The sequence below is a fragment of the Arthrobacter wenxiniae genome, assembly GCF_013376105.1.
Taxonomy (GTDB): Bacteria; Actinomycetota; Actinomycetes; order Actinomycetales; family Micrococcaceae; genus Specibacter; species Specibacter wenxiniae.
On sequence record NZ_JAAMFM010000007.1, the window covers coordinates 57,672 to 114,586 of the forward strand.

53 protein-coding genes, 2 tRNA genes, 1 pseudogene and 1 riboswitch (2 of these 57 cut by a window edge) are annotated in these 56,915 nt (G+C 68.8%); of the genes and pseudogenes, 36 read left to right on the top strand and 20 right to left on the bottom strand.

The features are described from left to right. Window positions 1–471, bottom strand: partial view of a histidine phosphatase family protein gene (locus G6034_RS07030; protein ID WP_176634399.1) — the 5' portion only. 204 nt of this gene lie to the left of the window's left edge; only the first 471 of its 675 coding nucleotides appear in the window; its start codon is at window positions 469–471; the stop codon falls past the left edge of the window. A 369-nt stretch (window positions 472–840) separates the two neighbouring features. Between G6034_RS07030 and G6034_RS07035 the strand changes: the two genes are divergently transcribed. After that, window positions 841–2,358, top strand: coding sequence for a sensor histidine kinase (locus G6034_RS07035; protein WP_176634400.1), 1,518 nt, complete (start codon window positions 841–843; stop codon window positions 2,356–2,358). On the opposite strand, the gene G6034_RS07040 is transcribed toward G6034_RS07035, so the two are convergent. Beyond that, a complete protein-coding gene (locus G6034_RS07040; protein ID WP_218063677.1) occupies window positions 2,327–2,971 on the bottom strand; it encodes a response regulator in 645 nt (214 codons plus the stop codon). The two genes, G6034_RS07035 and G6034_RS07040, sit on opposite strands and share 32 nt — an antisense overlap. Before the next feature lie 337 nt (window positions 2,972–3,308). Here G6034_RS07040 and G6034_RS07045 point away from each other — a divergent pair, with 337 nt between their 5' ends. The 8 genes from G6034_RS07045 to G6034_RS07080 all read left to right on the top strand — a co-directional run bounded on the left by G6034_RS07045 (window position 3,309) and on the right by G6034_RS07080 (window position 10,908). Beyond that, window positions 3,309–3,791: a hypothetical protein gene (locus G6034_RS07045; protein ID WP_218063678.1), complete on the top strand. Its 483-nt coding sequence runs from the start codon at window positions 3,309–3,311 to the stop codon at window positions 3,789–3,791. Beyond that, entirely contained in the window at window positions 3,788–4,441 is a 654-nt protein-coding gene (locus tag G6034_RS07050; protein WP_176634401.1) for a gluconate 2-dehydrogenase subunit 3 family protein, read from the top strand. Before G6034_RS07045 ends, G6034_RS07050 begins: the two co-directional genes overlap by 4 nt. After that, complete coding sequence (locus G6034_RS07055) at window positions 4,438–6,069, top strand: GMC family oxidoreductase (protein WP_176634402.1); 1,632 nt, start codon at window positions 4,438–4,440, stop codon at window positions 6,067–6,069. Before G6034_RS07050 ends, G6034_RS07055 begins: the two co-directional genes overlap by 4 nt. Beyond that, a complete protein-coding gene (locus G6034_RS07060; RefSeq protein ID WP_176634403.1) occupies window positions 6,062–7,165 on the top strand; it encodes an enolase C-terminal domain-like protein in 1,104 nt (367 codons plus the stop codon). The genes G6034_RS07055 and G6034_RS07060 overlap by 8 nt, the downstream gene beginning before the upstream one ends. Window positions 7,166–7,210: 45 nt before the next feature. Further along, window positions 7,211–8,128, top strand: coding sequence for an aldose 1-epimerase family protein (locus G6034_RS07065; RefSeq protein WP_218063679.1), 918 nt, complete (start codon window positions 7,211–7,213; stop codon window positions 8,126–8,128). 54 nt (window positions 8,129–8,182) lie between these two features. Continuing rightward, window positions 8,183–9,415 carry a DUF2254 domain-containing protein gene (locus G6034_RS07070; protein ID WP_176634405.1) on the top strand — a complete coding sequence of 411 codons (1,233 nt, stop codon included), beginning with the start codon at window positions 8,183–8,185 and terminating at the stop codon, window positions 9,413–9,415. Between the two features lie 15 nt (window positions 9,416–9,430). Further along, on the top strand, window positions 9,431–10,444 hold the full coding sequence (locus G6034_RS07075) for an SDR family oxidoreductase (RefSeq protein ID WP_176634406.1): 1,014 nt from the start codon (window positions 9,431–9,433) through the stop codon (window positions 10,442–10,444). Between the two features lie 146 nt (window positions 10,445–10,590). After that, entirely contained in the window at window positions 10,591–10,908 is a 318-nt protein-coding gene (locus G6034_RS07080; protein ID WP_176634407.1) for a hypothetical protein, read from the top strand. A gap of 33 nt (window positions 10,909–10,941) precedes the next feature. Here G6034_RS07080 and G6034_RS07085 read toward each other — a convergent pair whose 3' ends face one another. From G6034_RS07085 to G6034_RS07095, 3 genes are all read right to left on the bottom strand, one after another. Further along, window positions 10,942–12,717 (bottom strand): glycoside hydrolase family 15 protein, encoded by a 1,776-nt coding sequence (locus G6034_RS07085; protein ID WP_176634408.1) that lies wholly within the window; start codon window positions 12,715–12,717, stop codon window positions 10,942–10,944. A gap of 62 nt (window positions 12,718–12,779) precedes the next feature. After that, complete coding sequence (locus G6034_RS07090; RefSeq protein WP_176634409.1) at window positions 12,780–14,270, bottom strand: molybdopterin-dependent oxidoreductase; 1,491 nt, start codon at window positions 14,268–14,270, stop codon at window positions 12,780–12,782. 17 nt (window positions 14,271–14,287) lie between these two features. Continuing rightward, on the bottom strand, window positions 14,288–16,123 hold the full coding sequence (locus tag G6034_RS07095) for a thiamine pyrophosphate-requiring protein (protein ID WP_176634410.1): 1,836 nt from the start codon (window positions 16,121–16,123) through the stop codon (window positions 14,288–14,290). A 277-nt stretch (window positions 16,124–16,400) separates the two neighbouring features. Between G6034_RS07095 and G6034_RS07100 the strand changes: the two genes are divergently transcribed. After that, on the top strand, window positions 16,401–17,333 hold the full coding sequence (locus G6034_RS07100) for a CPBP family intramembrane glutamic endopeptidase (protein WP_218063680.1): 933 nt from the start codon (window positions 16,401–16,403) through the stop codon (window positions 17,331–17,333). A gap of 180 nt (window positions 17,334–17,513) precedes the next feature. Here G6034_RS07100 and G6034_RS07105 read toward each other — a convergent pair whose 3' ends face one another. Continuing rightward, window positions 17,514–18,152, bottom strand: coding sequence for a VOC family protein (locus tag G6034_RS07105; RefSeq protein ID WP_176634411.1), 639 nt, complete (start codon window positions 18,150–18,152; stop codon window positions 17,514–17,516). A gap of 210 nt (window positions 18,153–18,362) precedes the next feature. On the opposite strand from G6034_RS07105, the gene G6034_RS07110 reads away from it, so the two are divergent. From G6034_RS07110 to metX, 3 genes are all read left to right on the top strand, one after another. Next, window positions 18,363–20,753, top strand: a complete 2,391-nt coding sequence (locus G6034_RS07110; protein ID WP_425485477.1) for a Tex family protein — start codon at window positions 18,363–18,365, stop codon at window positions 20,751–20,753. Between the two features lie 182 nt (window positions 20,754–20,935). After that, a riboswitch (SAM riboswitch) is annotated at window positions 20,936–21,052 on the top strand. An 80-nt stretch (window positions 21,053–21,132) separates the two neighbouring features. Next, window positions 21,133–22,449: a bifunctional o-acetylhomoserine/o-acetylserine sulfhydrylase gene (locus G6034_RS07115; RefSeq protein WP_176634413.1), complete on the top strand. Its 1,317-nt coding sequence runs from the start codon at window positions 21,133–21,135 to the stop codon at window positions 22,447–22,449. A 101-nt stretch (window positions 22,450–22,550) separates the two neighbouring features. Beyond that, window positions 22,551–23,648 (top strand): homoserine O-acetyltransferase MetX, encoded by a 1,098-nt coding sequence (gene metX, locus G6034_RS07120; protein WP_343037980.1) that lies wholly within the window; start codon window positions 22,551–22,553, stop codon window positions 23,646–23,648. Here metX and G6034_RS07125 read toward each other — a convergent pair. Next, window positions 23,645–24,091, bottom strand: a complete 447-nt coding sequence (locus tag G6034_RS07125; RefSeq protein WP_176634414.1) for a hypothetical protein — start codon at window positions 24,089–24,091, stop codon at window positions 23,645–23,647. The genes metX and G6034_RS07125 overlap by 4 nt on opposite strands. A 429-nt stretch (window positions 24,092–24,520) precedes the next feature. Further along, on the bottom strand, window positions 24,521–25,423 hold the full coding sequence (locus G6034_RS07130) for an SGNH/GDSL hydrolase family protein (RefSeq protein ID WP_343037970.1): 903 nt from the start codon (window positions 25,421–25,423) through the stop codon (window positions 24,521–24,523). 124 nt (window positions 25,424–25,547) lie between these two features. Between G6034_RS07130 and G6034_RS07135 the strand changes: the two genes are divergently transcribed. Then, complete coding sequence (locus G6034_RS07135; protein WP_425485473.1) at window positions 25,548–26,192, top strand: alpha/beta hydrolase; 645 nt, start codon at window positions 25,548–25,550, stop codon at window positions 26,190–26,192. Window positions 26,193–26,195: 3 nt separating this feature from the next. Here G6034_RS07135 and G6034_RS07140 read toward each other — a convergent pair whose 3' ends face one another. Next, window positions 26,196–26,426: an RNA-binding S4 domain-containing protein gene (locus tag G6034_RS07140; protein ID WP_176634416.1), complete on the bottom strand. Its 231-nt coding sequence runs from the start codon at window positions 26,424–26,426 to the stop codon at window positions 26,196–26,198. Between the two features lie 88 nt (window positions 26,427–26,514). Between G6034_RS07140 and G6034_RS07145 the strand changes: the two genes are divergently transcribed. The 5 genes and pseudogenes from G6034_RS07145 (at window position 26,515) to G6034_RS07165 (ending at window position 32,037) form a co-directional block, all read left to right on the top strand. Further along, a complete protein-coding gene (locus G6034_RS07145; protein WP_176634417.1) occupies window positions 26,515–27,585 on the top strand; it encodes a lactonase family protein in 1,071 nt (356 codons plus the stop codon). Window positions 27,586–27,762: 177 nt separating this feature from the next. Continuing rightward, window positions 27,763–29,148, top strand: a complete 1,386-nt coding sequence (locus G6034_RS07150; protein WP_176634418.1) for a glycine--tRNA ligase — start codon at window positions 27,763–27,765, stop codon at window positions 29,146–29,148. 2 nt (window positions 29,149–29,150) lie between these two features. Next, complete coding sequence (locus G6034_RS07155; RefSeq protein WP_176634419.1) at window positions 29,151–30,143, top strand: GNAT family N-acetyltransferase; 993 nt, start codon at window positions 29,151–29,153, stop codon at window positions 30,141–30,143. A 232-nt stretch (window positions 30,144–30,375) separates the two neighbouring features. Next, a pseudogene (locus tag G6034_RS07160) lies at window positions 30,376–30,963 on the top strand (YibE/F family protein); the annotation flags it as partial. A 357-nt stretch (window positions 30,964–31,320) separates the two neighbouring features. Next, window positions 31,321–32,037 carry a hypothetical protein gene (locus G6034_RS07165; protein WP_176634420.1) on the top strand — a complete coding sequence of 239 codons (717 nt, stop codon included), beginning with the start codon at window positions 31,321–31,323 and terminating at the stop codon, window positions 32,035–32,037. A 67-nt stretch (window positions 32,038–32,104) separates the two neighbouring features. Here G6034_RS07165 and G6034_RS07170 read toward each other — a convergent pair whose 3' ends face one another. The 3 genes from G6034_RS07170 to G6034_RS07180 are packed head-to-tail and all read right to left on the bottom strand — an operon-like array spanning window position 32,105 to window position 35,196. Beyond that, complete coding sequence (locus G6034_RS07170) at window positions 32,105–33,301, bottom strand: FAD-dependent oxidoreductase (RefSeq protein WP_343037971.1); 1,197 nt, start codon at window positions 33,299–33,301, stop codon at window positions 32,105–32,107. Continuing rightward, complete coding sequence (locus G6034_RS07175; protein ID WP_176634421.1) at window positions 33,294–33,998, bottom strand: methyltransferase domain-containing protein; 705 nt, start codon at window positions 33,996–33,998, stop codon at window positions 33,294–33,296. The genes G6034_RS07170 and G6034_RS07175 overlap by 8 nt, the downstream gene beginning before the upstream one ends. Before the next feature lie 4 nt (window positions 33,999–34,002). Continuing rightward, on the bottom strand, window positions 34,003–35,196 hold the full coding sequence (locus G6034_RS07180) for a type III polyketide synthase (protein ID WP_176634422.1): 1,194 nt from the start codon (window positions 35,194–35,196) through the stop codon (window positions 34,003–34,005). Between the two features lie 121 nt (window positions 35,197–35,317). Between G6034_RS07180 and G6034_RS07185 the strand changes: the two genes are divergently transcribed. From G6034_RS07185 to G6034_RS07210, 6 genes are all read left to right on the top strand, one after another. Further along, window positions 35,318–35,875 carry a hypothetical protein gene (locus G6034_RS07185; protein WP_176634423.1) on the top strand — a complete coding sequence of 186 codons (558 nt, stop codon included), beginning with the start codon at window positions 35,318–35,320 and terminating at the stop codon, window positions 35,873–35,875. A 35-nt stretch (window positions 35,876–35,910) separates the two neighbouring features. Further along, on the top strand, window positions 35,911–36,921 hold the full coding sequence (locus G6034_RS07190) for an ABC transporter ATP-binding protein (RefSeq protein WP_176634424.1): 1,011 nt from the start codon (window positions 35,911–35,913) through the stop codon (window positions 36,919–36,921). 5 nt (window positions 36,922–36,926) lie between these two features. Further along, window positions 36,927–37,754 (top strand): ABC transporter permease, encoded by an 828-nt coding sequence (locus G6034_RS07195; RefSeq protein WP_176634425.1) that lies wholly within the window; start codon window positions 36,927–36,929, stop codon window positions 37,752–37,754. A 32-nt stretch (window positions 37,755–37,786) separates the two neighbouring features. After that, window positions 37,787–38,974, top strand: coding sequence for a sensor histidine kinase (locus G6034_RS07200; RefSeq protein ID WP_218063682.1), 1,188 nt, complete (start codon window positions 37,787–37,789; stop codon window positions 38,972–38,974). Then, entirely contained in the window at window positions 38,971–39,579 is a 609-nt protein-coding gene (locus G6034_RS07205) for a response regulator (protein WP_176634426.1), read from the top strand. The genes G6034_RS07200 and G6034_RS07205 overlap by 4 nt, the downstream gene beginning before the upstream one ends. A 513-nt stretch (window positions 39,580–40,092) precedes the next feature. Beyond that, entirely contained in the window at window positions 40,093–40,806 is a 714-nt protein-coding gene (locus G6034_RS07210) for a magnesium transporter MgtE N-terminal domain-containing protein (RefSeq protein ID WP_176634475.1), read from the top strand. 21 nt (window positions 40,807–40,827) lie between these two features. On the opposite strand, the gene G6034_RS07215 is transcribed toward G6034_RS07210, so the two are convergent. After that, a complete protein-coding gene (locus G6034_RS07215; RefSeq protein WP_176634427.1) occupies window positions 40,828–41,688 on the bottom strand; it encodes an alpha/beta fold hydrolase in 861 nt (286 codons plus the stop codon). Window positions 41,689–41,822: 134 nt separating this feature from the next. Here G6034_RS07215 and G6034_RS07220 point away from each other — a divergent pair, with 134 nt between their 5' ends. Beyond that, complete coding sequence (locus G6034_RS07220; RefSeq protein ID WP_176634428.1) at window positions 41,823–42,872, top strand: alpha/beta fold hydrolase; 1,050 nt, start codon at window positions 41,823–41,825, stop codon at window positions 42,870–42,872. 37 nt (window positions 42,873–42,909) lie between these two features. On the opposite strand, the gene G6034_RS07225 is transcribed toward G6034_RS07220, so the two are convergent. Then, entirely contained in the window at window positions 42,910–43,500 is a 591-nt protein-coding gene (locus G6034_RS07225; protein ID WP_176634429.1) for a TetR/AcrR family transcriptional regulator, read from the bottom strand. A gap of 159 nt (window positions 43,501–43,659) precedes the next feature. On the opposite strand from G6034_RS07225, the gene dusB reads away from it, so the two are divergent. Then, window positions 43,660–44,841: a tRNA dihydrouridine synthase DusB gene (gene dusB / locus G6034_RS07230; RefSeq protein ID WP_343037973.1), complete on the top strand. Its 1,182-nt coding sequence runs from the start codon at window positions 43,660–43,662 to the stop codon at window positions 44,839–44,841. A gap of 501 nt (window positions 44,842–45,342) precedes the next feature. Then, window positions 45,343–46,617, top strand: coding sequence for a deoxyguanosinetriphosphate triphosphohydrolase (locus tag G6034_RS07235; protein ID WP_176634430.1), 1,275 nt, complete (start codon window positions 45,343–45,345; stop codon window positions 46,615–46,617). Window positions 46,618–46,935: 318 nt separating this feature from the next. Here G6034_RS07235 and G6034_RS07240 read toward each other — a convergent pair whose 3' ends face one another. Further along, window positions 46,936–47,571, bottom strand: coding sequence for a hypothetical protein (locus G6034_RS07240; protein ID WP_176634431.1), 636 nt, complete (start codon window positions 47,569–47,571; stop codon window positions 46,936–46,938). Window positions 47,572–47,581: 10 nt separating this feature from the next. Between G6034_RS07240 and G6034_RS07245 the strand changes: the two genes are divergently transcribed. Continuing rightward, the gene (locus tag G6034_RS07245) at window positions 47,582–47,776 is read left to right on the top strand and encodes a hypothetical protein (RefSeq protein WP_176634432.1); all 195 of its coding nucleotides are present in this window, start codon (window positions 47,582–47,584) and stop codon (window positions 47,774–47,776) included. Here G6034_RS07245 and G6034_RS20445 read toward each other — a convergent pair. The 4 genes from G6034_RS20445 to G6034_RS07265 all read right to left on the bottom strand — a co-directional run bounded on the left by G6034_RS20445 (window position 47,749) and on the right by G6034_RS07265 (window position 50,381). Continuing rightward, window positions 47,749–48,045 (bottom strand): ATP-binding cassette domain-containing protein, encoded by a 297-nt coding sequence (locus G6034_RS20445; RefSeq protein ID WP_176634433.1) that lies wholly within the window; start codon window positions 48,043–48,045, stop codon window positions 47,749–47,751. The genes G6034_RS07245 and G6034_RS20445 overlap by 28 nt on opposite strands. 169 nt (window positions 48,046–48,214) lie before the next feature. Continuing rightward, the gene (locus G6034_RS07255) at window positions 48,215–49,174 is read right to left on the bottom strand and encodes a plastocyanin/azurin family copper-binding protein (protein WP_246295396.1); all 960 of its coding nucleotides are present in this window, start codon (window positions 49,172–49,174) and stop codon (window positions 48,215–48,217) included. A gap of 415 nt (window positions 49,175–49,589) precedes the next feature. After that, window positions 49,590–49,967 carry a VOC family protein gene (locus G6034_RS07260; protein ID WP_176634435.1) on the bottom strand — a complete coding sequence of 126 codons (378 nt, stop codon included), beginning with the start codon at window positions 49,965–49,967 and terminating at the stop codon, window positions 49,590–49,592. Window positions 49,968–49,997: 30 nt separating this feature from the next. Continuing rightward, complete coding sequence (locus G6034_RS07265) at window positions 49,998–50,381, bottom strand: hypothetical protein (protein WP_176634358.1); 384 nt, start codon at window positions 50,379–50,381, stop codon at window positions 49,998–50,000. Between the two features lie 227 nt (window positions 50,382–50,608). Here G6034_RS07265 and dnaG point away from each other — a divergent pair, with 227 nt between their 5' ends. The 4 genes from dnaG to G6034_RS07285 all read left to right on the top strand — a co-directional run bounded on the left by dnaG (window position 50,609) and on the right by G6034_RS07285 (window position 53,486). After that, window positions 50,609–52,642, top strand: a complete 2,034-nt coding sequence (gene dnaG / locus G6034_RS07270) for a DNA primase (protein ID WP_176634436.1) — start codon at window positions 50,609–50,611, stop codon at window positions 52,640–52,642. 66 nt (window positions 52,643–52,708) lie between these two features. After that, window positions 52,709–52,784: transfer RNA gene (locus G6034_RS07275), tRNA-Asn, on the top strand. 122 nt (window positions 52,785–52,906) lie between these two features. Then, window positions 52,907–52,982 (top strand) — tRNA-Asn (locus G6034_RS07280). A gap of 147 nt (window positions 52,983–53,129) precedes the next feature. Continuing rightward, the gene (locus tag G6034_RS07285) at window positions 53,130–53,486 is read left to right on the top strand and encodes a hypothetical protein (RefSeq protein WP_176634437.1); all 357 of its coding nucleotides are present in this window, start codon (window positions 53,130–53,132) and stop codon (window positions 53,484–53,486) included. Here G6034_RS07285 and G6034_RS07290 read toward each other — a convergent pair. Next, entirely contained in the window at window positions 53,452–54,663 is a 1,212-nt protein-coding gene (locus G6034_RS07290; protein WP_176634477.1) for a multidrug effflux MFS transporter, read from the bottom strand. The two genes, G6034_RS07285 and G6034_RS07290, sit on opposite strands and share 35 nt — an antisense overlap. A 335-nt stretch (window positions 54,664–54,998) precedes the next feature. Between G6034_RS07290 and G6034_RS07295 the strand changes: the two genes are divergently transcribed. The 3 genes in view from G6034_RS07295 to G6034_RS07305 are tightly spaced (at most 11 nt apart) and all read left to right on the top strand, a layout consistent with a single transcriptional unit that may run on beyond the window. Beyond that, on the top strand, window positions 54,999–55,811 hold the full coding sequence (locus tag G6034_RS07295) for a phage holin family protein (RefSeq protein WP_176634438.1): 813 nt from the start codon (window positions 54,999–55,001) through the stop codon (window positions 55,809–55,811). Between the two features lie 11 nt (window positions 55,812–55,822). Further along, window positions 55,823–56,491: a CDP-alcohol phosphatidyltransferase family protein gene (locus G6034_RS07300; protein WP_343037981.1), complete on the top strand. Its 669-nt coding sequence runs from the start codon at window positions 55,823–55,825 to the stop codon at window positions 56,489–56,491. Continuing rightward, window positions 56,488–56,915, top strand: partial view of a DMT family transporter gene (locus tag G6034_RS07305; RefSeq protein ID WP_176634439.1) — the 5' end (the start) only. Its footprint extends 460 nt past the window's final position; the window shows 428 of its 888 coding nt (coding positions 1–428); the start codon lies at window positions 56,488–56,490; its stop codon lies beyond the right edge, outside the window. The genes G6034_RS07300 and G6034_RS07305 overlap by 4 nt, the downstream gene beginning before the upstream one ends.

Below are 56,915 nucleotides of genomic sequence, written 5' to 3' on the forward strand. Positions count from 1 at the left end.
CACCAGCAGCGTGTTGGGCGCGTAGTCCGGCCGGGACCAGTGCCTGTGGAGGGTCTCCAGGAACGACGACACGCGGTCAAAGACATCCGAGCCGGATTCCCCCTCGCGGAAGCGGTAGAAAAAATGCCCGTAGGCGTTGCGCAGTTCCTTTTGGTCGGCAATCTCCGCCGGGTTTTGAAAGTTGGCCCAGTCCTGTTCGCGCAGCCGTGGCTCCTCCATGGTCCGGTCCACCAGGTCGCCCAGGTCCAGCGCCTCCAACGTTTGATAGGCCCGGAGATAGGGCGAGACATAGACGCTCACCTTTTCGCCGTTGAGCTGGCGCCTGATCTGCTCCCCGGCCTCCCGCGCCTGGGCCACACCCAGCTGCGTCAGCGGAATCCGATAGTCGGGGATTCGGTTGTAGATGGACTGGTCCTGGTTGGCCGCCGACTGTCCGTGGCGGACCATGATGATCTGGTGTGGGGCACTCATGTCCCCGAGCCTACGGCGTGAGCCCCGGGCGCCGCGATCCTTCCGGCCTGTGTTTGCGGCCGGGCTGGGATTCCCGCGGCCCGGGAGGCGGTGGCCGGCAGCAACGGCGGGGTCCGGCCGCCAATGGGCCGTTTCCAACAGCGTGTGGATTGCCCTCGGAAGGCCAAAGCCAGGCTTGGCCGCTTCCCTAGAGACGGGGAGCTTACTGGCAGGAATGGGTGGGAGGATGGCGTCAGTGGGTGTCCTTGGGCCCCCGCGGCCTTTCCGCAGGGACTGCCTTGGCCGCGGCCCCGAAGGGTGCCTGTCCCGCGGGGTTGCGGGATGTCAAAATGGTCGTATCGGAAGACGCAGGGCGAGAGGAAATGTTGGATGGATGCCTCGACGCACATGGTGCAGACCCCCGGCATCGGCTCCGGGGGTGCCGTTGGTACCGGGCTGGAGAAGTGCCTGCGCCGGATACTCGGCTCCGCAATGGCGCTGACCGGTGCGGCGCAGGGGGAGATCAGGTACCAGGACGCCGGCCAGGGTGCCAGCGGGTCGGTGAGTGCCGGCGCGGACGGCGGACACATGGCAGGTGTCCGTCCCCAGGACGGCCCCATGCTGGACATTCCGCTCGCCGCGGGTGGGGACGCCCTCGGCAGCCTCCATTTGGCCAAGCGGGCCGGTGCTGCACCCTTTGGCAGCGCGGACGAGGAGATCGCCGTGGAATTGGCGGCCGTTGCGGGCGTCGCCGTCGAAAGTGCCCGGTTGCAGGGGCAGGTGGTTGCGCGGGAACGGTGGATTGACGTGACCAGCCAGTTGACCGCATCGTTGATGGCTGCCGCGCCTTCAGCGAACCCCTTCACCGTGATCGCCGACCACGTGGCCGCCGCGACGAAGGCGTCCTGCGCAGCGGCCCTGATCGGCGCTGACTCGGACGAGCCATTTCCGGCGTCCCTGCACGACGGATCACCGTCGATGCAGCGCATTGGCGGGCCGCTGCTCGCGAAAGTGGCCAAAGGTCTCCCGCGTTCTGCCGCGCGCCTGGACGAAGAGCTGTTGGGGGCGACCACCCTTCCCGCCGGGCCGGCGCTCATGGCGGAACTGTCGGCCCGCCACGGCACCCTGGGCGTCTTCGTGGTCGTCCGGGATCCCGGTGCGCCCCAGTTCAGCGCGCTTGATCAAGAAATGCTGCAGCGTTTCGCCTCCCACGCCGCCTTGGTGATCGAGCATTTGCTGGCACAGCAGACGTTACAGGTGCGGGCCGTCCACGAGGACCGCAGGCGCATCGCCCGCAACCTCCACGACCTGGTGATCCAGCACCTCTTTGGTGTTGGATTGGGCCTTCAGGCGCTTAGCGCGAGAATTCAGCCAGTCAACGCGGCGGCCGAAGTTGCGTCCTACGTGGACCAGATCGATGGCACCATCCGCGACATCCGCCGCTCCATTTTCGCCTTAAACCAGCCAATTGACGATGGGATCGGGCTGCGGTCCAGGATCTTGAATGTTGTGACGGCCACTCCGTTCAGCTTCGAGCCGCGCGTGTATTTCGACGGGCCTGTCGATTCGGCCATCCCGGACAGGATCCACCACGACATTCTGGCGTCGCTGGGTGAGATGCTCTCCAACGCCATCCGCCATGCCAGGGCCTGCTCCGTGGATGTCACGGTCTCGGTCGACTTAAACGCGCGCCGGGTGGTCCTGCGTGTTCGTGACGACGGCGTTGGATGGGCCGGACCCCTGGTCGCCGGCAGCGGGACGGGCAACTTGGCCGACCGCGCCCGCAGGCTCAATGGCACATGCCATGTTTCCCTCGCAGAGGGCGGTGGCACCCAAATGGAATGGTCGGTGCCGTTACAGGGCTCGGATGCGTCCGCTATCGATGGCGATCCTGTGTCAGGCGGGTAGCCAGGATGGCCGCCTGCGTCCGTGACGTCAACCCGAGCTTGTCCAGGATCCGTGACACATAATTCCTCACCGTCTTTTCCGCCAGGCCAAGATGTTCCCCCATTTCCCGATTCGTGTGGCCAGCCGCAATCAAGTCGAAAACGCGCAACTCCTGCACGGTCAGCGGGTCCAGCGCGGCAGGCCGCGAGGGTTCCTGCCGCATCCGTTCCCGGATCCGCAAGGTGACGGCCGGGTCCAGCAGGTTCTCACCCGCGGCAACCGCGCGCACGCTCCGAACCAGCGACGCACCGCGCACCTGCTTGAGCAGGTATCCCTTCGCCCCCGCCATGACGGCCCCCAGAAACGCCTCGTCGTCCTCGAAGGAGGTGAGAATGAGCGCCTGGATGGTCGGATCGACCGATCTCACGTCCCGGCACACGGAGATGCCGTTGCCGTCGGCCAGGCGGACGTCCAGGATCATCACATCCGGATGGGCAGCCGGAATGCGGCGCGCGGACGCCCTGGCGGATGCTGATTCGCCGACGACGACGATGTCCCCCTCCGCTTCCAGGAGGTCACGGAGGCCGCGGCGCACCACTTCGTGGTCGTCGACCAAATAGACGCCAATCACCATCAGTCCTTCCCAGCAGCCGCAGCCGAGGCGCCTGCCCGGCAGTTTCCAAACCGCATCTGGAGCCAGTCTCGCGCCCGGGCCCACGGCACACTAGGGACTTACGTCCCAGCGGACCGAAATGACTGAACGGACGAACTGCCCGGAGCCACGAGCCGGGGCACACGCAAATCCGCACACCCGCGGTGGGTCGTTTGACACTATTGCGTGCATACCTGCGGGAGCAGACTGCATCAGAAGCATAAGCATAATGCGAGCAGGGACCGGGCGCCTCGTTTGCCCCGGCGTGCACACGGCCCAGCCCGGGCTGTCCCGCAAGACCGGCTTTCGAAGGGGAATCATGTTTAAACCACTACACGAGACGGCAGTGAAGGATGCGGCAGTGAAGGATGCCGTGCAGGGCATCGACAGGATGGTGCGGAACATACAAACGGGGAGGTTTGAACGCAGCCTTGCCGGACTGACCGCCGTCGGCTCGATTGTCACGGCCGTGGAGATCTATTTTGAGCACGACAGCGCAAGCTTCGGCAACAAGTTGATGTGGATCCCCGTCGCGCTGGGCCCTGTGGGGGCCGTGGCGGGCATCGCCGGCGTCTTCAGCCGCAGGCTGGCCAAGACCGCCCTGCCGCTGGCATCGGCCATCATCGTCGCCAACGGCTTGCAGGGAACATATTTGCACGCGCGGGGGATCCACCAAAAGCCGGGGGGCTTCAGGAATTTCCGGTACAACATGGAAATGGGTCCGCCGTTGATGGCGCCGCTCCTGGTGACCATGGTCGGCGGCATGGGACTGCTGGCCGCAATCCTGCGGAGGGAGCAATGAGCGGTGGCACCCGCGGCAGGCTTCCCCTCAACGAGGCCAACGGCGGGGGCCGCTTCCCGGGTTTCGATGTGGTGGGCCAGTCCAAGCACTGGGACGACGTGACGACCTCGGTCGTCCTGGCGCGGCTGGGCATGCCGCCGGACATCCGCTTCTTCAGCGCAGCCGAGGAAGCCACGGCCAGCGCCCTCTGCGACCAGCTGCTGGGGCAGCGGCAGGAGCCGCGGGTGCCCGTGGTCAACATGATCGACGCCCGCCTGGCCGAGAACCAGACGGACGGCTGGCACTACGAGGGGATGGCGCCGGACCGCCAGGCCTGGCGCGACTCGCTGGCCGGTCTCAACCAGGATGCCCGCCAAAGCGGCCACGTTTTTGCGCAGACCCCGTGGCCCGGACAGTCAGCAATATTGCAGGCGGTGCTGGACCTCGGTTCGCATCAATGGCACGGCATGAACGCCTCGCGGGTGTGGAGCCTGTGGACGCGCTACGCGTGCACCGCGTTCTACTCCCACCCGTGGGCCTGGGAGGAGATTGGATTTGCCGGGCCGGCCTATCCCCGCGGCTACAAGAACCCCGGCGTCGACAAGCTCGAACCGTTCGAGGTGGCCGACGCCAAACCGGACCAGGACCCGCTGCGCAGGGGAGAGTCATGACAGGCGTCCGTGACCGCAACGAGTCGGCCTGGCTGCTTCCTGCCGGCCCCGGCCTGAACCACCGCCTGCGTGAGGACATGCGCGCCTTCAATGACGGCGACGAGGTCGATGCCGTCATCGTGGGCTGCGGGGCCGGAGGCGCCACGATGCTGCAGCGCCTGGCCCGGGCCGGGTGGAGCGCCGTCGCCCTGGATGCGGGGCCGTTCTGGGATCCCGAAACCGACTGGGTCAGCGACGAAGCCGGCTCCCACCATCTTTACTGGACGGAACCGCGGGTGATCGGCGGCGACGACCCGGTGCCGCTGGGTTCAAACAATTCCGGCCGCGGCGTCGGCGGGTCAATGGTGCATTACGCCGGTTACACGCCGCGCTTCCACCCCAGCGACTTCCGCATGCACAGCCAGGACGGGGTCGGTGCCGACTGGCCCATCGACTACACGGACCTCAAGCCGTACTACGCGGACATTGAGGGCGAGCTGCCGGTCTCGGGCGAGGACTGGCCGTGGGGCGACCCGCATTCCTACCCGCAACGCCCGCATCCGGTGTCCGGCAACGGGGACATGTTCCTGCGTGGGGCGCTGGCCTGCGGGATAACCGCCAAGGTGGGGCCGGTCGCCATCAGCAACGGCCGTTTTGGCAACCGGCCGCACTGCATCTACCGCGGCTTCTGCCTGCAGGGCTGCAAGGTGAACGCAAAGGCGTCGCCGCTGATCACCCACGTTCCGGACGCCTTGGCGCGCGGTGGGGAGGTGCGTGCCGACTCGATGGTCACCGGCATCGAGGTCGACGAACGGACCGGCCGTGCCACCGGTGTGCGTTACAACCGGCGGGGGCGCGAACACTTCCAGCGTGCGCGCATGGTGATCGTCGCAGGGTACTCGATCGAGACGCCCCGGCTGCTGCTCAACTCCGCCTCCCACCGCTTCCCCGACGGGCTGTGCAACGACTTCGACCAGGTGGGCCGCTACCTCATGGTGCAGGGGGCGCCCCAGACGGCCGGCCGTTTCGACGCCGAGGTCCGCATGTTCAAGGCCCCGCCGCCCGAGGTCAGCACGGAGCAGTTCTACGAAACGGACCCGGCGAAGCCGTACAAGCGCGGCTTCTCGGTGCAAACCGTTTCGCCGCTGCCGATCACGTGGGCCGAACACGTGGCCGCCCAGGGACACTGGGGCGACGGGCTGCGGCAGTACATGAGCGACTATGTGCACTGGTCGTGCCTGGGTGCGCTGTGCGACTTCCTTCCGCAGCCGCACAACCGGGTCATCCTGTCGGAGGAGAAGGACAGGTTCGGACTTCCCATTGCTCACTTCAACTACTCCCAGTGCGACAACGACAAGGCGCTGATGCGGGCCGCGCAATCCGTGATGGAGGACATCCTGCACGGCGCCGGCGCGGACGAGGTCATCACCATAGACCGCTACGCCCACCTGGTGGGCGGGGCGCGGATGGCCTCGGGCGAGCAGGACGGCGTGGTCGACGCCAACTGCCGCAGCTTTGCGGTGCCGAACCTGTATATCACCGACGGCAGCGTGCTGCCGACCCAGGGCAGCGCCAATCCCGCGCTGACCATCATGGCCGTCGCGGCGCGTGCCGCCGACCGGCTCATCCAGGGCAGTGCCCATGATTGACCCGGCGATCGACGCAATCGACGTGCGCGTGTACACCGTCCCGACGGACGCGCCGGAGGCGGACGGCACCATCGCCTGGGACTCAACCACCATGGTGATGGTGCGCGCCACCTCCGGCGCGGCCGTGGGCACCGGATGGACCTACGGCGCCGCGGCCTGCGGGGCTGTGGCCAACGACGTCCTTGCCCCGATTGTCCGCGGGCGGAGCGCGCTCGACGTCGGAGGATGCTGGGAGGCCATGGTCAAGGCGGTGCGCAACAGCGCCCGCCAGGGAATTGCCGGCTACGCGATCTCCGCGGTGGACATTGCCCTGTGGGACCTGAAGGCACGCCTGCTGGACCTTCCGCTGCACCGGCTGCTCGGCGCGGTGCGCGGGAGCGTGCCGGTGTACGGCAGCGGCGGCTTCACGAGCTACTCGCAGCGGCGGCTCCATGACCAGCTGGACGGCTGGGCCCACGGGCAGCGGATTCCGCGCGTGAAGATCAAGATCGGCGAATCGTGGGGGACGGAACCGGACCGGGACCTGGCCAGAATGCGCAAGGCCAGGGAGACCATCGGCGACGAGGTTGAACTATTCGTTGACGCGAACGGCGGCTACAGCCGTAAACAGGCCGTCCGGGTCATGGCGGAGGCCGCGGAGCTGAACGTGGCCTGGTTCGAGGAGCCGGTGTCCTCGGACGACCTCGACGGCCTGCGGGAGGTCCGCAATGCCGTGGCGGCCGACGTCACCGCCGGCGAATACGGCCTGGACCTTTACTACTTTCAGCGCATGTGCCAGGCCCAGGCCGTGGACTGCCTGCAGGTCGACGCCTCCCGCTGCGGTGGGATCACCGAATGGATGCGCGCCGCGGCCGTCGCGGCCTCGCACGGGCTTGAGGTTTCCGGCCACTGCGGGCCCCACCTGCACGCACACGTCGCCGCGGCCACGCCGAACCTGCGGCACCTGGAATGGTTCCACGACCACGTCAGAATCGAGTCGATGTTCTTCGACGGCACCCTGGATCCCCAGGGCGGCACCATCACCCCCGATTCCTCCGCACCCGGCAACGGCCTGACCCTGCGCGAAAGCGACATCGCGCAGTATCGGGTGGGGTAGGGCAGCGGAAAAAGATGCAGTGGAGGAAATGCAGTGGAGGAAATGATGAACAGGGCACCATCGGGCAGCCAGCATGAGCTGCGGCACGGCGGGCAGCGTGCCGTCGTCACCGAAGTCGGCGCGGGCCTGCGAAGCTACATGGCGGGGTCGCGGCCGGTCATCGACGGCTATGCCGAGACGGAGCGGTGCACCGGCGCGCGCGGACACACGATGATTCCGTGGCCCAACCGGATCAAGGCCGGAAAATTCAGGTGGCAGGGAGCCGAACACCAGCTGGACCTCACCGAACCCGCCGCCGGCGGAGCCATCCACGGGCTCACCCGATGGGCCTCCTGGGGGCTGATTTCACGCGGCGAGGGCCATGCCTCCTTCGGAAACGTGCTGTACGCATGCCCGGGCTGGCCGTGGGTGCTCGACTGCCGGATCGACTACGTGCTCGACGATGCGGGCCTGGGCGTCACCACCACGGCCACGAACATTGGCGCCGGGGCCTGCCCCTACGGCACGGGCGCCCATCCGTACCTGACCGTGGGAACGGAGACGATCGACCGCGCACAGGCCCAGGTCCCCGGGTCGGTCTACCTTCCCGTGGACGACGCCGGCATCCCCACCGGGCGTGCGGCGGTGGAGGCCACGCGGTATGACCTGCGGACGAAGCAGGTCCTCGGCGGCCGGAAGATTGACGTGACGTATACCGAGCTGGCGCGGGACGGGGACGGCCTGGCCCGGGTCGGCCTCTCCCTTCCCGGGGGTCCCGCGGTGACGCTGTGGGCCGATGCGGCCTACCCCTATTTGGAGATTTTCACCGGCGACACCTTGCCCCAACCGGGGCGCCGCCGCACCGGCCTGGGGGTGGAGCCGATGACCTGCGCACCGGACGCGTTCAATTCCGGCGACGGGCTGATCACGCTGGAGCCGGGCCAGAGCCACCGGGCCAGCTGGGGCATTGACCCCCATGCATGACGGGCCGCGGGCATGATCGGATGGCACCGGGTGCGGTTCGCGTCGGTGGAGCGTATGCGGGACAAAATCAAGTCGACCTTTTGGGTGGTGCCGGCCGCCTGCGTCCTGGCTTCCATCCTGCTGGCCGCGGGCCTGATCCGGCTGGACCAGATCCTCGGCGCCGATGCCGGCGTGGTCGTTTTCTACCCGGGGCCGCCGGAGGGTGCCCGCAGCCTTCTCTCATCGATCGTGGGCGCGATGATCTCCTTCACCGGGCTTGTCTTCTCGATCACCATAGTCGTGCTGCAATTGACCAGCGGCCAGTTCTCGCCGCGGTCGCTGCGCATCTTTCTGCGCGACCGCACGGTGAAGTTCGCGCTGGGGATCTTCATTGCCACGTTTGTCTATGCGATGGTCGTGCAGCGGGCGGTGCTCGGCACCACCTCCCAGGACCCCTTTGTGCCGCGGATCGCGGTGTCGGCGGCCTTCGTCTTCGTCCTGGCAAGCGTCGGGCTCTTCATCGGCTACCTCGCCCGCATCTCCAACATGATCCGTGTTGCGACCATCATCACGGAGATCGGGATCGAATCCCGGGCGACCCTCCGACGGCGGTTCGGTTCCGCACCCGACCACGGCGTGGCGCCCGAGCTGGCCAGCCGAGACCCGACACCCCCGCAGCCGGTCAGCGGGACAGTCCTCGCCGCCGCAGCCGGGGTGCTGGTCTCGGTCAACGAAGCACGCCTTGTGCAGTCCGCCGCGGCCGCCGGCTGTGCGCTGGAGCTCGCCGTGCGGATCGGGGACTTTGTGCCCGCCAACGCCGTCCTGTGCATCGTGCGCCAAGTCCACCCAAGGGAGCAGGATGACATGGCGGCCAAGGCCGGCCGGCTGGACGAAGAGGTCCGCGCCCACATCGCCCTTGACAGCGAGCGCACGTCCGAACAGGACCTGGCGTTCACCCTGCGCCAGTTGGTCGACATTGCCGAACGGGCGCTGTCCCCGGCCGTCAACGACCCAACCACCGCCTGCCAGTGCCTGGACGTGCTCCACGACATCCTGCGCCGGCTGGCAAGCCGCCCGCTGCCGGACGGCCGTTGGAGCGACGCCGGAGGGGCAGTTCGGCTCGTGGTTCCGCAGTACAGCTACGCCGACTACCTTGATCTCGCCGTCGGCGAAATCTGGCACTACGGCGCCGACGCCGCCCAGGTGCCCGCCCGGATGGCGTCCATGCTCGCCGATCTGGCCGCCGCGGCCCTGCCCGGCTACCAGGGCGACATCCGTCGCTGGAGCGACCTCATTCATTCACCATAGGAAAGCAGGAACCCCATGAGTACACCGCAGGTTGTTGTCATCACCGGAGCAAGCGCCGGGATCGCCCGCGCGACGGCGCAGGCGTTTGGAAGAAGGGGGGCCAAGGTCGGCCTGCTCGCCCGCGGGCAGGCCGGACTGGACGGCGCGAAGGCAGACGTTGAGCGCGCCGGCGGGCAGGCCTTGGCGATCCCCACCGACGTCGCGGACTATCACCAGGTTGAGGCGGCAGCCGCCGCCGTGGAGGACGCCTTCGGGCCCATCGACATTTGGGTCAATGTGGCCTTCACCTCGGTGTTTGCACCGTTCACCCAGATCACCCCGGACGAGTTCAAGCGGGTGACCGAGGTCTCCTACCTCGGCTTCGTCTACGGGACCCACGTCGCCTTGACGCGGATGACACGGCGCGGCCACGGCACGATCGTGCAGGTCGGCTCGGCACTGGGGTCACGCAGCATCCCGTTGCAGTCGGCCTACTGTGGCGCGAAGCACGCGATCAACGGCTTCACCTCCTCCATACGCACCGAGCTGCTGCACGAGAAGAGCCGCGTGCGCATCACCGTGGTGCAGATGCCCGCCGTCAACACCCCGCAGTTCTCGTGGGTGCTGTCCAGGCTGCCGAACCACCCGCAACCGGTGCCGCCGATCTACCAGCCCGAAGTGGCCGCCCGCGGCGTCCTCTACGCCGCCGACCACCCCGGACGCAAGCAGTACTGGGTCGGGGCCTCGACGGTCGGCACGATCTTCGCCAACAAGTTTGCCGCGCCCCTGCTGGACCGCTACCTGGCCCGGACCGGCTACAAATCCCAACAAACGTCGGATAAGGTCTCCGCGGACCGGCCCAACAACCTGTGGGAACCGGTCGACGGCGGCGACGGCCACGACCACGGCGCCCACGGCGTCTTTGACGCCAAGGCGCACTCAAGCGCCCCGCAACTCTGGTTCTCGCACCACGCCGGCCTGGCGACCGGTGCGGCCATGGCCGGAGCCGGCCTGGCGGTGACGCTGGCAATACGGGCGCTGCGAACATGAACGCCGGGGACGCGGGCGGCGGGAACACGACAGGCGCCGGGCGCGCCCGGCTGCCTGAAACAGGCCCCCCTGAAACGGGCCCGCTGGAAACGGGCCCACCGGGACAGGGACTGCCGGTACCGGGGCTGCCGGGTCAGGCAGGATACGTGACACCGGCAGGGTTGGCGGCCGAGCTGGCCGTCCAACGGATGCGTGCCCGGCTGCTGGGCGGGTACGGGCCGGGGGCAAGCGAGGCGACCGTCACCGCCGCGACCCGGGACCGGCCGGTGGTCGCCGGCCAGCCAACGGTTGTGGGGCTGGAGCAACAGGCACGACAGGCCGCCTGCGCACGCGGCAGCGCGACCACGTTTCTCAGGCGGTTGCTGCCCTGGACGCGGCGCATCCTGACTGTGGCCGGGGCCGCCCTGCTGCTTGGCCGTACCCTGGCGCAGGCCCGGCGCCGCCGCGCCGGCAGTCGCGGCTGAGGCCCCCGGGAGGGGACCCGGGAGGGCAACTTCCTATGGTGCCTCCCACGGCCGGGCCAGGCGCGCCGAGCACTCCAGCATGAGGGCATGGACGAACGCCTGCGGCAGGTTGCCGCGGAGCTGCCGCTGGGTGACATCGAACTCCTCGGTGTACAGGCCGGGCGGCCCGCAGGCCGCGCGGTTGCGTTCGAACCACCGGGTGGCAGCCACCTCGTTGCCTTGCTGGTGCTGGGCCAGGGCCATCGTGAACCCGCACAGCAGGAACGCGCCCTCGGCGTCTGCCAGCGGGCCCGGCCCCTGCCGGAAACGGTACAGGAACCCTTCCTGGCCCAGTTCGCCCTCCAGCGCCTCCAGCGTGGCAAGGGTGCGCGGGTCGGCTGCCTCAAGCGCGCCGCGGATGGGTGGCAACAGCAGGGCCGAGTCCAGGCCCGCGTCATCGGGGGCACGCTGCCAGCGCCCGCTTGGGTGCGTGGAACTGGCCGCCGCCTCCGCCAGGATCGCATCGGCCAGGGCAAGCCAGCTGCCGACCTTGGCCGAGGGTGCCCCGGCCGCGCTGATGGCCCGGAGGCCGGCGACGCAGATCAGGCGGCTCTCGGTCCAGTTCCTGTTGTCCAGCTCCCAGATGCCGGCCTCGGCGTCGTGCCACCGCGCCCCGATCGCGTCGGCGGCCGTCTCGGCGGCCCGCCATCCGTCCGCATCGAGGTGGTCGTGCCTGGCCGCCGCGGCCAGCAGCAGCAGGGACTCGCCGAAAGCGTCCAGCTGAAACTGCTCGCCGGCGTGGTTGCCGGCAACATCGGATCCGCCGGGGTAGCCGCGCAGCTTGAGCGCGCGCTCCTTGGGAACGGCCCCACCGAGGGTCGTGTAGGCAGGTTTCAGCTTCGGGCCGTCGGCCAGCAGCCGTTCGGCAACGAAGCGGACGGCATCATCCAGCAGGGGGTAGGGGCCGGCGGCCGCGACCGCCTCGCCCGTGAAGCACTGGTCCCGAATCCACACATAGCGGTAGTCGTAATTCCGGCCCTGTTTGGCCCGCTCCGGCAGGCTCATGGTCGCAGCGGCAACCATCCCGCCGCCGTCGCTCGTCAGCCCCCGGAGCACGGCGTAGGAGTGGCGGGCTTCTGGCGGAATGATTGTCTCCCCAAGATGGGGGACGGCGGCCTGCCATGCGGCCTCCGTGGCCAGCCATGCCCTGTCGGGATCGACGGGTTCCCCGGGAAGGGCGGCCTCTGACAGCTCCAGCACCAAGTCGTGGTGGCCACCGGCCGGCACGTTCAGGTCCATGACAAGGGTCTGTGCACCGTCACCGCGGTTGAGGGGGCGCGCGTCTCCTGCCCCGCTCCACCGCATCCGGACCGGGCCGCTCTGTCCGGTCCACACATCGCCGTCGCGGGCGAGGGACCGGGCGGCATGGTGCCCAAACCCCGCGCGCGCGTCCAGCCGCACGGAGACGCGGGCGTCGCCGTCGACCGCCATGACCCGGCGCAGGATGACGGCACGCCCGGGCTCGCCGGGAAAGGCCAGTGCCTCGCGGCATTCAATGATGCCGCTTTGGCCCACCCATCGGCTGCGCCAAATCAGGGTGCCTTCCTCGTAGTGGCCTCCCCAGACGAATGGATCGGCAGGGGTGACCGCGTAGCTGCCCCCGCCACCAATCAGCGACGAGAACACGGCGTCGGAGTCCCAGCGTGGAACGCACATCCACACGAAATCGCCGCGCGGGCCGATCATGATTCCGCGCTCGCCGTCGGCGATCAGCGAATACTCGCGCAACACGTGCGGAGGGAACTGCGGGTCCTGCTGTGTTGTCACCATGCCACCAAATCCTCGTCGTCCTTGTGTGTCCTGCCTGCGGAAGGCCCGCCGCGGCCGGCGGGCTAAATGCCGGCGGCGTTGGCGTAGAACTGCTGGTCCTCGCGCCAGCCGCCCTGCCCCATCCCGATGTCCTTGTAGTCTTCGACAAACTCGATGGCGCACACCCACTTGACCATTTTGAAGCCAAGCTGGGTTTCCAGCCGGACCCGCACCGGAGCCCCGTGTTCGACCGGCAGCGGCGCGCCGTTCATTTCCAGGGCAAGGATGGATTGCGGGTTGCGGGCCAGGTGCAGGGGGATGGTGCCGTAGAAGAAGCCGTAGCGGCCCTCACCCTCAGTCAGGCCCTTGTCGTCCAGGGCGTAGAAGACGATGTGCCTGGCCCGTTCCTGCGGGCCCACCAGCGCGATGATGCGCTCCAACGGCACCCCGCCCCATTCGGCGACGGCGGTCCAGCCCTGGATGCAGTTGTGCTTGGTGATTTGCGACTGCCCGCCAAGGCGCCGCAGTTCGCCCAGGGACAGGGACATCGGATGCTCGACCAGTCCGCCGATCGAGAGGCGGTAGCCGCTGAATCCGGACGCGGCGAGGCGCTCGTAGTCCGGTCCCGGCGGCGGGTAGCCGTTCACCCGGAAGTACGGGGAGATGTTCCTGCGGCGGAAGCGCTCGCGGGAGGTGAAGGACTTGGAGATGATGCGTTCGAAGGGGTTGACCACCACGCCCAGGAGGCGCTGCGTGCGGCGCCGGTAGCGCAGCGAGAACCACGTGATCACAATGTGGACGATGAGGATCAGGAAGAGGCCGGCACAACCGATGATGATCACCTCGGCACCGTTGGCGTTCTGGTCCGCCAGGACAATCCCGGCGGCCTCCCGCGGGACATTGTGCACCAGCACCATGAACACATGGAGGATCGTAAACGCCCCGAAGGCGACGAGTCCCAGGAAGTGCAGGCTGCGGGCGCCCTGCTTGCCGTGGAAGATTTTCCCGTACCAGGGAAAGCGGGCCAGCACCGACGGGGACATCGCAGCGCCCGTGAGAACCTGCAGTGGAGCAAGCACAAAGATGACTGCAAAGTAGGCCAATTTCTGGGCAGGCTCGAACGGTTCGCCGGAAATCTTCGCCGGAATCCGGAAGTGCAGGTAGGTGCCAATGGAGTTGATTGAATCCGGAATGATCGACCAGTGGGTGGGGACAAGATAGTGCCAATAGCCTGTGGCGAAGACCAGCACAAGGTACACCACCCCGGTGAGGATCCAGAACTGGACGCTCATGAAGTGCCAGTGCCGGCCCAGGCCCAGGTTCCTTTTCCCGGGCAGGGCAACCACCGGCGACCAGGCCTCCTCCTCGTCGAGCGACGTCCACGGCTTCCGTGCGTCCGCACCGTACATCTTCTTTGACAACCTGAGCCATTCCCGGCCCGGTGGACAGTCGTCGTGCCAATAAAGCTTGGGAAAGGCCGAGAGGACCTCCAGCCCGCTGCGGGCAAGCAACAGCAGGAAAAAGAGATTCAGGAAGTGCGTGACGACCACCCACCACGGAAAAAATTCAGGCATGGCTGCCGGTCCCTGGCCTAGTCCGTGTCCTTGGTCTTTTCCTGGCCGATGTGGAGTTTGCCCTTGACACGCTCGATGCCTTCCGAGAGCAGGGCCTCGGCGGAGTCGCGGATGACGCCCAGCTCGGAGGGGTCCCCCTTTAGCAGTGCTTCACCGGTGTTCCTTGCGAACTCGGCCGTGATGTGGGGCGGCAGCGGCGGCACGTTCTTGCTCGTGTACGCGTCGATGAGCGTGACTCCCTGGTTGGCGAAGGCGGTGTCCCAGGCCGCGGCGACGTCGCCGTCGTTTTTGAGACGGATGCCGGTGAAGCCGAGCAGTTCCGCCCACCCGGCGTAGTCGATTGACTCCACTTCCTGGGATGTCTCCCAGACAGGGTTCGCGTCTTCGGTGCGCATCTCCCAGGAGACCTGGTTGAGGTCGTTGTTGTGCAGGACCATGATGATGAACTGCGGGTTGTCCCATTCCTTCATGTATTTCTTGATCGTGATGAGTTCATTCATGCCCAACATCTGGAACGCGCCGTCGCCGATCGTGCAGATCACGCAGCGGTCGGAGAACGCGAACTTTGCCGCCACCGCGTACGGCATGGCCGCCAGCATGCTCGCCAGCCGTCCGGACAGGTCTCCCATCATGCCGCGTTGCAGGCGGATGTGGTGGCCGTACCAGTCTGCGGTGCTGCCGGCGTCGGCGGTGACGATGGCGCGGGGCGGAAGGCGCTTGTTGAGCTCGTGGTAGACGCGCCGCGGGTTGACGCCGTCCGGGTAGCTGAGCATCGCCTGGGCTTCCATCTCGTTCTCCCATTCGACCATTTCCCCGGCGATTCCCTCCTGCCACGAGAGGTCGGTCTTGGCCTCAAGGTGGGGGATGAGGGCCGTGAGGGTCGCTTTCACATCTCCCCACAGGTTGAGCTCGGTCGGGTACCGCAGGCCCATCTGTTCCGGCTTGAGGTCCACCTGGATGGCCCTGGCCTGCCCGCTCGCCGGCAGGAACTGGCTGTACGGGTAGTTGGTGCCGAGGAAAACCAGCGTGTCGCAGTCCTTCATCTGGTGCATGCTCGGCAGGGATCCGAGCAGGCCCAGCTGCTGGCTGTGGTAGGCAACATCCGGCGGGACAACCTGCTTGGCGCGGAGCGCGGTGATGATGCCCGCCCCGGCAAGGCGCGCCGCCTCCAGCACCTCGTCCGTGGCGCCGTTGGACCCGTGGCCGACGATGAAGGTGACCTTGCGGCCCGCGTTGATGATGCCGGCCGCCTTCACAATCTCGCTCTCCGGGGGAACGATGGAAATCGACGGGGCGACGGCGCTGGAGCGGGAAACCCAATTCGCCGGGGCGAGTGCCTTGAACTTCATGCCCTGCACATCGTGCGGGAGGATGACCACGGCCGGCCCGAGGCGCACCCGTGCGGTGCGGAACGCCGTGTCAACCACGGCCTGGGCCTGCTCGGGTGAAACGATGGTCTGGACATACACGGCAACGTCCGCGAGGCTGCGCTCGAGGTTGTTCTCCTGTTGCGTGAACGTTCCCAGAGAGGCCAGGCCCTGTTGACCGACGAAGGCGACAACAGGCTGGTTGTCCATCTTGGCGTCGTAGAGCCCGTTCAACATGTGGAATGCCCCCGGGCTGGACGTGGCGACGCACACCCCGACCTCGCCGGTGAACTTGGCGTGGGCGGTGGCCATCAGCGAGCAGATCTCCTCGTGCGTGGGGCGGACGTACTTCAGCCCCTCACCGTCCCGTTCCGCCTTGCCCAGGGCGCCGTCGAACTCACCGATGCCGTCGCCCGGAAACGCGAACACCCGGCTCACGCCCCACTCCCGGATTCGCTGGATCACAAACTCGCTGACGGTTGCCATGTCAAATTCCCTTCACGTCTTTTGGTGGCCGGCGTTTGCCCGGCGGTGCCCCGATGCCCGGTGCGCAGTGCGGGCCGAACTGCCTCGTGTGAACTAAATTGTCGGCGGCCTTGGACTGCCCGGCGGACAGGGGCATAAACGTAGTCTTTAGCCGGGCCCGTGAATCCAGTAGTGTCAAAAGTCCCGCGGCGCCGGATTCGCGCTGACATCCGCCGCGCCCCGGGGAACGTGCCCGCCATGTGCCACCGGCCGCCAAGGGGAGGGCATGATGTAGTACATGAGTGAACCGGTTCCCCCCAATGCCCAATCCGACGGCGCCCGGCGCGCCTTGGACGGGGGCCCCGCCGCCGGTTCCCCCGCTGGCGGTGCGGGTGCCGGTGGACACGCTGCCGGTGCCGCCGCCGGTGGGCCGGGCATCGCCGGGGCGGCCCGGGACGCCCGGGGCGGGGTGTCCGGCGTCGTGCCTCACCACTGGGGCGCCCGGCCACGCAGGCGGCTCATTGCTGAGGTGCTGCTGGTCCTGGGGCTTTCACTGGGGCAGTCGGCCGTGTATTCGGTGGTGCAGCTGCTGGACAAGTTGTCCCGGGCGCCCATTGCGAAGGGCACGTCCACGCTTAACGTGGTGCGCAGCAGCAGGGAGTACTTCGACCTGACGTACCAGCTGCTGGACATCTTCTTTGCCCTGGTCCCGGTGCTTCTCGTGCTGTACCTGCTTGCCGAGCCCGGGAAGTCGGTGTTCCGCAGGATCGGGCTGGATTTCCGGCGTCCCTTCCGCGACGGGCTCGGCGCCCTGGGCCTGTTGGTGGTCGTCGGGGTGCCGTCGCTGGGGCTGTATGCCGTCGGCCGGGCCATGGGGATCACCACTGAGATCATTCCCAGCGCCCTCCACCAATACTGGTGGACCATTCCGGTGCTGGTGCTGTCCGCCATCCACAACGGCCTGCTGGAGGAAGTGGTCATGGTCGGCTGGCTGCTGGACAGGCTGGGGAAGATCGGGCTTTCGCCCCTTGCTGCCATCCTGCTCAGCTCGCTGATCCGCGGCAGCTACCACCTGTACCAGGGCTTCGGCCCGTTCTTCGGGAACTTTGTGATGGGCCTGCTTTTTTGCTGGTTGTATAAGAGGTACGGGCGCGTGATGCCGCTGGTCGTGGCACATTCCCTGGTGGACATTGCCGCCTTCACCATGGGACCGGCACTCGGCTTCGGGTAGCCGCAGCCGCCGGCGGGCGTCGTTGCCCGGGTCCACCGGCATTGGTGGTGCGGATAAGGTGGGCCGGCGGTTGCCGAACCCGCATGATCTGCGCCGCCGGTTTGACGCACCCGCCTGCCGGGCACGCAAACGGCACCCGCCACCGCAAGGGTGGGTGCCGCCGCAAGGGCCGGTCAAATCTTAGATGGTGACCAAACCACGCGCCGTGTCAAAGGTGACGGACATGATGCCGGGGGTGCCGCGCGGGGCGATCCACTCCACAGTCACGTCCTCCAGCGGCTGCTCCACCGGCTCGCCCAGCCACTCGGTCAGGCGCTCGGCGCTGCCGGCAATCGTCAGGGATGCCAGGCGCACCGTGGACGGGCGGGCCAGGGACGGGTGCAGGGCGGGATCGCCCTCCCACTTGAGCATGTACGGCACCTGCGGGTCGGCGATGAGGCCCTTGATGCCAATCTGCTGCCACACGAGTTCACGGCCGTCGGGGAACTTGCGGTTTCCCGGGACGGCGCTGCGGCCCAGGCGTTCCTCGAACGCGGAGAGGTCGTCGACGGCAACGCACCAGCCCATCCAGCCGCCGCCGGCCTGGGACCGGGCACGGACGGCCTGGCCGAACGGCGCCTTGTCCGACGCGGGGTGGTCCAGGACCTCCACCACCTCAAGGTAGTGGTGGTCGGTGAGGGGAATGATCATATTGCGGGTGCCGAAGCGCGGGTGCACCCCGCCGCGCACTGCCTCGACCCCGAGCGCGGTCGCGATTCGCTCCGTGGTGGCAGCCAATCCATCGGATTCACAGGCGTAAGAAACATGGTCCATTCGCATGCGTTCATCTTGGCACTTTGTGATCGACCGCTCGACTTAGTGTCACCTAACACAGATGGGATGTCCTGTGACTGGGGGGATCGGCGGCGGGGCGTTGTGGGGCAGAATTGAGGCGTGACTGAAACACCAGCAGCAAGTTCCCCCGCCCAGCCCGGCCCTGCTTCCCCCGCCCAGCCCGGCCCTGCTTCCCCCGCCCAGCCCCCGCTGCGGCTGCCGGATGCCGCGGCCGTGGAGGCCCGCATCGCAGCCGCCATCGCCGACGGCCTGGGAGTCCGCGCGGCCCAGGTGCGGGCCGCCGTGGGCCTGATGGACGACGGCGCCAGCGTCCCCTTCATTGCCCGGTACCGAAAGGAGGTGACAGGGACGCTCGATGACGCCCAGTTGCGCGAGCTGGAGGAGCGGCTGCGCTACCTGCGCGAGCTGGAGGCGCGCCGGCGGACGGTGCTCGAAGCCATCCACGGGCTGGGCAGGCTGACGGCCCAGCTGCGGGCCGCCGTGGAGGCGGCCGCGACGAAGTCGGACCTGGAGGACCTGTACCTGCCCTACAAGTCCACCCGCAGGACCAAGGCGGACGCCGCCCGGGAAGCGGGTCTGGAACCGCTGCTGGATGCGCTCCTGAGGAACCCCGCGCAGGCGCCGGCCGTGGCCGCGGAGGCGTTCCTCAACCCGGACCATGCGGTGGCAAGCGCCGACGACGCCCTGGCGGGCGCCCGCGCCATCCTGATCGAGCGGGCCGGGCAGGACGCCGCCCTGGTGGGCGAACTGCGCGAGCGGCTTTGGAAAACAGGCCGGCTGCGGTCCTCGGTCAAGGCAGGGAAGGCCGCCGACGGTGAAAAGTTCAAGGACTACTTCGACTTTGCCCAGTCCCCGCACTCGCTGCCCAGCCACCGCGTGCTGGCCCTGCTCCGCGGCGAAAAGGAAGGCGTGTTGACACTGGACCTGGCCGAGGCGGATCCCCGCGATGCCGAGGCCCAGGCGCAGGCCCGCACCCGCTACGAAAACGCCGTGGCCCACGCCCTTGGCATTGCCGAGTCCGGCCGCGCTGCGGACACCTGGCTCATGACCGGAGCCCGCCTGGCCTGGCGCACCCGCATCCTCACCCGCCTGTCCGTGGACCTGCGCGTCCGCTTGTTCCAGGCTGCGGAGGAGGAATCCGTGCGGGTGTTCGCCGCCAACCTCCGCGACGTCCTGCTCGCCGCGCCTGCCGGCAACCGTGCCACCCTGGGCCTGGACCCGGGCCTGCGCACGGGTACCAAGGTGGCAGTGGTCGACGGCACCGGCAAGGTCACCGCCACCGAAACGATTTACCCGCATGCCCCGGCCAGGCGGTGGACCGAGGCACTTGCCACGCTGGCGGCCCTGTGCGAACGCCACCACGTGGAACTCATCGCCATTGGCAACGGCACGGCCAGCCGGGAAACCGACAAGCTGGCAGCCGAGCTCCTCGCGGAACTCAAGCGGCGGGACCCGGGCCGCACGGTGGCCAAGCTGGTGGTCTCCGAAGCGGGGGCGTCCGTCTACTCGGCCTCCGCCCTGGCCGGCGCCGAGCTGCCCGGCATGGACGTGTCGCTGCGCGGCGCCGTTTCGATCGCCCGCCGCCTCCAGGACCCCCTCGCGGAGCTGGTGAAGATCGACCCGAAGTCCATTGGCGTGGGGCAGTATCAGCACGACCTAACCCCGGCCAAGCTGGAACGATCGCTGGCCGCCGTTGTCGAGGACTGTGTGAACGCCGTGGGCGTGGACCTGAACACCGCCTCCCCGGCGCTGCTGGCGAGGGTTGCCGGCGTGGGACCCCTGCTGAGTGAAGGCATCGTGGCGCACCGCAACGACAACGGCCCGTTCACCAAGCGCCGCGACCTGCTCAAGGTTGCCCGCCTGGGCCCGAAGGCCTACGAGCAGTGCGCCGGCTTCCTGCGGATTACCGGGGGAGCGGAGCCGCTGGATGCCTCAAGCGTGCACCCCGAGGCATATGGCGTGGCACGGAGGATCCTGGCTGCCGTGGGGGCGGAAGGGGCCGAAATTTCAGGCGGCGTGCCCGCCGTGGCCGCCGTCAACCCGCAGGACTTCGTGGACGGCGCCTTCGGCCTGCCCACCGTGGTGGACATCGTGGCCGAGCTGCAAAAGCCCGGCCGCGACCCCCGTCCCCGCTTTGAGACGGCCACCTTCACCGAGGGGATTGAGAAGATCACGGACCTGCGCCCCGGCATGATCCTGGAAGGCACCGTCTCCAATGTGGCCGCCTTCGGCGCGTTTGTGGACATTGGCGTGCACCAGGACGGCCTGGTCCACGTCTCCGCCATGAGCAGCAAATTTGTCTCCGACCCCCGCACCGTCGTCAAGTCCGGGCAGGTGGTCCGCGTCAAGGTCCTTGAAGTGGAGCCGGACCGCAAGCGCATCTCCCTCACGCTCCGCCTGGATGACGCGGCCACGGCGGGGGAGCGGCCGGGGAAGGCCGACGCCGGCTCCGGGACTGAGGCGCGCCCCTCGCCGCGCGCCGGGGGCGCGTCCGGGTCCGGCTCCCGCCAAGCCCGGCCGCCGGTGCCGGTGCCGGCGAACACGGCCATGGCCGAGGCCCTGCGCCGGGCCGGGCTCAAGCCCTGACGCCGCGACCGGACGGCAGCGGCTGCATTCAGCGCGCGAAGCAGCCGCTGCCGTCCACTGACACTGGCCGTTAATTCGGTCCGGCTCACCATTTGCGCGTTTTGTCCAGCACATGTTCGGCAGGGGTCACAATGCCGTCACAATGTTGCAGCCCGGCGGAGCGCTCTCGCACACTGGTAGCAGGTCATGAGTGCCAGCGACAAGCCCCGGCTCGCTGGCCGGCAACCCTCCTTCCGCGGCGGGGTGCCCCGGGTGAAGACCTGGCGTTGGGCCAACCGGCACCAACGCAAGCGTGGGCCGCAGCTTCCACCCCCGCCCCGACGTCCCCGGACGCCAGGGTGCGGGAACCGGACGGCCTCTAGTGTGTAAGGAGCTCACAGTGAGCAACGCCTGGTCATTTGAAACCCGTCAGATCCATGCCGGCCAACAGCCCGATGCCGCCACCGGCGCCCGCGCGCTGCCGATCTACCAGACGACGTCGTTCGTTTTCCCCTCCACGGAAAGCGCCGCCGCGCGGTTTGCGCTGGCCGAGCTGGAGCCCATCTACACGCGCATCGGCAACCCCACGGCCGACGCCGTCGAGCAGCGTGTCGCGAGCCTGGAGGGCGGCGTCGGTGCACTCCTCCTCGCTTCCGGGCAGGCCGCCACCACCTTCGCCATCCTGAACCTGGCCGAGGCCGGGGACCACATTGTCTCCAGCCCCAGCATCTACGGCGGCACGTTCAACCTGCTGGCCCACACGCTGAAGAAGCTCGGCATCGAGGTCACGTTTGTCTCGGACCCGGACAACCTGGACGAATGGCGCTCCTCCGTCCGGCCGAACACGAAGGCGTTCTTTGGCGAGACGGTCTCCAACCCGCGCCAGGACGTGCTGGACCTGGAAAACATCAGCGCAATAGCCCACGAGGCAGGCGTGCCCCTGATTGTGGACAACACCCTGGCCACGCCGTACCTGATCCGCCCGCTGGAGTGGGGCGCGGACATCGTGATCCACTCGGCCACCAAGTACCTGGGCGGCCACGGAAACGCCATTGGCGGCGTGATCGTGGACGGCGGAAGGTTCGACTTTGCCGCCAGCCCGGAGAAGTTCCCCGGCTTCAACACCCCGGATGAGAGCTACAACGGCCTGGTTTACGCCCGCGACCTCGGCGTGGGCAGCGCACTCGGGGCCAACCTGGCCTTCATCCTCAAGGCGCGCGTGCAGCTGCTGCGCGACCTGGGCTCCGCGATTTCCCCCTTCAACGCCTTCCTCATCGCCCAGGGCATCGAGACGCTGAGCCTGCGCGTGGAACGCCACGTCAGCAACGCCGTCAAGGTGGCCGAATGGCTCGAGGCCAACGAATTCGTCGAGGCCGTCGCCTACGCCGGCATCCCCTCGAGCCCCTGGTTCGAGCGCGGCCGGAAGTACGGCCCGAACGGCACCGGCGCCGTCGTCTCCTTCGACATCAAGGGCGGCCTTGACGCCGGCAGGCGCTTCGTGGACGGACTGGAACTCCACTCGCACGTGGCCAACCTGGGCGACGTCCGCTCGCTGGTGATCCACCCGGCCTCGACCACCCACGCGCAGCTGAGCGAGGAGCAGCGCCTCGCCGCCGGAGTCCGCCCCGGCCTGGTGCGCCTGTCGGTGGGCCTGGAAGGCGTCGAGGACATCATTGCCGATCTCGAGGCCGGGTTCCGGGCAGCAAAATCGGCGTGAGCGCCTTGGATCGGCTGGCAGCGGAGGATCGCGTGTTCACTCCCGGGGCCCCCGTCCCGGACTCGGCGCCTTGGTCCGCGGCCGTCGGGCAGGGAGGCGGCGTGCTGCGCTCCGTGAACATTGGCGCCCTGGCCCTGGAGGCCGGTGGCGAGCTGCCCTCGGTCACGGTGGCGTACGAATGCTGGGGGACACTGAACGGGGACGGCAGCAACGCCGTCCTCATCCAGCACGCCCTGACCGGCAGCACCCACGTCAGCCGGGGCGACTCCGAGGAGGACGGCTGGTGGGAAGGGCTCGTGGGCCCCGGGGAGGTCATCGACACCAACCGCTACTTTGTGGTGGCCGCGAACATGTTGGGCGGCTGCTACGGGACCACCGGGCCCTCCAGCATTGCCGCCGACGGCGCGCCCTACGGCTCCCGCTTCCCCTTCGTGACCATCCGCGACTCCGTCCACGCAGAGGCCCGCCTTGCCGACGCACTGCGCATCGGATCCTGGCACGCGGTCATTGGGGGTTCCATGGGGGGTGCCCGCGCCCTTGAATGGGCCGTGACCTTTCCGGAACGGGTGCAGCGCTGTGCCGTGGTGGCGGCCTGCGCCGCCAGCACCGCCGAGCAGATCGCCTTCGCCCAGGCACAGGTCCTGGCCATCCGCCAGGACCCCAACTTCGCCGGCGGCGACTATTACGACGGCGCGGCCCCCACCTTGGGCCTGGGGCTGGCCCGGCGGATCGCCCACATCACCTACAGGTCCGAGGCCGAGATGGGAGCCCGTTTTGGGCGCGCCGTCCAGCCGGGCGAGGACCCGCTGGGCGACGGCCGACTGCGGCCCTCCACTGGAGGTTCCGTGGCGGGGCGCTACCGGGTGGAAAGCTACCTGGACCACCAGGCACACAAGCTGGTCACCCGTTTTGACGCCAACAGCTACGTCGCCATCACGGAGGCGCTCATGAGCCACGACGTCGCGAGGGGGCGCGGCACGCTGCGGGAGGCGTTGGCACCCACCGGTTGCGTGGAATTCCTGGTGGCCGCCGTCAACAGCGACCGCCTGTACTTCCCGGCGCAGTCCGAGGAACTGGCGGCGGCGCTGCCCGGCGATGTGAAGGTGCGGCGCATCGACTCCGCGATCGGGCACGACGGCTTCCTGACCGAAGTGGCCACTGTCGGTGAATTGCTCCGGGAGTCATTCTTCGCGGACTAGAAGTTCCTGAAGATCGCCTCGCGGTGGGCGGCGTATTGGTCGGCGGTGACCTGGCCGGCGCGGCGGGCGGCGTCGAGCGCGTCCAGCTGGCGCTTGAGTTCGGCCTCGGCCTTCATGCGTTCGTTGGCAAAGCCCATGGCCTGCTGGCCGTGGGCGGCTTCATAGCCCTTCATCGGGATCCCGTTGAGCAGGGTCACACCGGCCGGGACCTGCGGCGGCTGCGGCCCTGTGCCGGGCCTGGCCTGCTGCACGGTGCCGGGCCGCGGAGCGGCCGCGTACGGGGAGTCGCTGCGTGCTCGCTTGCGGCGTGAGGCGGCCCTGGCGAAGTTTGCCAGCAGGATCGCACCCAGGAACACGAGGATGAACCAGGGCTGCATCCCGCCGGAACCGGACGATGAGGCTGCCACCAGTCCGGCAGCTGCGGGATCGAGCACAGTCGGCACAATGCACCACTTTCATCGCTTGTTTCATCGCTTGGACGCGCAAGCTTCGCGCTTCCTTCCATCCTAGTCTGCCGGGGGCATTTCCGTCCGGCGGGAGCCGCGGTGCGGTCGGGGCCGCACCACGCGGGCCGCCACAGGACGTAAGGGCTGCTGGTGGGCTCCCGCTCCGCGGTGGCGCCGGCGCAGGGGTGGCGGGCCGATCCGAAACCGCATACGCCGCTGCAACAGACTTTCGCCGTCACCCCCGGCAACAGCCGTTCACCGGGTATGGAGGCTCGGGCGCCGGTGGATCATTGCCACCGGCCGCCCAGCGCACCCGCAGGACGGTGCGCCTGGCCGCGCTCCGGCACGCCCGGCAGCCGGCCATGCCCGGATGGCCGTCCCGGCCCAGGCCGGGCTCAGCCCCGCGGCGTGCCGCCGGGCCCGGGCTCAGCCCCGCGGCGTGCCGCCGGGCCCGGGAAGGCTGTACCCCGGCTGTTCGGGCCCCGGCAGGCCCGAGCCGAAGCCGGGACCAAAGACGGGCCCGGCCGTGGGACGCTTGGCCGAACGGCCGTCGCCCGAGGACTGGTGGCGCAGCCGGCGCAGCACCCAGGGGACGAGGAACTCGCGCGCCCACACCAGGTCCTCTGCCCGGGCCGCCTGCCACTTCTGCGGGGGCAGCGGCTTGGGCAGTTGGGGGAGCAGCTGGTGTGGCACGTTCAAGGCGTTCAGCGCCACGATGGCGATGTTGTGGTGTCCCAGCGGCGAAAAGTGGAGCCGGTCCTCCGCCCACATCCGGGGGTCCCTCAGCTGGCGCATGGACCACATGTCGGCCACGACGGCGTCATGGCGGGCGGCGATGGTGCGCAGGTTCTCGTTGTAGATGGCCACGCGCCCGCGCACCATGCCCAGCACCGGGGTGTCCCGGATGTCCGGTCCGTTGAACAGCAGGACGGTGGCACCGGCGTCGGACATCCTGCCCACGGCGGCGTCCAGGCGCTCGGCCAGGGCATCGGGGTCTGAACCGGGCCGGATCAGGTCGTTGCCGCCTCCCGAGATGCTGATCAAATCGGGCTTGAGGGCCAGCGCGGGTTCCAGCTGCTCGTCAAGGATTTGGCGCAGGAGACGGCCCCGAATGGCCAGGTTGGCGTACTTGAATTCCTCGCTGCCGCGGCCCAGTTCCTCCGCCAGCCGGTCGGCCCAGCCGCGGTGCCCTCCGGGGCTGCTGGGTTCGGGATCCCCGACGCCCTCGGTAAAGGAATCGCCGATGGCAATGTAGCGGTTCCAGGGGTGGCGGGGCGCCTCCCCTGCTCCCGGGCGGCGTGATGGTTGTGCATCGGTAAATTCACTCACGCCTCCATACTGCCCTTTGGCGCCCGTGGAGCGCCACCATGGGCCCTCACCTGGCGCCGCGCCAGGCCCCGCGGACCCCGGCGCGGGACCGCCGGTTCGTCCCCGGCAACACGGACATGAAACGATGGTGCGCATGAGCGAATCCCCGAAGGTATTGTGGTCCCGCCCCGAAAGCGAACGGGCCGGCACGCCCCTGCTCGTCCTGTTCCACGGCTACGGCGCCGACGAGGCCGACCTCTTCGGACTGGCCGGCCAGCTCCCCGCCGAGTTCACTGTGGCCTCCGTCCAGGCACCGCTGCAGGCCGGCCCGGGACGTGCCTGGTTCCCGCTGCGCACCGACCTGTCCTACACGCTGGACTCGGTCACGGACGCGGCAGCCGGCGTCGAGGCCTGGCTGGACTCCGTCCGCGGCGCGCACACGTCGGTGACACTCTTCGGCTTCTCCCAGGGCATGTCCATGGCCACCACGCTGCTGCGGCACCGGCCCGCTGACTATGCGGCTGTCGTCGGACTTTCAGGATTTGTGGTGGAGGTTGACGGCCACCCCTACTTTGACGACGCAGCCACGGCGGCCGCGAAGCCGGAAGTCTTCTGGGGCCGCGACCAGGCCGACCCCGTCATCCCCGCCTCCGCCGTGGAGTACACGAACACCTGGCTGCGCGCGCACACCGAGCTCACCAAGGTGCTTTACACGGGCATCTGGCATGGCATCAACGCCCAGGAAATGGCGCATGTGGGCGAGTTCCTGCGGCACAAGGTGCTCAACTAGGCCCTACTTGGGCGTGTTGATCCGCACCGTTTCCCCGCCCACGGTGACGGTGTCGCCGTCGTGCAGCTGGCGGCCGCGGCGCTCGTCGATCTCTCCGTTGACCAGGACCAGGCCGTTCTTGATGAGGTCCGCGGCCTCCACGCCGTCCCCCACCAGGCTGGCGAGCTTGAGCAGCTGCCCCAGCCGGATCATGTCGTCTCGGATGGGGATGTCGGTGATCTCGTGTGAACTCATGGGTCAATTCTGCCGCATGGGGGACGCGGCGGGCGCCGGCGGGCTATAGCGTGGTGGGAGGCACACATCCGCCACCCATGGAGGTCACATGAACGCCACCGGCTCTGTCTACGTCAGCGGCTACACCCAGGCGCCCTACGGTGCGGGCCCCGGCGTGTCCCGGTTTTCGCTGGCGCCGGACGGCGCGGTGGGGACGCGGCTCGCCACGGGCAGCGGCGCGGTGAACCCGTCGTTTGCCGTGCTGGACGGCGGCGCCCTGCTTGCCGTCGAGGAGCTGCCCGAGGGCCGGATTGCCGTGTTCGACCCCTGGACGCTGGACCTGCGCGGCCGCGCACCCTCAGGAGGCTCCGACCCCTGCCACCTCCTGCTGCTTGGTCCCAGCGTCTGGGCCGCCAACTACTCCTCGGGCACGGCGTCGGTGACCCCCCTGGCCGCAATTGTGGGAACCGCCCTCCCCGCAGGCACGACGCCGGAGCCTCCCGTGCTGTTGTCCCACCCCGGCAGCGGGCCGGTCGGCGGCCGGCAGGCGGGGTCCCACGCGCACCAGGTGACCGCCACGCCGTGGGGCACGGTGCTGGTCTCGGACCTGGGCGCCGACCGGGTGGATGAATATTCGGCCCGGTCCCTTGTCCGGCTGGGCTCCGCGGAACTGCCGCCGGGCGCCGGGCCCCGCCACGTGGCCATCAAGGGCGAGTTCCTGCTCGTGGCCGGCGAGCTCGACGGGCATGTCCACGTGCTGCGCCGCTCCGAAGTGGACCCGCACGACGGCGCCGGCCACTTCTGGAAATGGCTGTTCCGGACGCCCCTGGCCGCGTCGGCCGCGGAGATTGCCGGTGCCAGGGACTTTGCCCCCTCGCACATCCAGCTCTCGGCGGACGGCACCAGGCTGTACGCCGCCGTCCGCGGTCCCGACACCCTGGTGGTGTTGGACGTGGCGGGCCTGGACCCTGCGGGCCCGGCGGCGCCGGCCGTCCTGGCCGAGGTCGCGTGCGGCGGCAGCTGGCCGCGGCACTTTGCGGTGGGGAACAACAAAATGTATGTGGCCAACCAGCTCTCGAACAACATTGCCGTGTTTGATCTGGACGGCAGCGGACTGCCCGGTCCGGCCCCCGTCCAGTCGGTCGATTTTGGCAGCCCCACCTGCGTCGTGCTTGGCTGAGCGGCACCGACGGTGCGCCAACGGCGCAAGCCGGGGGCCGGCGTCGCACATCATGCACAAGACTCCGGGAGCCGTCCGGGGCACAAGAATGGGAATTCCGCCCCCTGCGCCGCCTGCCGGTAGGCTTGTCCCCGGACGGACCGCACCCAGCGGCCTCGTAATTACTAGGAGTAGTCAGTGGCGCCCCAATCCAAGCTTGATCAGGTCATCTCCCTCGCGAAACGTCGCGGCTTTGTGTTCCAGGCCGGTGAGATTTATGGCGGTTCGCGGTCGGCCTGGGACTATGGCCCCCTCGGCGTGGAGCTGAAGGAAAACATCAAGCGCGAATGGTGGCAGTCCTTTGTGCGCGGGCGCGAGGACATGGTGGGGCTGGACTCCTCCATCATCCTGCCCAAGGCCGTGTGGGAAGCCTCCGGCCATGTCGCAACGTTCACCGACCCGCTGGTCGAGTGCACCCAGTGCCACAAGCGCCACCGCCAGGACCACCTCATCGAGGCGTTCGCGGCGAAGAAGAACCGCCAGCCGGAAAACGGCATGGACGACATCGTGTGCCCAGACTGTGGCACCAAGGGTCAGTGGACCGAGCCGCAGCTGTTCTCCGGCCTGATGAAGACGTTCCTGGGCCCGGTCGACAGTGAGGCCGGCATGGCCTACCTGCGCCCCGAAACCGCCCAGGGCATCTTTGTGAACTTCAACAACGTGCTCACCACGTCCCGGAAGAAGCCGCCGTTTGGGATCGGCCAGATCGGCAAGGCCTTCCGCAACGAGATCACGCCCGGAAACTTCATCTTCCGCACCCGCGAATTTGAGCAGATGGAGATTGAGTTCTTCACCGCCCCGGACGATGCCGACAAGTGGTTCAAGGAATGGGTCGAGCTGTGCTGGACCTGGTTCCTTGACCTTGGCATCAACCCGGAGAACATGCGCCGGTTCGACGTCCCCGGGGACGAGCGCGCCCACTACTCCGCCGGCACCATCGACTTTGAGTACAAGTTCGGCTTCCAGGGCTCGGAATGGGGCGAGCTCATGGGCGTCGCGAACCGCACCGACTACGACCTGGGCTCCCACACCAAGGGCTCCGGCACGGACCTGAGCTACTTCAACCAGGCCACGGGCGAACGCTTCACCCCCTACGTCATTGAGCCCTCCTTCGGCCTGACCCGCTCCATGATGGCCTTCCTGGTGGACGCCTTCACCGAGGACGAGGCCCCCAACGCGAAGGGCGGGGTGGACAAGCGCACCGTGCTCAGGCTCGATCCCCGCCTGGCCCCGGTCAAGGCCGCCGTGCTCCCGCTCTCCCGCAACGAGGAGCTCTCCCCGAAGGCCAAGGAGCTCGCCAACAAGCTGCGCGGCCACTGGAACATCGAGTTCGACGACGCCGGCGCCATCGGCCGCCGCTACCGCCGCCAGGATGAGATCGGCACGCCTTTCTGCATCACGGTGGACTTCGACACGCTTGAGGACAACGCCGTGACCATCCGCGAACGCGACACCATGAGCCAGGAGCGCGTCTCCCTGGACAAGGTGCAGGCGTACCTGGCCGCGCGGCTGCTGGGGGCCTAGGCGTGGCCGGGCTTTTGTTCCGGCCGTGGCGCGACGGCGATGACCTCACGCTCCGGGAAATCTGGGGCGACGCCGAGTCCGCCCCGGCCGGTCAGTTCCGTGCCGCGCTGGCGCCGGACCAGGACGCCGGTCCGTGGCGGCGCACCATCGTGGCCGAGGACCAGGGCATCCCGGTCGCGGCCGGCGTCGTCTATTCCACCGCGCTGCACCCGGCCCGGCTGTGGGCCTACGTGGAAGTTGCCAGGGACCACCGCCGCGCCGGGGTGGGCGCCACCCTGATTGGCATGCTGCGGCGCGAAGCGTCCGGTGCGCTTGCCGCCGGTTTGGCAGGCACGACGGCGTTGCGCACCAAGGTTGCCCCCGGCACCCCAGGCGCCGAGTTTGCCCGCGCCTGCGGCTTGACCGTGCTGCAGCGCAACCGCGTGGTTGAGGTGGGGCCCGGGGCCTTGAAGCTGCCCGTCTTCGGCGAGGGGACCGAGGCGGAGGCCGCGGCGCGGGTGCAGGACCTCGCCACGGGATCCGTGGAACTCACGGACGTGGTGGGCCGGTACTACGAGGCCGTGAACGAGTGGGACCCCACCGGACCCCTGACGCCGGGTGCCGTCCAGCGCATGTTCCTGGACGACCTCACCGGCGCCCACGGGGCCCTGGTGCTGCGGGCCGCGACCTCCAGCGCCTTTGGCGGGTCCGTGCAGCCAGGCAGGAAGGGCCGCATCGAGGCGTTTGCCGTCAGCTACTCGCAGGGTCCCGGCGCGCCGGGCGCCCCGGACGCGGCAGCACCGGCGTCGGAGGTGTTCCTCGGCGTGGAGCCCGCCCTGGCGCGGGACGCTGCCGTCCGGGCCGTGTACGACCTGCTTGCCCTGATCACGCACCAGTACCCGGTGCTGCTGGAACTGGACGACTCCATGGAGGCCGTGGCCGCCGTCGTCAATCCGCTGATCGAGGTGGGGGCCGCCGAGGTCCGCGGCACCGAAACGCTCGTCGTCGGCGAGTAACCCCTTCTTGCCGGGGGGGTTCGAGATCACCGCCTCCCTCACCGTTGCCGTTGGAGACCGCCACCCCCCAGCTGCCCAGCCGAAGGTCCTTGACAGCCCATGGGCCCATTCCCCTTCGGACACGGATGAATCGTTGCTGGGCCGGGCTGAGCTCCGCCGGCGCCCTGCCGGACGGGGGCGGCAGTCGCAAGGCTGCTTCATTGCCTACACCCCTGCAGCCGCCGGTGCCGACGTGCCGGTGACGCCGGACGCTCCTGCAGGCGCGCGGAGTCAACGCGGCCGCACCATCCGCTACCTCAGGCCGCCCAACGTGACGCCCGGCGTGGAAGCCGCCGGGCCGCAGTACTTGTTCATGGACTTCGTCAGGACGCTGCCGATCGGCCTGCTGGCGCTCGTGTACGCCATCGTGGTGGTCGCCGTGGCAAGGTGGCGCGGGCTGCGCGCGATGGTCGGGCTGGGCGGGTTCAACGACGTCACGATCACGCAGTCCTCAGCGGTTTGGGAGCTGTACGAGCTGGCCCCGGACACCAGTGCGCGTGCGCCCTTCACGTCCGCCATGCGCATTGGCCGCGACCACATCGCGTCCACCGTCCACACCATCGCCTTCGCCTATGCCGGCAGCGCCCTGCCCGGGCTCATCCTGGTCTCCCTCCATGACCGCTCCCTCCTGGAACCCCTGGCCAGCTCGGAACTCGCGGAGGAGGTGGTGCATATCCTGGTCGGTCCCATCGGCCTGGTGCCCGCCATTCCGGTGACGACGGCGGTGGCGGTCGCCAGGGTCAAAGCCACCGGCCGTGGCGCGCAACCCCAGCCCGCCTGAGACAACGCCCGGTTGCAATCGGGGGTGTTTTCCCCATCGCTTCCGCACCAACCTGCGGGAGCGTTGGGTGGAAGTGCCCCGGTTGGGCGGGAGCGTTGGGTGGAAGTGCCCCGGTTGGGCGGGAGCGTTGGGTGGAAGTGCCCCGGTTGGGCGGGAGCGTTGGGTGGAAGTGCCCCGGTTGGGCGGGAGCGTTGGTCGGCGCCCGCCCACGCCGCCCGAAACGTCCGAAACGTCCGCCGGCGGCTGGGCATTTGCAGGGGATTGCCTGTGAGAGCCCAGGGTAAACGCTTTCCAGCGAACGTTTCGTGGGAACATCGAATTTGGGCCCGGTGACGACCGGGCCGTGAGGAGACGCGCATGGAACCCAGGGACACCGGCAATGGCATTGAGGCGGCACGCAGGAAGGCCGCGGCCGTCGTGGCCGGCCAGAAGGCGAAAGGGAGGCGGCGCCGCATCAAGGTGTGGACCGGCACCGGCCTTGCAGTCGTGGCCGTGGCGGCCGTGGCAGGGGTGGCCGTGAGCACCAACCCGGCAGGCAACGCCGCCGCGACCCGCACGGCCTCCGGTGCCACCGTTTCCGCCGCGCGCGGCTCCACCCAGGCACCCCCGTGGGCTGCGCCCGCGGACGCTTCCACCAGGGCGAAGGCGGCCGGGCTGGCCATGCTCACCGCAGAGGGCACCGCCGAGCACATCCACACCCACTTGAGCATCACTGTGGACGGCAAGGCCGTCACGGTGCCGGGCGACATCGGGATCGACCTCAGCGCCCAGCTGATCTCGCCCCTCCACACCCACGACGCCACCGGAATCATCCACGTCGAGTCCCCGGTCGTCAGGCAGTTCAACCTCGGCGAAGTCTTCACCGAGTGGGACGTGGCCCTGTCGGCGGACCGCGTCGGCTCCTACTCAACCTCGGCCGGCTACACCGTCACCACGTTCGTCAACGGCAAAAAGCAATCCGGCAACCCGGCCTCGATCCAGCTGGCCAGCCACGAGGACGTCGACATCGTCATCACCAAGGGCGCTGGAAAGGCAGCGGCGCCGGCCGCATTCGCCTGGCCCGCCGGCTACTGAGGGGCTGGCCGGCTGCTGGCGCCCCGCGCTCCTCGACGTCATGATCTCGAACAGCGGTGGGGGCGGGTCACTGCATCGTGAAGCGGCGCGCCACCGCATTGCGCAGCCGCGTGCTGCCCAAGGCCCAGGCCACGGTTGAGTTGCGCAGGGACAGGAACGACGCCGGCATGGGCCGTCCCAGCGCCATGTTCCATCCCGCCTGCCGTGCGGCCCGCCGCGCGGCTGACATCCTGGTGCGCTCAAACCGTTCCAGCAGCGGCCCCGTGGCCTCGCCGCCCAAGGCAGCCTCAATGACCGGCGCCAAGGCGGCGGCGTCCAGCCAGCCCAGGTTCATGCCCTGCCCGCCGATGGGGCTGATCTGGTGCGCGGCGTCGCCCACCAGCGCCACCCGGCCCCGCACCATCCGCACCGCCATCCTGGAGCGGACCCCAAATGCGCTCAACATGCTGTTGGCGCGGGCGTCCACCGGGACGCCCGTCCGCTGCACGATGAGGCCCGCCAGGTCCCCGGCCGAGGCGCCGCCGAACAAGGAATCGGTGTGCACCACCCAGCGGCGCAGCCCTTCCGGGAGCGGGAACGACTCGACGATGCCTCCCGGTTCCAGATACAGCACGGCCGTGGCGCCGTCGCCGCCGGTGTCCGGGAAGTCGCCCATCAGGTAGGTGTCCGGGTAGTCCCGGTCCGTCGTCGGGATGCCGAGCTCCCGGCGGATCGTGGAGCGGCCGCCGTCGGCCCCCACCACCAGCCGCGCGCGGAACGTGCACGCGGCGCCGGCGGCGCTCTGCCCCAACCGTTCCCCAGCCTCAGGCGAGGCAGCCAGCACGACGTGGGTTCCGGCGTCGTGCATCGACTCGACGCGGACGCCGCGCAGCAGCGCTCCGGGCGCCAATTCACGGACCCGGCCCTCCAGAATCGCCTCCGTGCGTGCCTGCTTGAGCGTGAGGATGTGCGGCGACGCCGGCGAGGCCTCGGCAAAGGACAGCCGCCGGACCAGCAGGCCGCGGCTGCGGGCAACGCCATCACGGATGTGGACGCCGTCGGACTCCAACACGGCGCCCACGCCTGCCTGCGCCAGGGCGGCCAGGGCCGGCGGGTGGATGCCGATGGCGCGGGAGTGCGGGCTCAAACTGGCGCGCTGCTCCAGGATCCTGAGGGAGAGCCCCTGCTGGATCAACAGGATGCCAAGGTAAAGCCCCACCGGGCCGCCGCCCACAATCGCCACGTCCAGCATGCCCGTGTCCGCCGCACCCGCAGCCTCAGGCACGCACATTCCCGGGCGTGAACTGCACCAGGGTGCGGAACGGCCTTTCGGACCGGACGCTCCAGCCGGGGCGGACCACGGCACGCAGGTTCGCCGCCGTATAGCTGCGCCGGATGGAGGTCAGGCCGTCACGGCGGATGAAGGACCCCGGGAAAAACGGCGCCGTCCCGGCCCCAAACAACACGTAGGCGGCGGGGCTTCTGGCGATGTCGCTGTGGATCACGGCCCGCCGGGCCAGGACCTCCGAATCGGCCAGCAGGCCCTGCAGCTCGGCCGGGGTGAGGTGGTGGAGCATGTGGTTGGAAATGACCAGGTCAAAGGAGGCGCCTTCGCCGACGAGGTCGGAGCTGAAGGCCCGGCGGAACGCCAGCCGCGGGTGCGGGGGCCGGGACGTGGCGAAATCGAGGGCGCGCTGGTCGGGGTCGATCGCCGTGATGTCCAACACCAGGGAATCGCGGGCGGCCCAGCCGGCCAGCTTCCGGGCAATGTCGCCGCCCCCGCAGCCGATGTCCAGCAGCGTGGTTGCCGTGGTGGGGGAGAGCAGCGGGCGGATCCGCCGCCGGTAGACGCCGTGCCACCCCGATACGACAGCGTTGACCAGCGGGAACTGGGCGTACGTGCGTTCCAGCCGGGCGGCGTCGCAGTCCGGCCGGTCCATGTCCTCCACCGCGTCCACGGCGCGCTCCCGCAGGAACCGCACGGACTCAGCCCCGGGCAGCGTGGTCCAGGGCGTGCTCCAGGCCGGCGTGCCCGGACACCGGTTCCAGCTCCGGGGACACCTTGGTGAACAAGCCGGTTTCGACCGTCAGGCCCGGGCCGAAGGCCATGGCGCAGATGCTTTCCGATTCCTCCGCCGCGGGCTGGTCCAGGATGTGCTTGAGGACGAACATCACGGTGGCGCTGCTCATGTTGCCGTAGTTGCGCAGCGTCTCCCTGGCGGGCACCAGCTGGTCCTCGGACAGCCCGAGCTTGGCCTCCACCTTGTCCAGGATGCTGCGCCCGCCGGGATGGATGGCCCAGTGCCGGATGTCGCGGTACTCCCCGGCGGCCAAGGCCGGCTCGTGCGCCAGCAGCGGCTCCAGGGCGCCGACGATGTGGTCGTCGATGATGTGCGGCACGTAGCTGTCCAGCACCATTTCGAAGCCCTGGTCGCCAATGTTCCAGGCCATGGAATCCTCGCCCACGGGCGTCAGCACGGTTTCAAAATGGTCCAGCACCAGCGCCGGGCCGGTGGCGGGCAGGTCACGGGCTGTCACCACCGCGGCGGCGGCGCCGTCGGCAAACAGCGACGATCCCATGATGGTGTCCGGGTTGTTGGACGTGCGCACATGCAGCGAACACAGCTCGGCGGACACCACCAGCACCACGGCGTCCTGGTCGGCGTCGCAAAAAGCCTTGGCCGCGCGCAGTGCAGGGAACGCGGCGTAGCAGCCCATGAACCCGAGATGGTAGCGCTGCACCGAAGCCGCCATGCCCAGGGCCCGGACAATCTTGTAATCCGGCCCCGGATTGAAGAATCCCGTGCAGGAAACGGTGACGACGTGCGTGACATCGGCCGGGGACACGCCGTCGCACGCGGCCAGCGCCTTGGTGGCCGCCTCGATGAACAGCGTGGTGGCCTCCACCGTGAAGAGGTCGTTGCGCTCCTTGGTGCTGGGGGTGAGCAGGAGCCCGGTGTCGACGTCGAAAAACAGCGGGTTGTCGCTGTGGAAGGTGGCTGACATCTCCGCCACGGCCGTGTGCCGGGTGTCGATCGCCGCCGAGTCAAAGCAGGTGCGGACCAGCCTCTGGCCCAGCCGAGTGAGCCCCGGCTGGGCCGCAAATACGTCCCGCGCCTCGGGCTGGACCAGGACCGTTCGGGGAACTGCCGTTTCCAGGGACCTCAGCGTGACTGTCATAGTCCATTCTTAGGCGACGCCGGTGGAGAACACAATGGCGGCCGGGCCGATGACAAATGTCATGGCGATCCGGTGACGGGCGTGTGGGGGCCTCGGGGCCTTCCGCCGCAAGAATTAATCCATGGCCCAACCGGACCGGACAATTCCCAGCAAGAGGCAGCACATCATGATCCAGCAACTTCCCTACCTTCTCCTGGCGGCCGCGGCCTTGGCGCGGATCCTCTACCGCCAGCTCAGTGTCCAGCCCGTCCGGGAGAACCGGCCTTACCTGCTCATGCTGGTGCTGGGGGTGGTCGGGGCCGGGCAGATCGCCGCACTCGCCGGCCACGCCACGATTCCCGCGGCAGCCTATGTGGCCCTGGGGGCCGGGCTGCTTTCCGCCGCCGCCGTCGGCTGGTGGCGGGGCCGCCTGGTCCGCGTGTGGCGCGACGGCGGACGGCTGGTCCGGCAGGGCAACTGGACCACGGTGGCGCTGTGGATCGTGGGTCTCGCCATCCACCTGGGCCTTGACCAGGTGGGAGTTGTCCTGGCCCCCGCCGCGGACAGGGCCGCCGCGCAGGCCCTGGGAACCACCTCGATCATGCTCTACCTCAGCATTGCGCTGGCCGCCCAGCGCTTCGCCACCCTGTCCCGTTCCCGGGCCGCCGCGGCGCCACGGCTCCGGGCGGTCTCGTTCTAATCCCCGCAGCATCCACGCACCCCGAAGGAAGCACCATGACCAACCCCCTCACACTCGCCGCCCCGACAACGTCCCGCGGCGTGGGGCCGGACCGAACAGGCCTGCTGGCCGTCGACGCCACCGGGCTGCACAAGTCCTTCGGTGCCGGCTCCCGCAGGGTCCGTGCCGTCAACGGCGTCGACCTGCAGATCCGCCCCGGCGAGGTGGTGGCCTTCCTGGGGCCCAACGGCGCGGGCAAAACCACCACCATCGACATGCTGCTCGGACTGTCCAAGCCCGACGCCGGCAGCCTCACCATCTTTGGGCGGTCCCCCCGCGCCGCCATCGCGCACGGCCTGGTCAGCGCCGTGATGCAGGCGGGCGGCCTGCTCAAGGACCTGACGGTTCGGGAGACGGTGGCCGTGACAGCCTCGCTTTTTGCCCAGTCGCAGCCCGTGGACGAAGTCCTGGAACGGGCCGGAATCCTCGACCTTGCCGGGCGCAGGGTGGAAAAGTGCTCCGGCGGCCAGCAGCAGCGCCTCCGCTTCGCCATGGCGCTGCTTTCCGACCCCGGCCTGCTCATCCTGGACGAGCCCACCACCGGCATGGACGTGGAAGGCCGCCGGGACTTTTGGCAGGCCATCCGCGCCGACACCGCCAGGGGCCGCACCGTCATTTTCGCCACGCACTACCTGGAGGAGGCGGACGCCTACGCCGACAGGATCGTGCTGGTGCGCCGCGGGGAAATCGTGGCCGACGGCACGGCCGCGGAAATCAAGAACCTCGCCTCCGGACGGACGGTGACCGCGACGGCGGGCAACGCCGACGCCGCCACTCTCGCCGCCATCCCCGGCGTCGACTCCGTGGAGAGCAGAGCAGGGAAGGTGCGCGTCCGCACCAAGGACTCCGACGCCGTGGCGCGCTACCTGCTCACCGCCACGGACGCCGTCGACCTCGAAATCACCTCCCACAACCTTGAAGACGCGTTCGTGGCCCTGACCGGGGACCAGGACGAAACCGACGAAACCCCCGAAGCCCCCGAAGCCCCCGAAACCACAGGAAAGTAACCGCCATGACCACCCTTCCCGCGGCAGGGCCCGCAGCGTCGACCCTCGCCGGGCCCCGCAATGTCCCGCCCTTCGGCTCCTTCAACGCCACACTGCTCGGCATTGAGATCAGGCGGCGCTTCCGCAACCGGCGCACGCTGTTCTTTACCGTCGCCTTTCCCGTGGTCATGTTCCTGGCCTTCGGGCTCCAGTACCGGGACACGTCCATTGACGCCGGCCGCACCGTGGCCCAGGGCGCCCCGTCCGTGGCCGCGTTCATCATGATCTCCATGGCGGTGTACGGGGCCATGATGGCCTCCACCTCCGCCGGCGGCGCCGTGGCGATTGAACGGCAGCTCGGCTGGAGCCGGCAGCTTCGGCTCACGCCGCTGCACCCGGCCGCGAACATCTCCGTGAAGATCCTCGGCGGCCTTTCCATCGGCCTGGTGGCCGTGCTGGCCACCTTCGCCACGGGCCTGGTGATCGGGGTGCGCCTGCCGATCCACGTCTGGATCGTGGCCGGAACCGCCGCGTGGCTTGGCTCCCTCGTGTTCACGGCCATGGGCCTGATGGTCGGCTACCTGGTGCCCAGCGAAAACGTCATGCAGTTCATGGGTCCGGCCCTGGCGTTCCTGGCGTTCTTTGGCGGGCTGTTCCAGCCGCTGGACCAGATGGCCAAGCCGCTGCAGGACATCGGCGTCTGGACCCCGACCTACGGACTCGGCGAGATTGCCCGGGCCCCCCTGAGCGGGGAGGCGTTCAACTGGCTGGCCGTGGGCAACGTCATCCTTTGGCTGGCCGTGTTTGGCGTCGGCGCCGCCCTCGCCTTCCGCCGCGACACCAAGAGGGTGTAGCGGCGGGGCCGGGAAAGAATACAGTGGTCATTATGGCATCCACGGCAACTGGCGGGCAGGGACCGCGCAGGCAGGGGGAGGTGGGCTGGTTCCCGCCCCCGGGCCACGTCCCCAGCCTGCGCGAACTCCTTGCCGGGCCAGGCACGCGCCGTTGGCTTACGGGTGCCGGCGTCGCCTGCCTGATATTGCTGGTCAGCAACGGCCGGGAGTTCGCCTCGGCGGGGAATCCGCCCTGGATCACGGCGCTGATGTGGCTCCACCTGCTGGCGTTTATTGCGGTGTTCCTGCTGGGTCCGCCGCTGAGCTGGTACCGCAGCCAGTTCTTCAAGGCCGTCCTCGCCGTATTTTTCTTTGCCCTCAGCCTCGGGTTCCTTGCCTATCCCGACGCCTCGCTGGGTGCCACGTGGCTCTGGACGTTTGTGGCCGTTTTTGTGGCCAGCCAGGGCCTGCCGAGGGTGGCTGCGCTCGCCGCCGTCGGCAGCTTGGCCGGCGGGGCCCTCCTCATCAACCTGGCCCAGGGAGCGGGCAACGCCAATGCCTACTCGCAGGCCGTCACCATCGCGTCCGTGGGGCTGATGATGATGGCCTTCTCCCGCCAGCTGGCCACCATCCGCGAGCTGCGCCAAACCCAGCATGAACTCGCCGAACTGGCGGTGCGGGAGGAACGCAGCAGGGTGGCCCGGGACATGCATGACATCCTGGGCCATTCCCTGACCGTCATCGCCGTCAAGGCCGAGCTTGCCGGGCGCCTCCTGCCCATTGACCCCGGGAAGGCCGCGGCGGAGATAGCGGACCTGGAAGACCTGGCCCGCGGAGCGCTCGAGGACGTCCGGGCCACCGTGGGAGGCTACCGCGGCGTCAATGTGCTCAGCGAATTGGCCAACGCCCGCACGGCGCTCGCGGCCGCCGGCATCGACGCCGAGCTGCCCGGTGCGGCCGACGCCGTCCCCGCCACGTCCCGGGAGCTGTTCGGCTGGGTCCTGCGCGAAGGGGTCACCAATGTCATCCGGCACGGAGGCGCCGGCCGCTGCCGCGTCACCTTGTCCGCCCGCCAGCTCCAGGTGGACGACGACGGCGTCGGCCCCCGCACGCCGGAGCCCGGAACTGGGGCCGGCGGCAGCGGCCTGAAGGGGCTGGGCGAACGTGCGGCGGCAGCCGGGGCAACCCTGGAGGTGGGCCGTTCCGAGCTGGGTGGCTTCCGCCTGAGGCTCACACTGTGATCCGTCTGGTGATAGCCGACGACCAGGCCCTGGTCCGGGGCGCCCTCGCCGCGCTCCTGGGCCTGGAGAGCGACATCGAGGTGGTCGCGGAGGTGGGCCGGGGGGACGAGGTGAGCGCCGCCGTCGTTCTTAACAAGGCTGACGTGGCCCTGCTGGATGTGGAAATGCCCGGGCTGGATGGCATTGCCGCCGCCGCGCGGCTGCGCACCGACGCGCCGGACTGCCGCGTGCTCATGGTCACCACCTTTGGCCGGCCGGGGTACCTGCGCCGGGCCATGCAGGCCGGGGCGGGCGGATTCGTGGTCAAGGACACCCCTGCCCGCCAGCTCGCGGACGCCGTGCGCAAGGTTGCGGCGGGGCTGCGGGTGGTGGACCCGGCCCTGGCCGTGGAAAGCATGACCTCCGGAGACAGCCCCCTGACGGAGCGCGAAACGGAGGTGCTGCGCGCGGCCGGCGACGGGGGCACCGTGGCGGACATTGCGGCGGCCACGTTCCTCTCCGAGGGGACGGTGCGCAACTACCTCTCCAGCGGGATGGGCAAGACCGGTGCCAGGACCCGTGCCGAGGCCGTGCACATTGCGGAGGAGAACGGCTGGCTCCTGTGACGGAGGCCCGACGGCGTGGAGCCGGCCGTGCTTCATGGCCGGGTCCCGCCGTGGATAATACACCTAGGATGAAGGGGACGCCCGGACGTGCCGTGCCTGCCTGCAACGGCAGCCGCAGCGGATTCCCGGGCCCTGGGACGAGGGAGGTGAGAGGCACGCATGGACGACGGACCTAGTCGAACTACCGCACCGCGCGCGCCCCGCCTGCGCCGTCCGGAAACGCCTTCCTCCTAGCCCGCTCGATCCGCCGTACCGCCTTCACGGTCCGGCAGTGTTGGGCTGGACCGAACGCGGAGCGTTGGTGATTCCCACGGTGAAGTCGACGCGTGCGGTTGCGTCACTTTTCCACTCACCCATTTTCAGTACACGCCACGGTCCACGCCGTGGAATGCCTGCGTGTGCGTTCACCGGAGGGCACCGGACCATGATCAAATCCCCCAACCTGACGTTTGACGCCAGCGCCGGACTGCTGAGCGGGGTCCTGGCCGCCGGCGACCTGGCCGGCACCGCACACTGCCCAAGGGCCGGGCCCTGGCGGTATTCGAGCGCCTCGATGCCGTGCTCCAGGCGGACCTGCTGGCGGGCCTCCAGGAGGCCGACGTCGCCGAGGTCTTTGCCGGACTGAGCCCTGACGACCGCGTGGCGCTCCTCGACGAGCTGCCGGCCTCCGTCGCGCACCGCCTGATCTCCGGGCTCAGCGAGAAGGACCGGGCGCTCACCAGCACGGTGCTCGGCTACCCGCAGGGCGCCGTGGGGCGCTACATGAGCCCCGAGTTTGTGGTCACCCATCCCTCGCTGACCGTCGGGGAAACCTTGGCACGCGTGCGGGCCCGGCTCGACGACGCCGAAAGCGTCTACACCATTCCCGTGACCGATGCCGGGCGGCACCTGGTGGGCGTGGTGTCCCTTCGCGACCTCTTGCGCGGCGGCGGCACCGAGCCGCTGCGCCGGCCGTACCTGGCCACGCCAGTCGGCAGCATCGTGCGCGCCCGGGTGGTGTGGCTGCTCGTGCTTGCCTTGGGGGCAACGCTCATCGTCCGGGTCATCGGGCTGACGCTGCTGGGCGCCTGCACCAGGGCGGCCGCGACCGGAGGGCTCATGCCGCTGCTGGGCAAGACCGTCAAGGCAGACCCGGCGGTGTTCTCCAACCCGTTCATTTCCACGTTTGTCGACGCCATGGGACTCGTCATCTACTTCCTGATCGCCACAAGTATCCTGGGGCTGTAGCGCGCGGCCCCCGTCCCGCCGTCAGCGGTCCGCCCGGGCCGCCGTCGCGGCGACCACGGCGGCGACCGCGGCAGCACCGTCCCCACCCAGCAGGATGGTGTAGTGGTTGACGTCGGCCACCTCGTACGCGGCAATCCCGGGCAGCCGGGTCTCCCACCGGGCCAGCTCTTCGGGGGAGTAGAGGGGATCGGCGTCCAACAGCCCGCGAGGGGCGGTGAGAAGCGGCGTCCCGGCAGGGAGGGCCGCAAGGGCCGCCGCGATGGCGCCCGTGCCGAACAGGTCCGCCGAGTCCACCGCCATCGCCTCATGGCTGGCGCTGGAGTGCAGCCGCGGTGCCGCACCGACCAGATCGTAGTCCACATAGGCCTCGATGTCCGCGTTCCAGGCACGGGACAGGGCGGGATGGACCTTCCACAGCTGCCGGTACGCTGCGCGGTCGGCAAACTCCATCGTCAGCCGCTGCGCTGCCGGGCCCAACGTGTCCTCGACGCTGAGCCCGGGTGGCAGCACGAGCGGCAGTCCGCCGTCGACGAGGACGGTTGCGTCGGTCCGGTCCGGATGACGGAGTCCGAAGACCAGGGCTGCAAATGCGCCCATGGAATGCCCGACGACGGTGGCGGAGCGCACGCCCACGTGGTCCAGCACCGCGGCGAGGTCGGCCGCGTGGACGTCCATGCCGTACGGCCCGCCGAGGTCGCGGCTGCCCCCGCGCCCGCGCAGGTCCGGTGCGACGACGTGGAATCCCGGCAGGGCCCGGGCGACGGCGGCCCATGCGAGGTGGTTGGCGGTAATGCCGTGGATGGCGAGCACGGCGGGGGAGCCGGGATCGCCCCATTCGCCCACGGCCAGCGATCCGGGCACCTTCGACAGCCGGTAGCTCATGGCGCAGACTGCCTGGAGCCGTGGATTCTCGCTGCCATGGTGCACCTTTCGCGCGTCGGGACCGCTTTCCCCAATCTGCCCTAAAGTGGGGCATATCACAAGCACCCGCCAGCAGCGTGAAAAGAGGTCCCACCGTGCCACTCTTTGACGGCATCACCGCCACCACCGTCCACACCCGCCGCCTGGCCACGAACGTGCTCACCCGCACGGGGCAGCGCACGGACGGCCCCGTCGTCGTCTTCATCCACGGCAACGTCTCATCGTCATTGTTCTGGCAGCCCCTCATGCTCGCCCTGCCGGAGGACACCGCCGCCTACGCCGTGGACCTGCGCGGATTCGGCGGCAGCGAGGCGGCTCCCGTTGACGCGACCCGCGGCGTGCGCGACTTCAGCGACGACGTCCACGCCGCGGTGCGCGAACTCGACCTCGACCGCGTGCACCTCGTGGGCTGGAGCATGGGCGGCGGCGTCGCGCTGCAGTACGCCCTTGACCACCCCGTCGCCAGCATTACGCTGCAGGCGCCCGTCTCCCCCTACGGCTTCGGCGGGACCCGCCTGGACGGCACCCGGCTGACCGGGGACGACGCCGGCACCGGGGGCGGCGCGGCCAACCCGGACTTTGTGGCCGCGATCGCCGCCGGCGACACCAGCCGGGACAACCCCCTCGGGCCGTGGGCCGTGTACAAGAGCTCCTACGTGTCGGCCGGTTTCACCTCCGCGGATGAGGACACCTGGGTTGAATCGATGCTCACCACCGCAACGGGGGTCGGGAACTATCCCGGGGACTCCGTGCCCTCCGCGAACTGGCCGGGCTTCGGCGCAGGCACCCGCGGGGTGTTGAACACCCTGGCGCCGGGCCACTTTGACGTCTCGGGGATTGCGGCGCTCGCCGCCAAGCCGCCCATCCTGTGGATTCGCGGGGACGCGGACGCCATCGTCTCCGATGCGTCCGCCTTCGACGTGAACTTCCTGGGCCAGGCCGGCGTCATCCCCGGCTGGCCGGGCGAGGCTGTTGCACCGGCCCAGCGGATGCTGGCCCAGACGCGGGCAGTGCTCGACCGCTATGCGGCCGGCGGCGGGAGCTATGCAGAGGAGGTCTTCGCCGGCGCAGGACACGCGCCTTCGCTCGAGCAGCCGGAACGCTTTGCGGCCCTGCTCGCCGAACACGTCCGCAGCGCGGCCTGACGGCCGGCTCCCGGCGGTGCGGATCAGGCGGTGGGGTTCAGGCGGTGGGCGGGGTCCCGGCGTCGAGCTTTCCGGAGTAGGTGAACAGGATCGCGGCAGACACGTCGGCGGCGGGAGTGTCGGGGCTGAACAGCAGCCATTCCAGCCCGCCCATGAGCGTGGCCCCGAAGATGCCGGCGGCCATCAGCGGCAGCGATCCCCGGGGGGTGCCGGCCGGAACCAGGGGGGCGAGCCCCGCCTCGAACTCCGAGAGCGCCTCGCGGCGCAGCACGGCCATCGATACCTGCCAGGGGCGGTCCGTGCGGAAAATTTCCGCCGCCATCAACTTGGCCAGCGCCCTGTTGCCGGCAATCAGGGCCAGCATCGCGGCAACCATTGCCTCGATGCCGGCGAACCCGGGGGCGGACAGGCGTGCATTGCGGAGCGCGCTGGACAGGGAACTGACACCGGCCGTCAGCAGTTCCTCGAAGAGCCTGTCCTTGGAGGAGAAGTTGTAGTAGACGCTGCCCTTGGCGACGCCGGCGCGTTCGGACACCTCGTCCATGGTGGTGCCCGAGATCCCATGCAGGGCGCCCAGTTCCAGTGCCGCGGCCAGGATGGCCTCCTTGGTGGCTGAAATGCGGGGCATACGGGGTCCTTTGGGGCGGGTCGGTGCTGTGGGGCGGGGCGGGCTGTCCACCAGCGCGAGTCTATTGCACCCGCCGCCAGCGCTCCACATCGCTTTGCGCCCCACGCCGGACGGACACCCGCGGGAGCTTAATTTGGACGCATTTGAGAGAATTGTCTGGTGACTGTTACAGACATCCCCGCCAGCGACACCAAGCTGGACCTCCCGCCCCTCAGACTTGGCAACATCACCGTGGACACGCCGGTGGTGCTGGCCCCCATGGCAGGAATCACCAACACCGCGTTCCGGCGCCTGTGCCGCGAGCACGGCGGCGGCGTGTTTGTCTCCGAAATGGTCACCTCGCGCGCCCTCGTGGAGCGCACCCCGGAATCGATGCGCCTCATCAGCCACGACGAGGACGAGAAAATCCGCTCCGTCCAGCTGTACGGCGTCGATCCCGAAACGGTGGGCAGGGCCGTGCGCATGCTGGTCGAGGAAGACCACGCCGACCACATCGACCTGAACTTCGGCTGCCCGGTTGCCAAGGTCACACGCCGCGGCGGGGGAGCGGCGCTGCCCTGGAAGCTGGACCTTTTCACCGCGATCGTCCAGACGGCGGTCCGCGAGGCGTCCAAGGGCGGGCTGCCGCTGACCATCAAGATGCGCAAGGGCATCGACGACGACCACCTGACGTACCTCGAGGCCGGCCGCATCGCCCGCGACGCCGGGGTGGCCGCCGTTGCGCTGCACGGGCGCACCGCCAGCCAGTTCTACTCCGGCCATGCCGACTGGGACGCCATCGCCCGGCTCCGCGAGGCCCTCCCGGACGTCCCGGTCCTGGGCAACGGCGACATCTGGAGCGCGGAGGACGCCATCGCCATGGTGCGCCAAACCGGCGTCGACGGCGTGGTGGTGGGCCGCGGCTGCCAGGGGCGGCCCTGGCTGTTCGGGGACCTCATGGCCGCCTTCGAGGGCAGCGACAAGCGGCACAAGCCCGGCCTTGCCGAGGTTTCCGCCGCCGTCTACCGTCACGCCGAGCTGCTGGTGGACACGTTCGACGACGAAAACAAGGCCCTGCGCGACATCCGCAAGCACATGGCCTGGTACTTCAAGGGCTATGTGGTTGGCGGGGAACTGCGCGCCCAGCTCGCCGCCGTCCCCACCCTGGAGGTCCTGCGCGGGCTGCTGGACCAGCTCGACATGGACTCCCCATACCCGGGCGCCGACGCCGAAGGCCCCCGCGGACGCGCCGGCACGCCCAAGCGCACCGCACTGCCCGACGGCTGGCTGAAGGACCGCACGCTGAGCGGCCTGCAGCAAACCGACCTGGCCGGCGCCGAGCTCGACGTCTCCGGCGGCTGACCAGCGGTCTCAGCGGGTGGTCGAGACTGACACCCGGCCGCGGCCCGGTGGATGGGCTGGTCGAAGCATGGCAACCCCAGCAGGCCGCGGCCATTCGGAGTGGCAACGTCGTAGCCTGGCAACAGCCGGCCCGTGTTACGGCGGGATTTGCATTTTCGGCACCGTTTCACCGGGGGTTCGGAACAGTCACTTCGTTCGGTCGGGGGTTAGCTCCCAAAAGGGCGTTGTAACCCCCGATCCAACGGCTAACCCCCGATCCAACGGCTAACCCCCGATTCAACGGCTAACCCCCGGTCCATCGTCGCTGCTGCCCCGGTCCATCGTCGCTGCTGCCCCGGTCCATCGTCGCTGCTGCCCCGGTCCATCGTCGCTGCTGCCACGTCCATCGTCGCTGCGTCGAGCCCGGTGCCGCGGCGGCATTTAACTGAGGTCAGCAACGGACTCCGCGTAGCTGTGCGCATCGGCCGCCCGGGCCGGGGCAATGGCCCTAAACTAAGGGATATGTCTACCGCCGCGCAGCCAGAATATTCGCCCAGTGACGTGCAGCGCTGGGTCCGGGAAGCCCACAAGAGCAGTTTCCGCACCGTCTTTGAACGGGACCGCGCCCGCGTCCTGCATTCCTCGGCCCTGCGCCGGCTCGGCGCCAAGACCCAGGTGGTGGCCCCCGACACCGACGACTTTGTCCGCACCCGCCTCACGCACAGCCTCGAGGTGGCGCAGATCGGGCGCGAGCTGGGGCGCACGCTCGGCTGCGACCCGGACGTGGTGGACACCGCCTGCCTCTCCCACGACCTGGGCCACCCGCCCTTCGGCCACAACGGCGAGTCCGTCCTCAACGACCTCTCCCACGATATTGGCGGCTTCGAGGGCAACGCACAGACCCTTCGCCTGCTGACCCGCCTGGAATCGAAGGTCATGACGCCCGACGGCGGCTCGGCCGGCCTGAACCTGACCCGCGCCTCCCTGGACGCCGCCTCCAAGTACCCGTGGCTGGCCGCCGACGCGCCGCTGGTGGACGGGCGGCGGACCAGCAAGTTTGGCGCCTACACCGACGACCTCCCCGTCTTTGAATGGCTGCGCCGCGACGCACCGGCCGGCAAGACGTGCATCGAGGCGCAGGTGATGGACCTCGCGGACGACATCTCCTACTCGGTCCATGACGTGGAGGACGCCATCGTGGCCGGCCACGTGCAGCTCAAGTGGCTCGCCAACCAGGACCAGCGCAACCGCGTCCTGGGCTACACGCAGCAGTGGTACCTGCCCGGCGTGGACACGGCGGAAATCGACGCCGCCCTGTCCCGGCTCGAGGCCACGGACGTGTGGGTGCGCCACGCGGACGGCAGCCGCGCATCCATGGCGGCGCTGAAGGACATGACAAGCCAGCTGATCGGCCGCTTCTGCCAGAGCGCGGTCGCCGCCACCCAGGCCATCTACGGTACGGGCCGGCTCACGCGCTACGCGGCGGACGTCGTCGTGCCCCGGGAAACCACCGTGGAGATCGCCGTCATGAAGGGCCTGGCCACCACCTTCGTCATGACCACCGACCACCGCCAGCCCATTTACCAGCGCCAGCAGGACATCCTCAGCGAGCTGGTGGCCGTGCTCAACGCCACCGGCGACGCGCACCTGGAGACCATGTTCGCTGCGGACTGGCGGGAGGCGGACGACGACGACGCCCGGCTCCGGGTGGTCATCGACCAGATCGCCTCCCTCACCGATGTGTCGGCCCTTGCGCTCCACGAGCGTCTCGTGGGGATGGAGCGGACGCTGATGTAGGGACTGCGGTGCCGGGACCGCGAGCCGCGCTGGAGGTCGGGACGGCCTCGGCCAGGGGCACATTGGCGCTGGTCGTCGCGTCAGCCACCACCGGGAGGTCCTGACCGGATTCAGCGCCACAGTAGTGGTATCGGCCCGGTGAAACGCCCGGATTTGCCGTCGCCACGACACCGCCGGGTGGCATCCCGCCGACGGGGACCTGTCCTGCACCGGCAGTTGAACGGCAGGCGGAGAGAAATCCCGCCGCACCAATGGCCAGGACAAGGGCCGCTGGTCGCCTACCGATGACTTTGGGCTCCGCCCGGGCCACCAAGGCCGTCAGCGCGACTCCCAGCGGAACCAGCGGATGCCGATGCCCGCGCACACCACGGTCCAGGCGACGCAGGCCAGCAGGGCCCAGCCATCCTGGGCGCTCCAGCCTGCCTCGATGAGGATGTCGGCAAACAGGGTCATGAGGGCGCCGACGGGCGTCCATTGCGCGATGGTCTTGAGGGTGTCGCCGAGCAGCCCGGTGCCGCCCACCAGGCCCAGCAGGACCATGACGATGAAGACCAGACGGCTGACGGCCACCTGGATGCCCATCCGGCTGCCCATGATGGCCCAGGTGGGCAGGGGGGCGGCATGCAGCCGCTGCAGGACGCCGGTGTCGCGGTCGTTGGCGACGGCAAGGGTGAAGCCGAGCATGCTGGAGGTGAGCAGCCCGATCACCAGCGCCAGGCCGATGGTGAGGGTGGTGCCGCCCAGCCGGGACTGGGACTTGCCAAAGGTGGTGGCCACCACGATCACCCCGGGAAGCAGAACGCTCAGGGTTGTCGAAACCCTGCTGCGCAGGAGCACCGTAGCGTCTGCCCGGAGGAGGCTGCGCAGCGACAGGCCGGACGGCGTGGAGAGCGCCACGAGCAAGCCGTGGTCGATGATCGCCACCCGGTCGCACACCGCGTGCGCCTCCTCCATGGAATGGTTCGTGGATGGAGGCGATGAGCAGGGCCAGCCGCTGCTGCTGCCCGCCGGACAGCTGCTTGAACCGCCGGCCCAGCTCCTCGCCGAGGCCTGTCGCCTCCAGCCGGGTCCGGAGCTGGTCCCGGCCGAACCGCAGGCCGTGGAGCCTGGCATACAGCCTGGTGATTTGTTCTATGCCCAGTTCGGCCTGGAAGCTTGAGGACTGCAATTGCACCCCCAGGCGGGCCTTGACTTCCAGCGGCTGTTCCATGGCGTCGATCCCGTCCACCAGCAGGCGTCCGGACTTGGCCGGACCAGGCCCTCGATGGCGCTGAGCGTGCTGGTCTTTCCCGCACCGTTGGGGCCCAGCAGGCCGAAGATCTCTCCGGGGCGGATGTCAAAACTGACACCGGCGACGGCGGTTCGGGCCCCGTAGGCAACCTTCAGTTTGTCCACCACCAGGATGGGCGGCGGAGCCGGTTCTTCCACATCTGCTACCAGGCCACAACCTCACCGGACGGTGGCGCCACGTGCCGTGGCGCCACCGTCAACTTTAGGAGTGCCGTCTGTTAGCTGCCTCTGGGCACGCGGTGCGGAAATTGAGACGCGGGAGCCCACCGGGGGTGGACTCCCGCGGACCGGACTTGGCAGGGTGTGCCTAATTCCCCACGACCACCGTGCCGACCATGCCCATGTAGTCATGGAATGCGCAGAGGTACGTGAACGTGCCCGCCATGGTGAAGGTGACCTTGAACGTGGACCCCGGAAGCATCAGCCCCGAGTTCAGGTCGCCTCCCGCAAAGGTGCCCGGGTCGCCCACCGGTACAAGGAAGTTCGCCGGTTCCGCCCCAAAGGTGACCGTGTGCGGCGCGGCCATGCCGTTGTTGATGAACGTGACGGTCTCCCCTACACGCACCTTCACCGTGGGCTGAATGAACCGCATGACCATCGCAGTGCCGTCATCGGCACCCGTGTACACGTGATGCGCGTCCGCGAGCCGGGCGGTCGCATGCCAGAGTTTGACCCCATCCCAAAGGATCGCCAGCGACTGCAGGGTAGCCAGCTGGTCGTACTGCCGTTGCGTGAACGGGTACGGTGTCCCCGCCCTGGCGACATGAACGGTGCCCTTCATCATTGCGCCGTGGACCAGGCAGTAGTAGGTGAAGGTGCCCGCCGTCGGGAACTTCAGGTGGTAGCTGGTTGCCGCTGGAAAGCCACTGTTGGTGACGTTCGTCATGACACCGGAGTTGTAGTACGAATGCCCGTCGTAGCTGTCCCCGCCCTGCTTGAACAGTTGGGCCGGGTCCGCCGGATTGAATGGCTGCGTCGAGGCCAGCGACTGGCCTGCGGCCAGGAAGGTGACGGTGTGGATTTCCGCCGACCTCGCCGTCCAGGCAACGGTGTCACCGGCATCGACATAGATGTTGCTGGGAAGAAAAGCCATGCCCTGGATGGCCTGGTTCCGGGATTCCTGGCCCACCTGGACCGACCACGTTTGCGGCGCATGGTTTTGGGCCTGCCGCCCTTGCGTGGTGGGTGCCTGATCCTGGCTTTGGGCGCTCGCGGGGCCGGAAAGCGCCAGCGGGAGGGCCAGTGCCAGAAGTGCGGCAATGATCAACGATGGTTTGTGCAGAACTTGATGAGTTTGACGATTACGTCTCACCGGACGTTCCCTTCTCGAACAATGCGGCGGTCCGGTTGGAGTGCCGCGACGAGTGGGGCCTTCCCCCCAAGGGGCCGCTCTTCCAATGCTGGCGGCATCCCGGAACGCTGTTGCACGGGACGTGCTGTGCCATATTGGTTTGTGGTGCACGGAAGCTTCTGAGCTTGACGTCCGCGCACTCCCGCCCCACGGCGTGCCGGTGGGCGGTGAATCCAATCCACGGCGCATGGGCGGGCGCCTGACCGACGGTGCCGGGGCCGATGCGCACTTTTATGCTCCACCCGTCCGGCGCGTTTGTCGAGTTCGTCTTTTGGGCGGGCAGCCCCTTGAAGTCCGCAAGCTGCCAGGCAGGTTTCTGTGCCGATTCCCTTCAGCGCTCGACCGGGTCCGCCCAGCCGGGACGCGGGATCAGGCAGAACGGGTGGCCGGCCGGGTCGGCGAAGACCAGCGACCCGGGGCCGCCCAGCCGCCTGGCTCCCAGGGCGAGGACACGCGCCGGGGCGTCGTCGACGTCGTCGACCATCACATCCAGGTGCATTTGCTGCGGGTAGGCGGGGTCCGGCCAGCGCGGCGCTGTCAGGTCCGGGGCGCACTGGAAGGCGAGGCCCGGGCTGTGGTCGTTGGCCGCAACCACCACGAAGTCAGGCGAACGGAACGTGACCGGCTGACCCAGCAACGCGGAATAGAACCCGGCCAGGGCGTCCGGGCTGGGGCAGTCGATCACAAGATGGTGCAGTCGCCCGATCATGTGGCGAGGCTACCACCGCCGGCGGCGGAACTACATGGCCGCGGTGTAGCTCCCCATGGCTGCGGTAAAACCGGCAAGCTGCTCCGGACTGGCCAGGGAAAACGCGATCCCGACGGCTGCCGTCATCGCGGCGGCCAGGCCCACTGTGGCGGCGCACACGGCGGCGATGAGCTTGGAGTCGTCGTTGAGGCGCCCGGGCCTCTCCAGGGCGGGGTCGATCAGGTTCGGGGCGCTGTCTGTGGTTCCGTCGGCGAGCGTGGCCACCACCTGGCCGCGGCCGCGGTCCACACGCATCGAGTAAATGGCGCCGCCGTGGCGCGCCAGCAGGATGTCCGCACCGACACTGTTTCGCGCGGACGCGAACATGCCGTGGCGGCTGGCCTGAAGGACGTTGTGGCGCACTGCCTGAAACAATTGGGGGCTCCCTTGGGGACATGGTGGTGGATGTTTTCCGGGTCCGCCTGGACCCGAAGTCCGCGCCATTGAGGGCACTCCAATTCTATCGACGCGAACCGGCCCGCACGGCCCGCAGGGCGGTGATTCCAGACACCAGGGGGTGCGTTCGGGCTCACACCGGGAGGATCTCCACAGGACCGGGCCGCCCGCGTCCGGGGGATGTGAATCTCACGTAAACTGGCCGGGTGGCTGGGTTGATCAAGCGGGAAGACATTGACGAGGTGCGCACACGCACCGACCTCAAGGAGGTTGTCGACGCCTACGTCACGCTGAAGTCGGCCGGAATCGGCTCGTTCAAGGGCCTGTGCCCCTTTCATGACGAACGCAGCCCGTCGTTCCACGTCCGCCCGCAGATGGGCTACTTCCACTGCTTTGGCTGCCAGGAGAGCGGCGACGTCATCTCCTTCATCCAAAAAATGGACCACATCCCGTTTTCCGAGGCCGTGGAAAAGCTGGCCGGGCGCATCGGCTACGAACTCCATTACGAGGACGGCGGCACCGGCCCGCGGCGCGAGGAGATCGGGCGCCGGCAGCGGCTCCTGGACGCCCACAAGATCGCCGGGGAGTTCTTCCGGGCGCAGCTCCTGACTCCCGCCGCGGCGGCCGGCCGGGCGTTCCTGGCGGAGCGAGGCTTTGAACGCAGCGCCGCGGACCACTTCGGCGTCGGATTCGCCCCGCAGGGCTGGGACTCCCTGCTCAAGCACCTTTCGGGCAAGGGCTTCACCCAGGAGGAGCTCAAGCTCACCGGCATGTTCTCCGAGGGCCAACGGGGCATCTACGACCGCTTCCGCGGCCGCCTCATCTGGCCCATCCGCGACATCGCCGGGGACACCGTGGGCTTTGGCGCCCGCAAGCTGTTCGACGACGACCAGGGCCCCAAATACCTCAACACCCCCGAAACCCAGCTTTACAAGAAGTCGCAGGTGCTCTACGGGATTGACCTGGCCAAGCGCAACATCGCCTCCAAGCGCCAGCTGGTGGTGGTGGAGGGCTACACGGACGTCATGGCCTGCCACCTGGCCGGCGTGGACACTGCCGTGGCCACCTGCGGCACCGCCTTTGGCGCCGACCACATCAAGGTGGCGCGCCGGCTGCTTTCCGACGACGGCACCGGCGGCGAGGTGGTGTTCACCTTTGACGGCGACGCGGCCGGCCAGAAGGCTGCCCTGAAGGCCTTCGACGAGGACCAGCGCTTCACGGCCCAGACCTTCGTGGCCGTGGAACCCACCGGCGCGGACCCTTGCGAGTTGCGCCAGCGCCGCGGCGACGAGGCCGTCCACTCCCTGATCCGATCCCGCCGCCCGCTGTTTGAATTCGCCATCCGGTCCACGCTGGCCAAGTACGACCTCAGCACCGTGGAGGGCCGCGTCAATGGCCTGCGCGCCTCCGCCCCCGTGGTGGCCGCCATCCGCGACGGCTCCACCCGGATGGGCTACAGCCAGGAGCTGGCCGGCTGGCTGGGCATCGCGGACCCCAACGAGGTCCTGCGCGCCGTCAAGGGTGCCGAAAAGCGCGCCCATGCAGCCGCGGCCCAACACGGTCCGGCCTCGGGTGCCCGGCAGCATGGGGCCCAGGCGGCGCCGTCCCGTGCCCCGTACGACGCCGGCCCGGCCGCCCCCCGAAGGTCCTCCGGCAATGGCGCGCCCCCCCGGGGGGCCCGTCCGCAAGGGGGCCACCCGCAAGGCGGGCGGGAATCGGGAGGGGGTGGCGGCGTCGTGCTGGCCGAGCAGCCAGCCCGGGAGGGCATTCCCCTGCCGGACCCCCGCGACCCCCAGGGGCGCATGGAGCGGGAGGCGCTCGAGGTGGTGCTCCAGCACCCCGGGCTGCTCACGGCCGGCAACTGGCAGCACTTTGCCGCCACTGAATTCCAGGTTGCCGCGTACAGGGCAATCCACGCCGGGATTGCCGCCGCGGGGGAGACACCCGCGGCGTCCTCCCAGTGGCTGGAGGCCGTGCGGGCCAACGTGCCCGAGGAACTGGGGAACCTCGTCGCCGGGCTGGCCATGAGCCCGCTTCCCACAAAGGCCGATGAGTCACTTGAACGGTATTGCCGGGCGATGCTGCGCAGGCTCTTCGAAGGGCAGATCACCCGGCTGAAGCAGGAGCGGCTCGGAGCCCTCCAGCGCATGGACCCGGCGGTGGATCCGGAAGGCTACCAGCTGCTCCAGCGCGAGCTCATGGAGCTGGAAATGGCGCGGCGGGCGCTGCGCGGCGACTGACCCGGACAGCTCGGGACAGCCGATTTCGCAACCGGGCCAGCCTTTGTTATTGTTGTTCCTGCGCGATCCTCTGTAGCTCAATTGGCAGAGCATTCGACTGTTAATCGAAGGGTTACTGGTTCAAGTCCAGTCAGAGGAGCCAATCCCGTTCAGGGATTTCCGGAAGCCAATCCGGACACGCGCGCAGCAGGAAAAAACCAGGACGCGCGTTTCGTTCGTGCAATGCGCTGCAGCACCGCGCTTACCCGGAACTTCCTGCTTCCTTCCTCCGTAGCTCAATTGGCAGAGCATTCGACTGTTAATCGAAGGGTTACTGGTTCAAGTCCAGTCGGAGGAGCCAACAACAAAACCCCGCATTCGGGCAGAGTGCGGGGTTTTGGCATTGAGGGGCCTGCGCCGCCCAGACCGCCGGTCGAATTGTGCAGACGCCGTTGAAGCGAATTTCAACAGTGGCGGGCGGTGGCGGTTTTTGCCAAGCGAAGGGTGAATGGCCAGGGGGATTCGGCGTCTGGCTGCTGCGGCGGTGCTGATCTCCGCTCTCATCCACCTCGAGCAGTGGATAGTGGTTTTCCGGAACACGGCGGTGGTGGGGCCGGCCCTGCTGGTGAACTTTGGTGGCGGACTCGACGATGAACTGCAGCTGGTCGTGGCGCCCTTCTTCGTGGGCGACTCCGGCGCCCCTCGGCTGCTGGGCGAGGCCGCCTTCCCCTGGAACCCGGGGCGCCACGCCGGCCTGGTCCAGGCGCGGCCAATCAGCGACGCAGTATTGCTGCGGTACGCACTTTCGGACCGTTTCGAGGCGCAGGGCCCTAAAGGCTCGGGACCATGCGCGGGCGGACTATGAACCACAGGGCGGCCATGGCCAACAGGATGGAACAGCCCATGATGATGGCCATCGGGGTGGCCGTCCGCACGCCCACCAGGCCCACCACGGGCGTGATCAGGCCCGCAAAGCCAAAGGTGGCGGCACCCAGCAGCGAGGCTGCGGTGCCGGCCTGGCGGCCGTTGCGGGCCAGGCCGAGCACCTGCACCGACGGGAACATGAAACCGGTGGCGGCAATGAAGAACCATAGCGGCACAATCACACCCCACAGCCCAAAATGCAGCTGGTCAAACAGCACCATTGCGCCTGCGGCGGCCACCTGGGCCACCGTGGCCCAGGCGATGACCCACTGCGGCCCCGTGCGGCGCATGAGGCGCGCAGCGGTCTGCACGCCGGCCACCACGCCCAGCGAGTTGGCCGCAAAGAGGAAGCCGTACTGCTGAGGGCTGAAGCCGTACGTGGTCTGGAAAAGAAACGTCGACGCCGAGAGGTAGGTGAACAAGGCGGCAAAGTTCAGCCCGCCCACAAACAGGGCGCCCACGAATATCCGGTCGCTGAACACCGCCTTGTAGCGGTCGACGGCACGCACGCCGTCGGACTGGCGCAGTTCCCGGGGCCGGGTTTCAATGATGAACATGAACGCCGCCACCACCACCAGGGCGCCGTAGCCGGCCAGGAACCAGAAGATGCCGGGCCAGTCCATGATGCCCAGCAGCTGGGAGCCGATCACGGGGGCAAAAATAGGGGCCATGCCGTTGACAAGGGACATGTAGGACAGCATGCGGACCAGCCGGTAGCCGCCAAAGAGGTCGCGGATCATGGCCATGGCCACCACTCCGCCGCCCGCTGCGCCAATGCCCTGCAGCACGCGGAAGACCCCCAGCATGGTGATGTCCGTTGACATGGCCGCACCCACTGACGCCGCCACGTGCACGGTGGTGGCCAGGACCAGCGGCATCTTGCGGCCGAACTTGTCGCTGAACGGGCCCACCATCAGCTGGCCGGCGGCAAAGCCGATGGTCGTGGCCGTCAGGGTCAGCTGCACGGCGGCGGCGCTGACGTGCAGTTCGCTGCCGATGACCGGGAAGGCCGGCAGGTACAGGTCAATCGTAAAGGGGCCCAGGGCGGTGAGCAGGCCCAGCACCAGGACGTAGATAAGTTTTTGCCGACGGGACAGGCTGTCGCCGGGGTGTGTCATGGGGGTCAAGAACGTAAATCCTAGCTGGCTGGAAGAAACGGGGAAGGAAAGGTGCCGGGCCTGCCGGGGCACAACAGGAATGGCGACCGCGTGCCAATGTTATGCGCATATTGTGCGGCTCTTGAGAGCCTCGCCCGGCAAATGTTTCCAAGGCGAAAAATAACGCCGCACAAAGGGGCGAACGCCGGCGGGAGCGCGGCTATTCCACGATCCGTCGAATCATTGGCGGCGATGGATGGTAATTTTGTGTTTACGGCAGCGCCGCGGCATTGGGGCGCAAAAGATTCCGCGGACCGTGCAAACCGGTGCGGAACCAAAATATTGGAGGCGGTTCCATGGCAGCGGCGCAGCAGGCAGTGCACGACGGCTCGACCCTGGTGGAAGCAGTCAAAACCACCGCCCGGCTCGTTCCCCGCCAGGTCACGGACGAACTTGAACTGGCCAAGCTCGAACTGGGCCACAAAAAGGCCCGGGTGGGCGGGATCGCCACCTTTGGCGTGCTGGCCCTGGTCTTCCTGGCCCTGCTGGTCATCGCCCTGGTGGTTGCCGCCATTGCCGGCCTTGCCACCGTCCTTCCGCTCTGGCTCTCGGCCCTTGCCATCAGTGCGGCCCTGCTTGTGCTGGTTGGCATTGCTGGCCTGGTCGCCTACCGGAAATTCAAGGCCCTGCTGCCCCTGTTGCCCGAAAACGCGTGGCGCGGGATCCGGCACGACCTCGGGATTGCCAGGGAGGGCCGCCACTTTGACGCCTCCACGCTGGACCCCGAGAAGCGGGACAAGGCCGAAAGGAAGGCCAGGAAGGCGGAGTCGGATGCCGCCAGGGAGAAGGCCAAGGCTGAAAAGGCGGCCAAGGCCGCCGCGCAGGGCCCCAAGGCCAGCCAGGCCGAACTGATCGAACGTACGGCCGCACGCCGGGAGCACCTGCTCGCACTGCGCCAGGAGCTACTGGAACAGGCCGACATCAAGAAGCAGGCAGCCCATTACGTGGGCGTGGCCAAGGACAGGGTGGGCGAATCGGCACGGTCGGTCGCGAAGGGGGCCCTCTCACACGGACTGGAAACTGCCAAAACGCGATGGAAACCACTCGCCGTGTTCGCCGTGTCTGCTGCCGCCTGCGTCGTGTTCCTGCGAAGGTTGTTCAAGAAGTAAAATTCTTGGACGTGCCGCCGGACAGCGGGGGACGGTTCAACTACCTGCGGGGAGAGATGTCGAGCATGCCGGCCGGATCGAAAACGCCCGCGGGCAATCCGGGCGCCATCGTCACGGTCCCCAACGTCATCACCGTGGTCAGGTTCCTGGGCACGCCCCTGTTTGTGTGGCTGGTGCTGGGGCCGCGCGATTACGGCTGGGGTGTGTTCGTCCTGGCGATGATGGGCTGCACCGACTGGATTGACGGCTTCGTGGCGCGCAAACTCAACCAGACCTCAAAATTGGGCCGGATCCTGGATCCGCTGGCCGACAGGGTGGCGCTGGTGGCCGTGACCATCACCCTGGTCATTGCCGGGATCCTGCCGCTCTGGCTGCTGCTGCTCCTGCTCATTCCCGACGTGGTCCTGCTGGCGGCCACGCTGTACTACTTCCGCGGCGATGCCGGGCTGAAGGTGACGCTGCTGGGCAAGGCCCGCACGGCGGCGCTGATGGTCGGCACGCCGATGCTGCTGCTGGCCAAGGCCCTGGATTCAGACTTCACCACAGTCCTGGCCTGGGTCTTCCTGGGCTCCGCCATGGGGATGCACGTGGTCGCCTTCACCCAATACTTCCGCAGGCTGCTCGCCAAGCACCGGGACATCCACCTGCCCGCAGCACCGCCCGGGACCGGCAGCCCGTGATGTGGCTGGCGGTGGCGTGCGCCGTGGTCGCAGCCTTCTTCCTGGCCTTCGGCGCCCAGCGCCAGGGCACTGCTGTGCAGAGCAACACCGGCGGCCTGGCGCTCGGCGGCACCGGCTTCCTGCGCCTGCTCCGCAACCCGCGCTGGGTGCTCGGCCTGCTCCTGCTGGGGGCGGGCATGGCACTGAACGTGGTGGCACTGACGCTCGGCACGCTGACCGTCATCCAGCCCATTGGCGCGATCGCCCTGGTCATCACCACGGTCGTCAACTCCCGCGACCAGGGCATCCGCCTCAACCGTGCCACAGTGGTCGCCATCAGCGCCTGCGTCACCGGCAGCGCCCTGTTCGTCCTCATGGCAGTCAACGTGGTCAGTGAGAACACCCACGTGCGCGAATCCGAGGAACTGACCGTGGTGATGCTGCT

Coding starts and splice junctions, on each gene's coding strand:
- G6034_RS07035 (WP_176634400.1), top strand. CDS start 841: ATGGATGCCTCGACGCACATGGTGCAGACCCCCGGCATCGGCTCCGGG.
- G6034_RS07040 (WP_218063677.1), bottom strand. CDS start 2,971: ATGGTGATTGGCGTCTATTTGGTCGACGACCACGAAGTGGTGCGCCGC.
- G6034_RS07045 (WP_218063678.1), top strand. CDS start 3,309: ATGTTTAAACCACTACACGAGACGGCAGTGAAGGATGCGGCAGTGAAG.
- G6034_RS07050 (WP_176634401.1), top strand. CDS start 3,788: ATGAGCGGTGGCACCCGCGGCAGGCTTCCCCTCAACGAGGCCAACGGC.
- G6034_RS07055 (WP_176634402.1), top strand. CDS start 4,438: ATGACAGGCGTCCGTGACCGCAACGAGTCGGCCTGGCTGCTTCCTGCC.
- G6034_RS07060 (WP_176634403.1), top strand. CDS start 6,062: ATGATTGACCCGGCGATCGACGCAATCGACGTGCGCGTGTACACCGTC.
- G6034_RS07065 (WP_218063679.1), top strand. CDS start 7,211: ATGAACAGGGCACCATCGGGCAGCCAGCATGAGCTGCGGCACGGCGGG.
- G6034_RS07070 (WP_176634405.1), top strand. CDS start 8,183: ATGCGGGACAAAATCAAGTCGACCTTTTGGGTGGTGCCGGCCGCCTGC.
- G6034_RS07075 (WP_176634406.1), top strand. CDS start 9,431: ATGAGTACACCGCAGGTTGTTGTCATCACCGGAGCAAGCGCCGGGATC.
- G6034_RS07085 (WP_176634408.1), bottom strand. CDS start 12,717: ATGGTGACAACACAGCAGGACCCGCAGTTCCCTCCGCACGTGTTGCGC.
- G6034_RS07090 (WP_176634409.1), bottom strand. CDS start 14,270: ATGCCTGAATTTTTTCCGTGGTGGGTGGTCGTCACGCACTTCCTGAAT.
- G6034_RS07095 (WP_176634410.1), bottom strand. CDS start 16,123: ATGGCAACCGTCAGCGAGTTTGTGATCCAGCGAATCCGGGAGTGGGGC.
- G6034_RS07100 (WP_218063680.1), top strand. CDS start 16,401: ATGAGTGAACCGGTTCCCCCCAATGCCCAATCCGACGGCGCCCGGCGC.
- G6034_RS07105 (WP_176634411.1), bottom strand. CDS start 18,152: ATGCGAATGGACCATGTTTCTTACGCCTGTGAATCCGATGGATTGGCT.
- G6034_RS07135 (WP_425485473.1), top strand. CDS start 25,548: ATGGTGCGCATGAGCGAATCCCCGAAGGTATTGTGGTCCCGCCCCGAA.
- G6034_RS07140 (WP_176634416.1), bottom strand. CDS start 26,426: ATGAGTTCACACGAGATCACCGACATCCCCATCCGAGACGACATGATC.
- G6034_RS07145 (WP_176634417.1), top strand. CDS start 26,515: ATGAACGCCACCGGCTCTGTCTACGTCAGCGGCTACACCCAGGCGCCC.
- G6034_RS07165 (WP_176634420.1), top strand. CDS start 31,321: ATGGAACCCAGGGACACCGGCAATGGCATTGAGGCGGCACGCAGGAAG.
- G6034_RS07180 (WP_176634422.1), bottom strand. CDS start 35,196: ATGACAGTCACGCTGAGGTCCCTGGAAACGGCAGTTCCCCGAACGGTC.
- G6034_RS07185 (WP_176634423.1), top strand. CDS start 35,318: ATGGCCCAACCGGACCGGACAATTCCCAGCAAGAGGCAGCACATCATG.
- G6034_RS07190 (WP_176634424.1), top strand. CDS start 35,911: ATGACCAACCCCCTCACACTCGCCGCCCCGACAACGTCCCGCGGCGTG.
- G6034_RS07195 (WP_176634425.1), top strand. CDS start 36,927: ATGACCACCCTTCCCGCGGCAGGGCCCGCAGCGTCGACCCTCGCCGGG.
- G6034_RS07200 (WP_218063682.1), top strand. CDS start 37,787: ATGGCATCCACGGCAACTGGCGGGCAGGGACCGCGCAGGCAGGGGGAG.
- G6034_RS07215 (WP_176634427.1), bottom strand. CDS start 41,688: ATGAGCTACCGGCTGTCGAAGGTGCCCGGATCGCTGGCCGTGGGCGAA.
- G6034_RS07225 (WP_176634429.1), bottom strand. CDS start 43,500: ATGCCCCGCATTTCAGCCACCAAGGAGGCCATCCTGGCCGCGGCACTG.
- G6034_RS07235 (WP_176634430.1), top strand. CDS start 45,343: ATGTCTACCGCCGCGCAGCCAGAATATTCGCCCAGTGACGTGCAGCGC.
- G6034_RS07240 (WP_176634431.1), bottom strand. CDS start 47,571: ATGGAGGAGGCGCACGCGGTGTGCGACCGGGTGGCGATCATCGACCAC.
- G6034_RS07260 (WP_176634435.1), bottom strand. CDS start 49,967: ATGATCGGGCGACTGCACCATCTTGTGATCGACTGCCCCAGCCCGGAC.
- G6034_RS07285 (WP_176634437.1), top strand. CDS start 53,130: ATGGCCAGGGGGATTCGGCGTCTGGCTGCTGCGGCGGTGCTGATCTCC.
- G6034_RS07290 (WP_176634477.1), bottom strand. CDS start 54,663: ATGACACACCCCGGCGACAGCCTGTCCCGTCGGCAAAAACTTATCTAC.
- G6034_RS07295 (WP_176634438.1), top strand. CDS start 54,999: ATGGCAGCGGCGCAGCAGGCAGTGCACGACGGCTCGACCCTGGTGGAA.